The organism is Natronoarchaeum rubrum (genome assembly GCF_024494695.1).
This window is the reverse complement of record NZ_JANHDP010000005.1, coordinates 230,686-285,946: the sequence shown is the minus strand read 5'-3', so window position 1 is coordinate 285,946 and position 55,261 is coordinate 230,686. Positions and strand designations below refer to the sequence as shown.

The 55,261-nt window shown below is 67.1% G+C and carries 61 protein-coding genes (2 of these 61 running past the window's edge); 39 read left to right on the top strand and 22 right to left on the bottom strand.

Annotated elements, in window-relative coordinates:
• Positions 1–359, bottom strand: partial view of a helix-turn-helix domain-containing protein gene (locus NO931_RS14925; RefSeq protein WP_256393150.1) — the 5' portion only. 328 nt of this gene lie to the left of the window's left edge; the window shows 359 of its 687 coding nt (coding positions 1–359); it begins with the start codon at positions 357–359; the stop codon falls past the left edge of the window.
• A gap of 320 nt (positions 360–679) precedes the next feature.
• Between NO931_RS14925 and NO931_RS14920 the strand changes: the two genes are divergently transcribed.
• Complete coding sequence (locus NO931_RS14920; protein ID WP_256393149.1) at positions 680–925, top strand: HalOD1 output domain-containing protein; 246 nt, start codon at positions 680–682, stop codon at positions 923–925.
• A gap of 89 nt (positions 926–1,014) precedes the next feature.
• Here NO931_RS14920 and NO931_RS14915 read toward each other — a convergent pair whose 3' ends face one another.
• Both NO931_RS14915 and NO931_RS14910 read right to left on the bottom strand, forming a co-directional pair.
• Positions 1,015–2,514 (bottom strand): HPP family protein, encoded by a 1,500-nt coding sequence (locus tag NO931_RS14915; RefSeq protein ID WP_256393148.1) that lies wholly within the window; start codon positions 2,512–2,514, stop codon positions 1,015–1,017.
• A 30-nt stretch (positions 2,515–2,544) separates the two neighbouring features.
• A complete protein-coding gene (locus tag NO931_RS14910; RefSeq protein ID WP_256393147.1) occupies positions 2,545–2,817 on the bottom strand; it encodes a hypothetical protein in 273 nt (90 codons plus the stop codon).
• 131 nt (positions 2,818–2,948) lie between these two features.
• Here NO931_RS14910 and NO931_RS14905 point away from each other — a divergent pair, with 131 nt between their 5' ends.
• Both NO931_RS14905 and NO931_RS14900 read left to right on the top strand, forming a co-directional pair.
• Positions 2,949–5,129 carry an ATP-dependent DNA helicase gene (locus tag NO931_RS14905; protein WP_375142070.1) on the top strand — a complete coding sequence of 727 codons (2,181 nt, stop codon included), beginning with the start codon at positions 2,949–2,951 and terminating at the stop codon, positions 5,127–5,129.
• Positions 5,130–5,218: 89 nt separating this feature from the next.
• Positions 5,219–5,692 carry a hypothetical protein gene (locus NO931_RS14900; RefSeq protein ID WP_256393146.1) on the top strand — a complete coding sequence of 158 codons (474 nt, stop codon included), beginning with the start codon at positions 5,219–5,221 and terminating at the stop codon, positions 5,690–5,692.
• A 55-nt stretch (positions 5,693–5,747) separates the two neighbouring features.
• Here NO931_RS14900 and NO931_RS14895 read toward each other — a convergent pair whose 3' ends face one another.
• Both NO931_RS14895 and NO931_RS14890 read right to left on the bottom strand, forming a co-directional pair.
• A complete protein-coding gene (locus NO931_RS14895; RefSeq protein WP_256393145.1) occupies positions 5,748–6,257 on the bottom strand; it encodes a 2'-5' RNA ligase family protein in 510 nt (169 codons plus the stop codon).
• Positions 6,258–6,351: 94 nt separating this feature from the next.
• On the bottom strand, positions 6,352–6,546 hold the full coding sequence (locus tag NO931_RS14890) for a DUF7554 family protein (protein WP_256393144.1): 195 nt from the start codon (positions 6,544–6,546) through the stop codon (positions 6,352–6,354).
• A 179-nt stretch (positions 6,547–6,725) separates the two neighbouring features.
• Between NO931_RS14890 and NO931_RS14885 the strand changes: the two genes are divergently transcribed.
• The 18 genes from NO931_RS14885 (at position 6,726) to hjc (ending at position 26,864) form a co-directional block, all read left to right on the top strand.
• Complete coding sequence (locus tag NO931_RS14885; RefSeq protein WP_256393143.1) at positions 6,726–9,014, top strand: nitric-oxide reductase large subunit; 2,289 nt, start codon at positions 6,726–6,728, stop codon at positions 9,012–9,014.
• Between the two features lie 117 nt (positions 9,015–9,131).
• Positions 9,132–10,640 (top strand): YgdI/YgdR family lipoprotein, encoded by a 1,509-nt coding sequence (locus tag NO931_RS14880; protein WP_256393142.1) that lies wholly within the window; start codon positions 9,132–9,134, stop codon positions 10,638–10,640.
• A 156-nt stretch (positions 10,641–10,796) separates the two neighbouring features.
• Positions 10,797–11,870, top strand: a complete 1,074-nt coding sequence (nirK, locus tag NO931_RS14875; RefSeq protein ID WP_256393141.1) for a copper-containing nitrite reductase — start codon at positions 10,797–10,799, stop codon at positions 11,868–11,870.
• Positions 11,871–12,030: 160 nt separating this feature from the next.
• Positions 12,031–13,329, top strand: a complete 1,299-nt coding sequence (locus NO931_RS14870) for a helix-turn-helix transcriptional regulator (protein ID WP_256393140.1) — start codon at positions 12,031–12,033, stop codon at positions 13,327–13,329.
• A 154-nt stretch (positions 13,330–13,483) separates the two neighbouring features.
• Complete coding sequence (locus NO931_RS14865) at positions 13,484–14,371, top strand: hypothetical protein (protein ID WP_256393139.1); 888 nt, start codon at positions 13,484–13,486, stop codon at positions 14,369–14,371.
• Positions 14,372–14,398: 27 nt separating this feature from the next.
• Entirely contained in the window at positions 14,399–15,103 is a 705-nt protein-coding gene (locus NO931_RS14860) for a DUF7345 domain-containing protein (RefSeq protein WP_256393138.1), read from the top strand.
• 448 nt (positions 15,104–15,551) lie between these two features.
• Positions 15,552–16,754, top strand: coding sequence for an argininosuccinate synthase (locus NO931_RS14855; protein WP_256393137.1), 1,203 nt, complete (start codon positions 15,552–15,554; stop codon positions 16,752–16,754).
• Positions 16,755–16,757: 3 nt separating this feature from the next.
• Complete coding sequence (argH, locus tag NO931_RS14850) at positions 16,758–18,227, top strand: argininosuccinate lyase (protein ID WP_256393136.1); 1,470 nt, start codon at positions 16,758–16,760, stop codon at positions 18,225–18,227.
• A 219-nt stretch (positions 18,228–18,446) separates the two neighbouring features.
• Complete coding sequence (lysW, locus tag NO931_RS14845) at positions 18,447–18,611, top strand: lysine biosynthesis protein LysW (protein WP_097009450.1); 165 nt, start codon at positions 18,447–18,449, stop codon at positions 18,609–18,611.
• Between the two features lie 57 nt (positions 18,612–18,668).
• On the top strand, positions 18,669–19,562 hold the full coding sequence (lysX, locus tag NO931_RS14840) for a lysine biosynthesis protein LysX (protein WP_256393135.1): 894 nt from the start codon (positions 18,669–18,671) through the stop codon (positions 19,560–19,562).
• Positions 19,562–20,620, top strand: coding sequence for an N-acetyl-gamma-glutamyl-phosphate reductase (gene argC / locus NO931_RS14835; protein ID WP_256393134.1), 1,059 nt, complete (start codon positions 19,562–19,564; stop codon positions 20,618–20,620). Before lysX ends, argC begins: the two co-directional genes overlap by 1 nt.
• Before the next feature lie 86 nt (positions 20,621–20,706).
• The gene (locus NO931_RS14830) at positions 20,707–21,627 is read left to right on the top strand and encodes an acetylglutamate/acetylaminoadipate kinase (protein WP_256393133.1); all 921 of its coding nucleotides are present in this window, start codon (positions 20,707–20,709) and stop codon (positions 21,625–21,627) included.
• Positions 21,624–22,760 (top strand): aspartate aminotransferase family protein, encoded by a 1,137-nt coding sequence (locus NO931_RS14825; RefSeq protein ID WP_256393132.1) that lies wholly within the window; start codon positions 21,624–21,626, stop codon positions 22,758–22,760. Before NO931_RS14830 ends, NO931_RS14825 begins: the two co-directional genes overlap by 4 nt.
• Positions 22,757–23,845, top strand: a complete 1,089-nt coding sequence (locus NO931_RS14820; RefSeq protein ID WP_256393131.1) for a [LysW]-lysine hydrolase — start codon at positions 22,757–22,759, stop codon at positions 23,843–23,845. Before NO931_RS14825 ends, NO931_RS14820 begins: the two co-directional genes overlap by 4 nt.
• The gene (gene argF, locus NO931_RS14815) at positions 23,842–24,804 is read left to right on the top strand and encodes an ornithine carbamoyltransferase (protein ID WP_256393130.1); all 963 of its coding nucleotides are present in this window, start codon (positions 23,842–23,844) and stop codon (positions 24,802–24,804) included. Before NO931_RS14820 ends, argF begins: the two co-directional genes overlap by 4 nt.
• A 154-nt stretch (positions 24,805–24,958) precedes the next feature.
• A complete protein-coding gene (locus tag NO931_RS14810; RefSeq protein WP_256393129.1) occupies positions 24,959–25,111 on the top strand; it encodes a hypothetical protein in 153 nt (50 codons plus the stop codon).
• A gap of 57 nt (positions 25,112–25,168) precedes the next feature.
• Positions 25,169–26,311, top strand: a complete 1,143-nt coding sequence (locus NO931_RS14805) for an MBL fold metallo-hydrolase (RefSeq protein ID WP_256393128.1) — start codon at positions 25,169–25,171, stop codon at positions 26,309–26,311.
• A gap of 127 nt (positions 26,312–26,438) precedes the next feature.
• Positions 26,439–26,864, top strand: a complete 426-nt coding sequence (gene hjc / locus NO931_RS14800; RefSeq protein WP_256393127.1) for a Holliday junction resolvase Hjc — start codon at positions 26,439–26,441, stop codon at positions 26,862–26,864.
• A 47-nt stretch (positions 26,865–26,911) separates the two neighbouring features.
• Here the strand turns inward: hjc and NO931_RS14795 are convergent, their stop codons facing one another.
• On the bottom strand, positions 26,912–27,391 hold the full coding sequence (locus tag NO931_RS14795; RefSeq protein ID WP_256393126.1) for a hypothetical protein: 480 nt from the start codon (positions 27,389–27,391) through the stop codon (positions 26,912–26,914).
• A gap of 163 nt (positions 27,392–27,554) precedes the next feature.
• Between NO931_RS14795 and NO931_RS14790 the strand changes: the two genes are divergently transcribed.
• The gene (locus NO931_RS14790) at positions 27,555–28,868 is read left to right on the top strand and encodes a cytochrome P450 (protein ID WP_256393125.1); all 1,314 of its coding nucleotides are present in this window, start codon (positions 27,555–27,557) and stop codon (positions 28,866–28,868) included.
• Positions 28,869–28,890: 22 nt separating this feature from the next.
• Here the strand turns inward: NO931_RS14790 and NO931_RS14785 are convergent, their stop codons facing one another.
• Positions 28,891–29,709 carry an SWIM zinc finger family protein gene (locus NO931_RS14785; protein ID WP_256393124.1) on the bottom strand — a complete coding sequence of 273 codons (819 nt, stop codon included), beginning with the start codon at positions 29,707–29,709 and terminating at the stop codon, positions 28,891–28,893.
• A 192-nt stretch (positions 29,710–29,901) separates the two neighbouring features.
• Here NO931_RS14785 and NO931_RS14780 point away from each other — a divergent pair, with 192 nt between their 5' ends.
• Complete coding sequence (locus NO931_RS14780; protein WP_256393123.1) at positions 29,902–30,150, top strand: DUF7472 family protein; 249 nt, start codon at positions 29,902–29,904, stop codon at positions 30,148–30,150.
• A gap of 1 nt (position 30,151) precedes the next feature.
• Here NO931_RS14780 and NO931_RS14775 read toward each other — a convergent pair whose 3' ends face one another.
• Positions 30,152–31,195, bottom strand: a complete 1,044-nt coding sequence (locus tag NO931_RS14775) for a DNA primase large subunit PriL (RefSeq protein ID WP_256393122.1) — start codon at positions 31,193–31,195, stop codon at positions 30,152–30,154.
• 137 nt (positions 31,196–31,332) lie between these two features.
• Here NO931_RS14775 and NO931_RS14770 point away from each other — a divergent pair, with 137 nt between their 5' ends.
• Positions 31,333–31,920 (top strand): DUF7474 family protein, encoded by a 588-nt coding sequence (locus tag NO931_RS14770; RefSeq protein WP_256393121.1) that lies wholly within the window; start codon positions 31,333–31,335, stop codon positions 31,918–31,920.
• Positions 31,921–31,975: 55 nt separating this feature from the next.
• Here the strand turns inward: NO931_RS14770 and NO931_RS14765 are convergent, their stop codons facing one another.
• Both NO931_RS14765 and NO931_RS14760 read right to left on the bottom strand, forming a co-directional pair.
• The gene (locus NO931_RS14765) at positions 31,976–32,935 is read right to left on the bottom strand and encodes a C-terminal binding protein (protein ID WP_256393120.1); all 960 of its coding nucleotides are present in this window, start codon (positions 32,933–32,935) and stop codon (positions 31,976–31,978) included.
• A gap of 134 nt (positions 32,936–33,069) precedes the next feature.
• Positions 33,070–33,813, bottom strand: a complete 744-nt coding sequence (locus NO931_RS14760) for a DNA polymerase sliding clamp (protein WP_256393119.1) — start codon at positions 33,811–33,813, stop codon at positions 33,070–33,072.
• 123 nt (positions 33,814–33,936) lie between these two features.
• On the opposite strand from NO931_RS14760, the gene NO931_RS14755 reads away from it, so the two are divergent.
• Together NO931_RS14755 and NO931_RS14750 are read left to right on the top strand one after the other, a co-directional pair.
• Positions 33,937–34,110: a hypothetical protein gene (locus tag NO931_RS14755; protein WP_256393118.1), complete on the top strand. Its 174-nt coding sequence runs from the start codon at positions 33,937–33,939 to the stop codon at positions 34,108–34,110.
• Positions 34,111–34,216: 106 nt separating this feature from the next.
• On the top strand, positions 34,217–34,984 hold the full coding sequence (locus NO931_RS14750; RefSeq protein WP_256393117.1) for an RlmE family RNA methyltransferase: 768 nt from the start codon (positions 34,217–34,219) through the stop codon (positions 34,982–34,984).
• 57 nt (positions 34,985–35,041) lie between these two features.
• On the opposite strand, the gene NO931_RS14745 is transcribed toward NO931_RS14750, so the two are convergent.
• Positions 35,042–35,215: a ribbon-helix-helix domain-containing protein gene (locus NO931_RS14745; RefSeq protein WP_097009434.1), complete on the bottom strand. Its 174-nt coding sequence runs from the start codon at positions 35,213–35,215 to the stop codon at positions 35,042–35,044.
• Positions 35,216–35,300: 85 nt separating this feature from the next.
• Positions 35,301–37,601 (bottom strand): twin-arginine translocase subunit TatC, encoded by a 2,301-nt coding sequence (locus NO931_RS14740; RefSeq protein WP_256393116.1) that lies wholly within the window; start codon positions 37,599–37,601, stop codon positions 35,301–35,303.
• 107 nt (positions 37,602–37,708) lie between these two features.
• Here NO931_RS14740 and NO931_RS20770 point away from each other — a divergent pair, with 107 nt between their 5' ends.
• Both NO931_RS20770 and NO931_RS14730 read left to right on the top strand, forming a co-directional pair.
• Entirely contained in the window at positions 37,709–39,061 is a 1,353-nt protein-coding gene (locus NO931_RS20770) for a twin-arginine translocase subunit TatC (protein ID WP_310737326.1), read from the top strand.
• A 64-nt stretch (positions 39,062–39,125) separates the two neighbouring features.
• A complete protein-coding gene (locus tag NO931_RS14730) occupies positions 39,126–40,163 on the top strand; it encodes a sodium:calcium antiporter (protein ID WP_256393115.1) in 1,038 nt (345 codons plus the stop codon).
• Positions 40,164–40,208: 45 nt separating this feature from the next.
• Here NO931_RS14730 and NO931_RS14725 read toward each other — a convergent pair whose 3' ends face one another.
• Positions 40,209–40,601 carry a hypothetical protein gene (locus NO931_RS14725; RefSeq protein ID WP_256393114.1) on the bottom strand — a complete coding sequence of 131 codons (393 nt, stop codon included), beginning with the start codon at positions 40,599–40,601 and terminating at the stop codon, positions 40,209–40,211.
• 233 nt (positions 40,602–40,834) lie between these two features.
• Between NO931_RS14725 and NO931_RS14720 the strand changes: the two genes are divergently transcribed.
• Complete coding sequence (locus NO931_RS14720) at positions 40,835–41,515, top strand: histidine phosphatase family protein (protein WP_256393113.1); 681 nt, start codon at positions 40,835–40,837, stop codon at positions 41,513–41,515.
• Positions 41,516–41,860: 345 nt separating this feature from the next.
• Here the strand turns inward: NO931_RS14720 and NO931_RS14715 are convergent, their stop codons facing one another.
• Positions 41,861–42,094: a hypothetical protein gene (locus NO931_RS14715; protein WP_256393112.1), complete on the bottom strand. Its 234-nt coding sequence runs from the start codon at positions 42,092–42,094 to the stop codon at positions 41,861–41,863.
• Positions 42,095–42,249: 155 nt separating this feature from the next.
• Between NO931_RS14715 and NO931_RS14710 the strand changes: the two genes are divergently transcribed.
• Complete coding sequence (locus NO931_RS14710; RefSeq protein ID WP_256393111.1) at positions 42,250–42,387, top strand: hypothetical protein; 138 nt, start codon at positions 42,250–42,252, stop codon at positions 42,385–42,387.
• 31 nt (positions 42,388–42,418) lie between these two features.
• Here the strand turns inward: NO931_RS14710 and larE are convergent, their stop codons facing one another.
• Entirely contained in the window at positions 42,419–43,300 is an 882-nt protein-coding gene (gene larE, locus NO931_RS14705) for an ATP-dependent sacrificial sulfur transferase LarE (RefSeq protein ID WP_256393110.1), read from the bottom strand.
• 170 nt (positions 43,301–43,470) lie between these two features.
• On the opposite strand from larE, the gene NO931_RS14700 reads away from it, so the two are divergent.
• Positions 43,471–43,965 carry a peroxiredoxin family protein gene (locus NO931_RS14700; RefSeq protein ID WP_256393109.1) on the top strand — a complete coding sequence of 165 codons (495 nt, stop codon included), beginning with the start codon at positions 43,471–43,473 and terminating at the stop codon, positions 43,963–43,965.
• Positions 43,966–44,109: 144 nt separating this feature from the next.
• Here the strand turns inward: NO931_RS14700 and NO931_RS14695 are convergent, their stop codons facing one another.
• From NO931_RS14695 to NO931_RS14685, 3 genes are all read right to left on the bottom strand, one after another.
• A complete protein-coding gene (locus NO931_RS14695) occupies positions 44,110–44,406 on the bottom strand; it encodes a DUF7344 domain-containing protein (RefSeq protein WP_256393108.1) in 297 nt (98 codons plus the stop codon).
• Between the two features lie 30 nt (positions 44,407–44,436).
• On the bottom strand, positions 44,437–44,844 hold the full coding sequence (locus tag NO931_RS20765; protein ID WP_256393107.1) for a HalOD1 output domain-containing protein: 408 nt from the start codon (positions 44,842–44,844) through the stop codon (positions 44,437–44,439).
• Positions 44,845–44,924: 80 nt separating this feature from the next.
• Positions 44,925–45,572, bottom strand: coding sequence for a helix-turn-helix domain-containing protein (locus NO931_RS14685; RefSeq protein ID WP_256393106.1), 648 nt, complete (start codon positions 45,570–45,572; stop codon positions 44,925–44,927).
• Positions 45,573–45,789: 217 nt separating this feature from the next.
• Here NO931_RS14685 and NO931_RS14680 point away from each other — a divergent pair, with 217 nt between their 5' ends.
• Both NO931_RS14680 and NO931_RS14675 read left to right on the top strand, forming a co-directional pair.
• Positions 45,790–45,999, top strand: coding sequence for a pro-sigmaK processing inhibitor BofA family protein (locus NO931_RS14680; protein WP_256393105.1), 210 nt, complete (start codon positions 45,790–45,792; stop codon positions 45,997–45,999).
• A gap of 106 nt (positions 46,000–46,105) precedes the next feature.
• On the top strand, positions 46,106–48,133 hold the full coding sequence (locus tag NO931_RS14675; protein WP_256393104.1) for a MutS-related protein: 2,028 nt from the start codon (positions 46,106–46,108) through the stop codon (positions 48,131–48,133).
• 344 nt (positions 48,134–48,477) lie between these two features.
• Here NO931_RS14675 and NO931_RS14670 read toward each other — a convergent pair whose 3' ends face one another.
• Together NO931_RS14670 and NO931_RS14665 are read right to left on the bottom strand one after the other, a co-directional pair.
• On the bottom strand, positions 48,478–49,527 hold the full coding sequence (locus tag NO931_RS14670; protein ID WP_256393103.1) for an RNA-guided endonuclease InsQ/TnpB family protein: 1,050 nt from the start codon (positions 49,525–49,527) through the stop codon (positions 48,478–48,480).
• 90 nt (positions 49,528–49,617) lie between these two features.
• Positions 49,618–49,938, bottom strand: a complete 321-nt coding sequence (locus NO931_RS14665) for a hypothetical protein (RefSeq protein ID WP_256393102.1) — start codon at positions 49,936–49,938, stop codon at positions 49,618–49,620.
• Between the two features lie 149 nt (positions 49,939–50,087).
• On the opposite strand from NO931_RS14665, the gene NO931_RS14660 reads away from it, so the two are divergent.
• The 6 genes from NO931_RS14660 to NO931_RS14635 all read left to right on the top strand — a co-directional run bounded on the left by NO931_RS14660 (position 50,088) and on the right by NO931_RS14635 (position 53,718).
• A complete protein-coding gene (locus tag NO931_RS14660; RefSeq protein WP_256393101.1) occupies positions 50,088–50,255 on the top strand; it encodes a hypothetical protein in 168 nt (55 codons plus the stop codon).
• Positions 50,256–50,349: 94 nt separating this feature from the next.
• Positions 50,350–51,477: an ORC1-type DNA replication protein gene (locus tag NO931_RS14655; protein WP_256393100.1), complete on the top strand. Its 1,128-nt coding sequence runs from the start codon at positions 50,350–50,352 to the stop codon at positions 51,475–51,477.
• A gap of 85 nt (positions 51,478–51,562) precedes the next feature.
• Positions 51,563–51,808 (top strand): AbrB/MazE/SpoVT family DNA-binding domain-containing protein, encoded by a 246-nt coding sequence (locus tag NO931_RS14650; RefSeq protein WP_256393099.1) that lies wholly within the window; start codon positions 51,563–51,565, stop codon positions 51,806–51,808.
• A complete protein-coding gene (locus NO931_RS14645; RefSeq protein WP_375142071.1) occupies positions 51,748–52,176 on the top strand; it encodes a PIN domain-containing protein in 429 nt (142 codons plus the stop codon). Before NO931_RS14650 ends, NO931_RS14645 begins: the two co-directional genes overlap by 61 nt.
• Positions 52,177–52,281: 105 nt before the next feature.
• Positions 52,282–53,103 carry a DUF4097 family beta strand repeat-containing protein gene (locus NO931_RS14640; protein WP_256393098.1) on the top strand — a complete coding sequence of 274 codons (822 nt, stop codon included), beginning with the start codon at positions 52,282–52,284 and terminating at the stop codon, positions 53,101–53,103.
• Between the two features lie 105 nt (positions 53,104–53,208).
• Complete coding sequence (locus NO931_RS14635; RefSeq protein ID WP_256393097.1) at positions 53,209–53,718, top strand: universal stress protein; 510 nt, start codon at positions 53,209–53,211, stop codon at positions 53,716–53,718.
• 78 nt (positions 53,719–53,796) lie between these two features.
• Here NO931_RS14635 and NO931_RS14630 read toward each other — a convergent pair whose 3' ends face one another.
• Together NO931_RS14630 and uvrB are read right to left on the bottom strand one after the other, a co-directional pair.
• The gene (locus tag NO931_RS14630) at positions 53,797–54,861 is read right to left on the bottom strand and encodes a M48 family metalloprotease (protein ID WP_256393096.1); all 1,065 of its coding nucleotides are present in this window, start codon (positions 54,859–54,861) and stop codon (positions 53,797–53,799) included.
• Between the two features lie 96 nt (positions 54,862–54,957).
• On the bottom strand, positions 54,958–55,261 hold the 3' portion of the coding sequence (gene uvrB, locus NO931_RS14625; protein ID WP_256393095.1) for an excinuclease ABC subunit UvrB. The gene runs 1,760 nt beyond the window's last position; the window shows 304 of its 2,064 coding nt (coding positions 1,761–2,064); the start codon falls outside the window, past its right edge; it ends in the stop codon at positions 54,958–54,960.

The following is a 55,261-nucleotide window of genomic DNA, read 5'->3' as shown; positions in this document are numbered from 1 at the left end:
CCGTCCGGGGTGACCTCGATGCGTTCGATGATCGCGTCGGCCGTGGCGAGCGCCGTCAGCCCCGAGAGGTCGTCGAGGTGTGGGCCGAGCTGTTCTTCCAGACTGAACGCCGGAATCGCCTGATATCGGCGGGTGTCGCCGGCTCGTCCGACCAGCGTGCAGTCGGTCAGGTCGTCGGCGTCGGCGATGGCCGCCTCGATCTCGTCCCGCGAACCGCCGGTGACGGTGAGCAGAAACACCGGGCGGTCCCCGTGGTTGAACTGCAGTTCGAGCACCACCGTCGCCGACGGAACCGACGCCGCGGCGCCGACGGCCGGCAGGTGTTCACAGGGGATGTCGAACTCCGCCACGAGGCCCATAGCCGACGGTACGCGACGGCACGGATATATGGGTCGAAGCGAGACGAGTCGCGCGTCGTCGCTCGCGAGGGAGAACACGATAGAGAGGCCCTCGGAAACGCAGCGAACCGAGATGCCCGTTCCCCGGATCCGGCCGGGCGTGCCGCAGTCCGCCCGGAGCGTTCCGGATCTTCGGAATCGCGAGTGAATAGCAACGAAACTGCGGCGTCGGGCACTGAGGCACGTTCAAATTTTGCCACCTGAATAGTTCGCTCGAATACAACCGAGTTCTCCCGTGTATATTTGAGTGATCGGCACCACTAGTCCGGTAGATAGTCGCAATGACACAACCGACCTCCCATCGGAGCACAGCATCCGCCAGTGAACGGGTAGTTGGCACCGTCGCTGACGCCGAAGACGCCGAACCGACCGAACTCTCACCGCTCTACGAAGCTATCGATCCAGACGCCCTCGATTCACTCGTGGAAGGGTCCGACGACGACCTGTGCATCGACTTCGAGTGTTGCGGGTACGATATCACGGTGAAAGGAAAAGAAACAGTCGAGTTGACGTCCTCCTCCGACTGACGCCGGAGGAATCTTCTCCACTCACGCACGATGACCGGTTTCGTCCGTCCGAGAACTCGCTCGGAGCCGCGCCGCCGTCGAGAGGTCGCTCACCGGTGGGCCACGATCGCGAGGTCGGTGTCGAGATCGTCGATGCGCTCGAAGGTCGGCGGCGACACCAGCCGGGAGGCGGTGCTGCGGTCGCGGCTCGCACCGACGACGACGAGATCGGTCGCGGGCGCGACCTGCCGGAGGAAGCTCTCGATCGACGCCTTCGGAACGCGCGTCTCGATGTCGTAGTCGGGCGTCTCGGCGAGGTTCGCCAGCATCTGGTCGGCCGTGCGCCGACTGGCCTCGGAGTCGATACAGTGGGCGACGCTCACGCGGCCGGTCTCCCCGGCGAGTCGGCAGGCGAAGTCGATCATGGCGTGGGCGGTGTCGCCGGCGCGCCTGACGGGCACCGTGATCTGCCGCCAGTCGGTTCGGCCGTCGCAGGATCGGTGGACGAGGACGTCCATCCGCGCCGCCAGCAGGCGCTCGACGTACGGCGTCACGTCGCCGTCCTCGGTCTCGTAGGGGGCGGCGATCAGATCGCAGTTGGCCTCGTCGGCGATCCGCCGCACCGTCGTCGCCGGCGACCCGCCGCTCGAGGCGACGATCACGTCGCAGGGGACGTCGAGGACGGTCTCGACCCGGTCGGCCAACTGCTCTAAGTCTGCGACCGTCGCTTCGAGCGCCGACACTGCCCCGTCCCCGCCCGCGTCGGTCTCGGCGTCGGTGCCGCCTGCGTCGGTCTCGGCGTCGGCGCCGCCTGCGTCGGTCTCGGCGTCGGCGCCGTTCCCGAGGAGCGCTCGCTCCGCGGTCGCGATCGAATCCTCTTCGACCACGTCCAGCAGGACGACTTTCCCGGCGTCGTGGGCGGCGGCGATCCGCCCCGCGATCATGGTCGTCGCCTCGACGGGATCGCCGCGGATCGGGACGAGCACGTGATCGGCGCCCGTAGTGGACTCGTAGAGGTAGCGCGCGCGCTGTTTGTAGAATCGCTGTCGCCAGACCGCGAAGACGACGGCGACGAGACTCGAACTGACGACGACGCTCGCGACGAAGGATGTCTGTCTGGCGGGGTCGACCAGCAGGCCGAGCAGCGCCGTCGAGAACGCGGCGGCCTCCTCGATATCCAGCGCCCACGTGACGACACCCGTGAGGAACACCGCGAAAGCGGCGCCAGGAGCGTCGGCCTCGATCGCCGACGCCGGCTGGTCCGGGTAGACGACGAACACCGCCACTCCGACCGCGATCCACGCGCAGACGGCGCCCGCGGTCAATCCCGCGACGAACCGGACGGGCGAGGCGGCCTCGTGCTCGGGGTTCGCGAACAGCGCGTACGTCCCGGCGGCCAGCGGCGGGAACAGGAAAAAGGAGAGGTAGTCCAGCCGCGTCGAGAGGTACGTGAGCAGTCCGACCACCACCGGGACGAAGAGCAGGATGGAGACGTGCACGAGGGTGGTCGTCTCCTCGAGACGGAGGCGTCCCCCGCGAATCGCTCGTCGGAGGCGTCGGCGAAGCCACCGGACGCCCGCACGAGGGCGGGTCAGCAACCTGTCACGCATACGTTCAGTAGCGAGAGGCTCACAGTAAAGCTACGGGCGCCTGAACGTGTAGGTCACGCCGTCGCCGTCGATCGTGAGCGTCCCGGCGTCGTGGTCCACGACGAGTTCCGCCGCGCCCTCGCGCTCGAAGTCGTGGAGCGGCATCCCCGTCTTCACGCTCCCGTCCCGCGATACCTCGACGCGTGCGGATCCGAAATCGATCCGGAGCCGATCGTCGTCGACGGTAACGTCGCCGGACTCGCCGAACCGGCGCAGCTCGTCGCTCACCGCGTTCCAGTCGTCGAGCCGAACGCGTTCTGTCACGGGCGAACGTACGGTTTCCAGGGACTAATAGCGGCGTGACGCCGCGGCGTCGTTCGCGATGGGGTGGCGCCGAGCGTTCGCGAGCGCCCCCAGCCGAACCCTTTTGGTAGATCGCGACCCACGAGTCTGTCGTGGCCGAAACCAACGGGTACATGCGGTTCTTCCCGTACGACGAGCCATACGCGAACCAGCGGGAGGCGATGGACCGCATCTACAACGCCCTGACCCGCGACCAGGACGTCCTGTTCGAGGGCGCCTGCGGGACGGGCAAGACGCTGTCGGCGCTGGTGCCCGCCCTGGAGTACGCCCGCGAGGAGGACAAGACCGTCGTCATCACGACCAACGTCCACCAGCAGATGCGCCAGTTCGTCCGGGAGGCGCGCGCGATCACCCGACAGGAGCCGATCCGGGCGGTCGTGTTCAAAGGGAAGGGCTCGATGTGTCATATCGACGTCGACTACGAGGAGTGCCAGGTCTTGCGGGACAACACGTACGATCTGGTCGACGCCGAACGCGATCAGCAGCAGCTGGAGCGACGCCAGCAGGAACTGCTCGAAGCCAGCCAGGAGGGCGACGAGCAGGCGACCGAAGCCCGCAGCGCGGTGATGGACGAACTCGACGCCGTCGAGGAGCAGGTCGACGCCTTGGAGGAGAACAACACCTGCGACTACTACTACAAGAATCTCACCGGCGAGACCGACGCGTTCTACGACTGGCTATTCGAGGACGTCCGGACGCCCGACGAGATCTACGAGCACGCCCACGAGCAGGGCTTTTGCGGCTACGAGCTGCTCAAGGACGGCATCGAGGGCGTCGATCTCGTCGTCTGTAACTACCACCACCTGCTCGATCCGATGATCCGCGAGCAGTTCTTCCGGTGGCTGGGTCGCGATCCCGAGGACGTGATCACCGTCTTCGACGAGGCTCACAACGTCGAGGGCGCCGCGCGCGAGCACGCCACGCGCACGCTCACGGAGAACACGCTCGACGCCGCCCTCGACGAGTTGCGCGAGTCGGACGAACCCCGAGCCGAGCGCGCGCAGAACGTGATCGGCGCGTTCCGCGACGCGCTCGTGAAGACCTACGAGGATTCCTTCGAGTTCGGCGGGCGCGAGCAGGTCGACGAGAACTGGGAGGACGTCTCGATCGCCAACGAGGAGGGCCGGGACGACCTCACCAGGAAGTTCCTGCAGAACTACAGCGGGCAGGGGATCGACGGCGACGTCGAAGCGGCCCAGAAGCTCGGCCGAACGCTCGACGAGCGCTACGAGGAGGCGTACAAGAACGGCGAGTCGAGTACCCGACAGGAGTGCCAGACGCTGCAGGCCGCTGCCTTTCTCGACCCGTGGATGTCGGAAGGCACCGAACTCGGCCAGTACCCGGTCGTCTCGGTGCGCCGGGACGCCGGCACCGGCGAGGTGTACGGCCGGGCCGAGCTGTACAACTGCATCCCCCGCGAGGTGACCGAGACGCTGTTCGATCAGGTCCACGCCAGCGTACTGATGAGCGCGACGCTCCGGCCGTTCGACGTGTTTTCCGACGTGCTCGGGCTCTCGAATCCGGTGACGCTGGCCTACGGGCTGCAGTTCCCCGCGGAGAACCGGCGGACCTACGCCGTCGGGACGCCGCCGCTGTTCGCGAGCGACCGGGGCGACCCCGAGGTGCAGGGCGCGGTGGCCGACGTGCTCAAAGACGCCGTGCGCTTCACGCCGGGGAACGTGCTCGCCTTCTTCCCGAGCTACAGCGAGGCCGAGCGGTACCACGGCCATCTCCAGGGATCGGACGCGACGCTGTACCTCGACAAACCGGGCGAGAGCGCCGAGGAGCTCCGGGAGACGTTCACGCAGGGCGACGACGGCGTCCTGCTGACCTCGCTGTGGGGCACGCTCGCCGAAGGCGTCAGCTTCGACGGCGACGACGCGAACACGGTCCTCGTGGTCGGCGTCCCCTACCCGCACCTGGACGATCGGGCCGACGCCGTTCAGGACGCCTACGACGCCTCGTTCGGCGATCGGGCTGGCGTCTCGGACGCCGGCTGGCGCTACGCCGTCGAGATTCCGACGATCCGCAAGACGAGACAGGCGCTCGGGCGCGTGCTGCGCTCGCCGGAGGACGTCGGGGTCCGCGCGCTGCTGGACGCTCGGTATACCGAGGAGAAAGAACGCGAACTCGGCAAGTACAGCGTCCGCGACGCGTTCCCGGCCGAGGAGCGCGAGGAGATGATCGACGTCGACCCCGAGAAGCTGAAGTTCGCGATGCTGAACTTCTACAACGACCATCAAAAGTACGACGGCGAGCCGCCGCGACCGTAGCAACGCTCGACAGAGAAAGTAGAACGATGACAGACGGTCCACCGGCACAAACCGCGACAATCGATTTCCAGTACGAGCGGAGCTATCGAGTGAGCGTCGAAGACGGAGACCCAGACAGCTGGATTGCCGTCGCTATCGCAATCGGCGATACGTACATCTGGGGCGGACCGAACAGCGGAGTGACCGGATTCGCGTGTGGCATCGTGCTGAACTTGCTCGAGACGGTCGATGCCGCCCTCTTGGACGAACGCTACGTCGTCGAGTTCGAGTGGGGACCGTCCTGGATGGTAGTCGAACCGCGGAACGACGCGTCGGTCACCGTGTCCAGGGCTTCGACGCTGAAGGGAGCGCGAAATCCGGACGAGCGGCTCGAAGTCGATACGGCTCGCCCCGTTACGAAACGGGCCTGGATCGAGGAAGTCGTCGATACGGCTCGCGAGTTTCACGGGACGATCCTCGAGATGAATCCCGACCTCCGAACTCGGGGCGTGATGCAGCAACTTCGAAGGAAGATACGCAGAGCCGAGCGGCTCAGCGCGGCGGACGACGACACCGTCAACTAATCGTCTGGGACGAGCACTGCGATCCGTTGTCCAGGGGTGCCAGTCTCGGCGAGCATCACGCCGGCAGCGAAACGGTCCGCACCACTTCTGCCTGACTCGCGTCCCAGAACTCTAACTCCGACACCGTCCACTCGATCGGCTCGATCTTCCGCTCGGCGAGCCGCCGCGCCGCCTCGACGTCGCCGCCGCGAGCCAGCGTAACGTGCATCGTGTAGTCCGGTCCCTCCAGTCCCTTAATCGCGCCCAGATCGTCGACGAGCGTGCGGTGGATGCGATCGAGTCCGGGGCTCTCGACGGCGAGGTAGACGACCGGTGCGGCGCCGTTGGGGGGGTCCTCGAAAACGTCGATTTCCGAGATGCGAGCCTCGACGGCCGGCGCGCCGGCGAGCGCGGTGCGGGCCTGCTCGGCGAGCCGATGATACCCGCCGACGCCGGCGCCGTCGCCCAGGCGCTTGACCAGAATCGAGTGACGCTCCCGGATCGAGTCGAAGCCGATCAGCTCGGGGTGGAGCCGCGAGGCGAGGGCGGAAACTCGACCGGGAACAGGCGCGTTCAGGCTGAACACGGTCGGTGTAGCGGACGGGGCGAAAAGAACGTAGCGGTATAGCGGCCGGGAGCCGGTGGCGAATCAGCGGCGTCCGACGCCGACGGTCGATCGGCTACAGCCGGTCGGCGAGCCACAGCACGAGCAGCGCCGCGATCGCGAGCATGAGGAACGGCTGCAGGAAGCCGAGCACCCCCAGCAGCAGGCCGAACAGTTCACCGACGATCTCCAGAACGAGCAGTAGGACGACCAGCAGGAGGACGATCCGGATCAGCCCGTCGACGTCCATGTCGCCGCGCGAGTCTATCATGTCGCTCCGTTCCCGCGCACGTGACAAAAAGACACCGGTGGATGCAGTCGGCGCGCGACCCCGAGAGCAACGCCTCGCCGTTCTGAGGGTCCTGCACTGCACCGAACACGTTCGGCGGGGTTGTCGGCGGTCGGGAACCGGAGCGCCGTAGAAAAACGAGGGGGCAGAACTATCTGGTGATGCGAGTCACCAGACAGACCCTCGCGAAGGCGCTGGTCGTCGTCTTCGTGTTCAACCTGGTCGTGATGGGGGCCGGCGCGGCGCTGGCCTACCAGCAGGAGCCGCCGATCCCCGACACCGTCGTGGGACCGGACGGCGATACGGTCGTCACGGCCCAGCAAGTACAGGACGGCAAGAAATCGTTCCAGTCGAACGGGCTGATGAACCACGGGTCGATCCTGGGTAACGGCGCGTACTACGGCGAGGATTACACCGCCGACGCCCTGGAGCTCAAGACCCAGTACATGAAGGAGTACTACGCCCAGGAGCGCCACGGCGCCGAGTACGAGGCGCTCGACACGGGCGAGCGGGCGTCGATCGACGCCGCCGTGAAGGAGGAGCTCGACGTCACCGGCTCGGAAGGGCCGATCCAGTACTCCGAGGCCGAGCTGTACGCCCACGAGCAGGTCCGCGAGGAGTACGTCGAGCGCTACAACGAGGGGTCGGCCGAGCGGGGTATCCCCGAGGGGATGATCGAGTCCGAGGAGGAGGCCCGCGAGTTCGCCGACTTCGCGATGTGGACCGCCTGGATCTCCCACGCCGACCGGCCGGGCACCGACCACAGCTACACGAACGAGTGGCCCTACGTGCCCGAAGCCGGTAACGCTCCGACCGGGTCGGCGATGACCTGGAGCGTCATCAGCATGGTGTTGCTCGTGGCCGGCGCGGGCGCAGGCGTGTACCTCTACAGATCCGTCGAACTGCCCGAGCCCAGCACCGAGGGGATCGACGTTCCCCATCCCGACGAGATCGACCTGACGCCGAGTCAGATCGCGGCGCTCGGGTTCGTCGCGGTGTCCGCCTTGCTGTTCTTGGCGCAGGTGCTGCTGGGCGGACTGCTGGCGCACTTCTACATCGAGCGCGACGCCTTCTTCGGGCTCGGGGAGTTACTCGGGTTCGAGATCCTGCAGTGGGTGCCCTTCGCGATCGCGAAGACCTGGCACATCGACCTGGGCGTGCTGTGGATCGCGGCGCTGTGGCTCGGGGCGGGGCTGTTCCTCGGGCCGCTGCTGACCGGCCGCGAGCCGAAGAACCAGCGCAAGTACGTGTACGGACTGCTCGGCGCGGTCGTCGTCGTCACCGTCGGCGGCATGACCGGCATCTGGCTGGGCGCCAACGGCTACCTGCCGGGCGAGCTGTGGTGGCTGCTCGGTAACGAGGGGCTGGAGTACCTCGAAGTCGGCCGCATCTGGCAGATCGGACTGCTGGTCGGCTTCGGCCTCTGGGCCGTGCTGGTCGCCCGGGCGTTCAAGCCGCTGCTGGACCGCGAGCCGCGGTTCGGCCTCGCGCACATGATCCTGTACGCGGGCGGCTCGATCGGCCTGCTCTTTATGGCCGGGATGTTCTACACCCCCGACACCAACATCGTCACCACCGAGTTCTGGCGCTGGTGGGTCGTCCACATGTGGGTCGAGGGCGCCTTCGAGTTCTTCATCGTCGCCATCGTCGGGCTGACGCTGGTGTCGATGAACCTGCTCTCGAAGCGCTCCGCCGAGAAGGCCGTCGGTCTCGAAGCGCTGCTGGTGATGGGCAGCGGCGTCATCGGCGTCTCCCACCACTACTGGTGGATCGGTCAGCCCGACGTGTGGATCCCGATGGGCAGCGTGTTCTCCACGCTGGAGCTGATCCCGCTGATCTTCATCCTGTTCGAGGCGATCGGCGAGTACCGCGCGCTGGCGGAGTCGGGCGAGACGTTCCCCTACAAGCTCCCCTTCGCCTTCATCATCGCCAGCGGGTTCTGGAACTTCGTGGGCGCCGGCGTCCTCGGCTTTTTCATCAATCTCCCGCTGATCAACTACTACGAGCACGGCACCTACCTCACGGTGGGCCACGCCCACGCCGCGATGTTCGGCGCCTTCGGCTTCCTGGCGCTGGGCATGGCGACGTACATGCTCCGGATCACCACCGAGTCCGCGAGCTGGAACGAGCGCAAGCTCCGGGCGGCGTTCTGGTGCTGGAACGTCGGGCTGGCGTTGATGGTGTTCGTCTCGGTGCTGCCGGTCGGCTTCCTCCAGCTGGAGGCCGCGTTCACCGAGAGCTACGCCGTCGCTCGGAGCGTAGCGTTCTACGAGCGCCCGCTCGTCCAGACGCTGTTCTGGGCGCGGATGCCCGGCGACACGCTGATCATCGTCGGGACGGCGATCTTCTGCTGGGACGTCGTCGGGAAGTTCCGCGCCGTGCGGGGCAGTAGCACCGACCCCAGCGAGCAGGTCGTCTCCGATCGCGTGATGGTCGAGAGCGACGACTAAGAGGAATCACGGACGGCGCCGATTCGGCACGGGCGTCTCGCCGGGTCGGATGCCGTACCTCAAACGCGCGTTTGACTCTCCACAAGACATGTAGGCTACAGTAGAGAAGACGCGGATATGCGCAGACGGACGTTTGCGGCGGCACTCGGGACGAGCGCGCTCGCGGGGTGTTCGTCGGTGTTGACCACGGACGACGGGAGAGACGACACCCCACCCGAAGACACGCCCAACGAGAACGAAAAGGGCGCAACGGGCGGGAACGAGAACGACGGCCCGGTCGAGTTCGAGGACGAACGATCGGCCGCCAGCATCGTCGACCTGGAGACGATCGATCGCACGTACGCGCTCTCGCCGCGGCGCTACCGAACCGAGGACGGAGGTGAAATCAGGCTGCGGTTCGCCGAAACGGCGACCGAGAACCATCCCGCACGCATCGTCGCGTCGCTGGAGAACGCGAACGACTACGAGAACACGTTCGAGCTACGCTGGACGCCGCCGTTCGGCCGGCTGGGGAGCGATCACCCCTATCCGATGGGCGGGGACCGCGGGGGCGGCGAGTACACCTACCGCCAGACGCTCGTGCTGGTCCCGACCGAGAACCACGATCTCTCGGACGCCGAGCCGCCCATCGAGCGGGACGGCGACGGTCACTGGCGGCTCGCCGGCGACCGCATCAGGCTGCCCGAGACGGTCCGGCTAGACCCCGGCGAGGTCGTCCGCGGGGAGTACGCGGTCGTCGGTCACGCCGACGGCACCGGGAGCGGCCGTCCCACGGGCGTCTACGAGTTCAGCAGGGGCCAGCGGGACGCGGTCCGGATCGCCGCCTGGAACACCGACGAGCCGGGCCCCGCGGCGGCGTCGCGGTTCGAGGGCGAATCCGTCCCGTCGACGCCGCGGGAGGACTCGATCGCGTGGTTCCACGACGCTGACGCGTCGACGCCGACGTTCGTTCGCCCGAGTACCGAGCGAACGGACCTCCCCGCGGAAGTCGAGTTCACGTTCGTCAACCGCTCGCGCGAGTCGACCAAGTGCGGCCACTGGAACCTCTACAAACTCGTCGACGGGCGGTGGTATCACATCGGACCGTACGTGCACACTGCCGACTGCCGAATCGTCGGCCCCGGAGCGACGAAGACGTGGACGCTCCACGCGTTCGGCGGCGAGTCGGTCCCCTGCGACGGCGCAACCGAATTCGGACACCTCGGGGGCGGGCGCTACGCCGCAGTGGCGGGATACGGTCACGAGACGGACCACAGCGCCGCGATGGTCAAACTGGTCGGCGACGCCGTCGCCCTCGAGCCGACGGCCGACGCGACGGCCGAAACATCGGGGACGACCGTCACGGTCACGACAGCCCGCCCGGAGGAGGGCGAGCACGCGTCACCCGCGACCCTGACCGCGACCCGGACAGACGACGCCGAATCGACGGTGATCACCGAACAGCTGTACCGGCAGCGGTACCGCGGCCTGCGGAACGTCCTGGCGTTCTTCGACGACGGGGTCGACCGGGTCGTCGTACACACCGACGAGCGAACGGCCGAGCGGGTCGTCGGCTACGACAGTGACGTCGCGCGGGTCGGCTACGACGGCGAGAGCTACGAAGCGCAGGTCGATCGTCGTTCCTGACCCTCCATTCGACGGGCCTATTTTGACGACCGTCAGCCCGTTCTCACGAACTGGAAACGGGTGTGAACATATTCGCTGGCGTCCCAGCGAGATGGGAACCATTTGCCCGCTTGAAGGTGGTCTACCGCCAATCTGTGCATGTAGGAGGACACACCAATGTTCGACACCAACCGACGACGCGTGCTCCAGGGCGCCGGCGCGATGTCCGGCCTCGCGCTGGCGGGCTGTACGGGCGAAGCACCGAGCGCTGAGGAACCGACCAACGAGACCGAGCCCCAGCCCCAGCAGACCGAGCCGACGCTCGACGTCGATCGCGTCGCGGCCGAACCGACCGACATCCCGGACCCGATCAACCGGGACGAGCCAAAGGAGGTCGACGTGACGCTCCGCCCCGAGGAGGTGACCGCCGAGGTCGAGGACGGCGTCACGTTCACGTACATGACCTACAACGGGCAGGTTCCGGGGCCGTTCATCCGGGTCCGTCAGGGCGACACGCTCAACGTGACCTTCGAGAACCCCGAGGAGAACAGCCTCCCCCACAACGTCGACTTCCACGCGTGTTACGGGCCGGGCGGCGGCGCCGAGGCGACGATGACCGCCCCGGGCGAGACGGCGAACCTGCAGTTCGAGGCGCAGTACCCCGGCGCGTTCATCTACCACTGCGCCGTGCCGAACATGGACATGCACATCAGCGCGGGCATGTTCGGCATGATCCTCGTCGAGCCCAAGGAGGGGCTTCCCGAGGTCGACGAGGAGCTGTACATCGGCCAGCACGAGCTCTACACTAACAAGGAGACCGGCGCCGAGGGCCACCACAAGTTCGACATGGAGTCCATGGCGGCCGAGGAGCCGACCTACGTCGTGATGAACGGCGAGGCGTACGCGATGACGCCCGACGGGTACGGCCACGCCGCCGAGGTCGAGACGGGCCAGACCGCCCGGGTGTTCATGGTGACCGGCGGCCCGAACCTCACCAGTAGCTTCCACCCGATCGGGAACGTCTGGAGCGACATCTGGGCGGAGGGGGCGCTCAGCTCCGATCCGGACCACGACGTGCAGACGAAGCCGGTCGCGCCGGGTAGCTGTGCGGTCGCGACGATGGACTTCCCGGTCCCCGGCACCGTGAAGCTGGTCGACCACGCGCTCAGCCGGGTCGCTCGGAAGGGCCTGATGGCGACGGTCAACGCCAAGGGCGAGGAGCGTCCCGAGCTGTTCAACCCTGAGCCGTAGTTCTCAGGAGACGACCCCGTTTCGGCTCGTTTTCGTAACGATCGACGCTTAGCCGCCGGTCACGCCCGCGACCCTTCGGATGACGTACCTGTCGGCTGAGATAGTGTCCGGTCGCGTCTCGGAACGTTTTATGCGACCCGGCGAGCAGTGGCCGTCGAACATGGAGTCGACCGCGGAGGGCGACCGTACGAACGAGCGCCGGCGCGGCGTCGCCGTCGGGACTGCCGTTGCAGTGGTGCTGCTGCTCGCGGTCGCCGGAGCGGGGATCGCAACGGCCGGCACCGTCGCGGACGGCGGAGCGACGACGACGGAACTCGACGCCGCGTCCGCGGCGACGCAGGCCGACGGACCGCCGATCGGCGAGGCCTACCAACAGGAGATCGACCCCGACAGCGTGCGCCTGACCCTCTCGGTCGAGGCCGACGGGGCGGCGCACTGGCGGATCGAGTACTGGACGGAGCTGAACGACGCCAACGAGACCGAGGCGTTCGAGCAGCTGCAGGACGACGTCGCGGCTACCCCCGACGAGTACGCCGCCAGATTCGCCAACCGGACGAACCGGACCGTCGCGAGCGCCGAGAACGCCACCGGCCGCGAGATGAGCGCCGGCGAGTTCGGCGTCAGCGCGACCAAGGAGACGATCCCCCGGGAGTACGGCGTCCTCACCTACACGTTCGAGTGGCGCGGCTTCGCGGCCGTCGAGGGCGATCGGCTGCGGATCGGTGACGCGATCGAAGGATTCTACCTGAACGACCAGACGCGCCTCGTCGTAGGATGGCCCGACGAGTACCGGCTCGTCTCGGCGTCCCCCGACGCCGACGAACAGCGGGACGACGCGGTACTCTGGCGCGGCGCCCGGACCGACTTCGTCACCGGCGAGCCTCGCGTCGTCGTCGAGGACGGCGGCGGTAGCGACGACGGCGGCGACGGCTCGCCCGGTGGCACCGATAGCGGCGGATCGCCGCTACTGTGGGTCGGCGCCGCGCTCGCGCTCTTCGCGCTGGCCGGCGGCGGCCTGGCGTTCCTGCGGCGAAACGGGGACGACGACGACGACGAAGCCGCTGCGGCGGCGGGCGGTACAGCGGCGTCGAGCGACCCGGAGCCCTCCGACGGAACCGCGGCCGAAGCGCACGACGCCCGCTCGGCGGCCGGCCGTGATCCGGATGCCGAGGACGCGGATGTGGGTGCCGAGGACGCGGACGGCGACGCCGAAGACGCCGCGGACGACGGGCCGCCGCCGGAGCTGCTGAGCAACGAGGAGCGCGTCCAGCAGGTGCTGGAGAACAACGACGGCCGAATGCGCCAGCAGGAGCTCGTCGATGAGACGGGCTGGACCGAGGCCAAGACGAGTCAGGTCGTCGGCGAGATGCGCGAGTCGGGCGCGCTCGAGTCGTTCCGACTCGGTCGCGAGAACGTGCTGAAGCTCCCGGACGACGACGGGGAGGAAGATCATATATGAATCCTTCGACAGTTCAGCGGGGGCATTCGAGCAGATTCGAGCGAATCGCACGACGTGGGCGGGTTTTAATCCGCGTTAATTCGGCGAGACGGACGTTGATTCGGTGCCAGCGACTGCCTTTTATATTATCAACCGGCCACAAGGAGGGGATGCGATGAGACGCACAACGACCCTGATGGTGCTGCTCGCCCTGATCACGGCCACGGTCGCGGTTCCCGTGGGCGCGGCAGGGCAGGCCCCCGCTCAGGCAAACGCGACGGCAGACGCACAGGCGAGCGCGAACGCAAGCGCGAACAGTAGTGTCGCCCCCGGCGAGCAGATGGCCGGCGTCGTCGGCGTCACCGAGGCCGAGTTCGAGGGCGAGATCGAAGAGCGCACGTTCGGCGTGCGAATCGCCCAGAACGCGAGCGCAAACGCACAGAGCGAGGTCGTCGCCGACCAGCTCGCCGAAGTCGAGCAGCGGATCGAGGAGCTCGAACAGCGCGAGGAACAGCTCGAGCAGGCTCACGAGAACGGCTCGATAACCGAAGGCGAGTTCCGCGCCGAGATGGCCGTCGTCGCGGCCGAGAAGAAAACCGCGACGCGGATGACTGCCACCAGTGAGACGGTCGCCCGCGGGCTCCCCCAGGCCGCACTCGACCGGAGCGCCGTCGACCTCGACGCCATCGTGACGCTGCACGAGCGCGCCAGCGCCGTCGGCGGCCAGAACGTCTCCGCGTACGCCCGCTCGATCGTCGGCACCGACGTCGGGATCGGCCCGACCGCACAGATCGATGTCGACGCCGAGGGGAACGTGAGCGTCGACGTGCCCGGCCTCAGCATCGGCGCCGAGGGCGAGGCGAGCGGCGACGCCGAGGCGGACGCCGACAACGAGTCCGGCGACGGCTCGACGATCGGCGTCGACTTGGAGACCGAACTGAGCGACCAGACCGACGGCGAGAACGCGACCGTCGGATCGGAAATCGACGCCGACGCCCAGGTTGACGACGACGGCGCCAGCGTCGACGCCGACTCCGGGACGAACGCGTCGACCGAACTGTAACACCGCCTTCCACTTCCGACGAGAACGATGTCATCAACACACAGAGCCGTAGCACTCGCGCTCGCGGCGGCGCTGGCGATCGGTGCGGTCGCCGGGCCCGCGGTCGCGAAGCCTGCACAGAACGAGAACGACGAACCATCGCTGGTCGTCGAGGTTCAGGCGGACGGTGACGCCGTCGTCACCCTGACCGCGACCTACGACCTGACGAGCGAGGCCGAACGGGACGCCTTCGCGTCTCTGCAAAACGACGGGTCGGCCCGGGAGAACGCCACCCGGCGGTACGCCGAGCGACTCGACTCGGTCGCCCGGAACGCGAGCGATCGGGTCGACCGGGAGATGCGAGTCCCCGTCGACGAGGCGAGCGTCTCGTTCGACGAGCGGGGCGACGTCGGCGTCGTCCGGTACAGCGCGACCTGGAAGAACCTCGCCGCCGTCGAAGGCGATCGGCTGGTCGTGACCGAGCCGTTCGCGAGCAACTACGACACCGACCGACCGTTCGTGCTGATCGCGCCGGACGGCTACGAGCTCGCGGGCGCGACGCCTGCGGTCGATGCCGAGGGCGAGACCACGGCCACCTGGGACGCCGGCACGTCGCTCGACGGGTTCGAGGCGACGATGGAACCCGGTGACTCCGGCGTCGCCGACAGCCTCCCCGGCTTCGGCGTCGGCGCCGCCGTCGCGTCCGTCGCGGGAGCGGCAGCGCTCGGCCTCCGACGGCGCCGATCGCCGTGATGGCGTCCCGCCCGCCCCGCGATTCGTCCCGACGATAGCCACCCCGCTGACGTTCGGCCCTCCCCCACTGATCGAAACTGCTGTTTTCCCCGTCGTTCGCGGGACGTGTTCCCACACCCTACACGCCCGAGAGGCGCTCTCGACGGCGTATTCCGCGTCGAACTCGGAAGCCTTTAATAGATCAAAAAGAGTAGATCCGATCAACATGGCGACGACTCCCCGCGTCTCGACGATCGCTTCCGTCGAGAGCCGCGAGTCCGCCGCCGCTTTCTCCCGACGACGACCGCGACGGGGCCTCTTTTAGGCCCACTATTACTCAACACCACGACCCGGTTGTTTCAGCGAACAACTAAGAACGGTTTTCTCCGCCTATAGGCTTCTCTGCGCAATTATTTCATGATCTAAAAGGAAGAATTTAATACCGTCCGAACGCTGGCTTCGAGTACAAATGGAACGCGTGGCACTCGCATTTTCGGGCGGTCTCGACACGACGGTCTGCGTCGGATTGCTCGAAGAGGAGTACGGATACGACGAAGTGATCGGCGTCACCGTCGACGTCGGCCAGCCCGAGGAAGAGTTCGAGGAAGCCGAAGAGACCGCCGAGGCGCTCGACGTGGAGACCCACGTCGTCGACGCCCGAGAGGAGTTCGCCACGCTGTGTCTCGACTCGCTGAAAGCGAACGCGACCTATCAGGGCTACCCGCTCGGCACCGCGATGGCGCGCCCCGTGATCGCTAACGCCATTCTGGAGACCGCGATCGAGAACGACTGCGACGCCGTCGCCCACGGCTGTACCGGCAAGGGCAACGACCAGCTTCGGTTCGAGGCCGTCTGGCGCGACTCCGACCTCGACGTCATCGCGCCCGTGCGCGAACTCGAACTCACCCGCGAGTGGGAGATGGAGTACGCCGAGGAGCGCGACCTTCCTGTAGAGAGCGGCAACGAGGGCGACTGGTCGATCGACACGAACCTCTGGAGCCGCTCGGTCGAGGGCGCAGACCTCGAAAAGCCGGACTACGTTCCGCCGGAGGAGATCTACGAGTGGACCTCCGCTCCCGGCGACGCCGACGGCACCGAACTGATCGAGATCGAGTTCGAGGACGGCGAACCCGTCGCGCTCGACGGCGAGGAGTACGGTCCCGTCGAGCTGATCGAACAGCTCAACGAGCAGGCGGGCGCCTACGGCGTCGGCCGCACGGACATGATGGAAGACCGCATGCTCGGGCTCAAGGTCCGCGAGAACTACGAGCACCCCGCCGCGACCGTCCTGCTCAACGCCCACGAGGCGCTCGAAGGCCTCGTCCTCACACAGGAGGAGCGCGAGTTCAAGGCCCAGGTCGACCAGCAGTGGTCGAAGAAGGCCTACCAGGGCCTGATCGACGCTCCCCTCGTGGGGGCGCTCGAGGGCTTCATCGAGGAGACCCAGTCCCGCGTGACGGGGACGGTGACGATCAAGCTCGAAGGCGGCAGCGCCCGCGCGGTCGGCCGCGAGAGCGAGTACGCCGCGTACTCCGAGGACGCCGCCTCGTTCAACACCGAGACGGTCGAAGGGCAGGGCATCACCCAGAAGGACGCCACCGGCGTCGCCAAGTACCACGGCTTCCAGGGTCGCCTGGCCAACTCCGTGATCGACGGCGTCGACGAGGACTGATAGATGACGGAGAGGACCCCAGATCCCGAGACCGATTCGGCCGACGTAGTGCGCAGGGACCGTTTCAGCGGCGGCCCCGCCCGGGAGTTCCTCTCCTCGATGGACGCCGATCAGCGGATCTTCGACGCCGACCTCGCGGTCGACCGCGCGCACGTCGTGATGCTCGCAGAGCAGGGGATCATCGAAGCCGACGTAGCCGGCGAAATCCTCGATGCCCTCGGCGACATCGAAGCTGAAGGCCACGGCGCCCTGCCCGACGGCGAGGACGTCCACGCGGCGATCGAGACGGCGGTGATCGAGCGCGTCGGCGCCGACGGCGGCAAGATGCACACCGCACGCTCGCGCAACGACGAGGTGGCGACCTGCATCCGCCACCGCCTGCGCGAGGACCTGCTCGACGCCGCCGCGACGACCGTCGCGCTGCGCGAGGCGCTGCTGGAGGTCGCGGCCGAACACACCAAGACGGTGATGCCGGGCTACACGCACCTCCAGCCCGCCCAGCCGACGACGGTCGCCCACTGGCTCTGTTCCTACGAGCAGGCGATCGCCCGCGACACCGAGCGCTTGCTCGACGCCTACGGTCGGGTGAACCGCTCGCCGCTGGGCGCCGCGGCGTTCGCCGGGACGACGTTCGACGTCGACCGCGAGCGCACGGCGGAGCTGCTCGGGTTCGACGGCATCGTCGAGAACTCGATGGACGCGTCCTCGACGCGGGACTTCCTGCTGGAGTCGGTGAGCGCGCTGGCCGCGCTGGCGACGACGCTGTCGGGGATCGCCGAGGACGTGGTGATCTTCGCGAATCGCGGGTTCGTCGAGCTGGACGACGACTACGCCTCGACCTCGTCGATCATGCCCCAGAAGAAAAATCCCGACACGCTCGAACTGGTGCGCTCGACCGCGGGCGACGCCGCTGCGGGGCTCAACGGTCTGCTAACGACGCTGAAGGGGCTGCCCCGCGCGTACAACCGCGACCTGCAGAACGCGACGCCCTACGCCTGGGAGACGGTCGACGCCGTCGTCGAGGCTGCTGACGTAGTCGGCGGGGCGATTGCGACGGCCGACTGGCCCGAGGAGACGCTCGCCGACGCCGCCGGCGAAGGATTCTCGACGGCGACCGGCGTCGCGGACCTGCTCGCGGCCCACGGCCTGCCGTTCCGGACGGCTCACGAGGTCGTCGCGGTGGCCTCCGAAAATGGCGCGGACCTGCAGGCCGTCGAAGACGCCGCGGAGGAGGTACTCGACGAACCGTTAGAGGAGTACGTCGATCCCGCTGCCGTCGAGGCCGCACTCGACCCAGCCGAGAGCGTCGCCTCGCGCGACTCCGTCGGCGGGCCGGCGCCAGCGACCGTCGAGAGTCACCTCGACCGAGCGACCGACGGCGTCGACGCCGACGCGACGGCGGTCGACGAGCGCCGGACTGCGCTGGCGGACGCCGAAGACGCGCTCGCCGCAGAGGTGGGCGACTATGTCTGAGCGACCGCTCGCTGTCCGACGGCGAGCGTCCCCGCAGGTCGGTCGACGACCACGGGAGCGATCCCCGCGAGGGGAGTGATAATATATTCCAGAACTGATACTGGATACGCGAACCGCGGCCCTGACGCTTTCTCGACCCCGTAGACAGTAGTCTGCGCGTTTGTTTTCACCGACACTTTCGGAGGATTTAAGTAGATAGGGGTACGAGTGGGGAGTACAATGGCAGAATGCGTCGAATGCGGGGCGGAGGTCTCCCTGCACGACAACCTGGAAGTTGGAGAGATCGTCGACTGCACGACCTGCGGCGCCGAGCTGGAGGTCACCGACACCAACCCACCAGTCCTCGAGAAGGCCCCCGAGCTGGAAGAGGACTGGGGGGAGTAACGTGCACGCCGGAACTGCACGCAGTTCCGAGCTCGCCCTCTCTTCGGGGTGGTTCGCGTGAACGTCGGACTGCTCTACTCCCGGATCCGCAAGGACGAGAAACTGCTGCTCTCGGAGCTGCGCGACCGTGACCACGAGGTCACGAAGATCGACGTGCGCGACCAGCAGTTCTCGCTCAGCGACGCGCCCGAGTCGTTCGAGGACGTCGACATCGTGCTCGATCGCTGTCTGGCGACGAGCCGCAGTCTCTACGCCACGCAGTTCTGCGAGGCCTACGACGTGCCGGTCGTCAACGCGCCCGAGACCGCGGAGATCTGCGCCGACAAGGTGAAAAACAGTTTGGCGCTGGAGCAGGCGGGCGTCCCGACGCCCAACACCGAGGTCTCCTTCACGAAGGAGTCGGCGATGCAGTCGATCGAGAAGTTCGGCTACCCCTGCGTCCTCAAGCCCGTGGTCGGGTCGTGGGGGCGCCTGATGGCCAAGATCGACTCCCGCAGCGCCGCCGAGGCGGTGCTGGAACACAAGGCGACGCTGGGCCACTACGAGCACAAGGTGTTCTACGTCCAGGAGTTCGTCGAGAAGCCCGGCCGCGACATCCGCGTGCTCGCGACCGACGGCGAGCCGGTCGGCGCGATGGTCCGCTCGTCGGACCACTGGCTCACCAACGCCGCGCAGGGCGCCGAAACCGAGGCCTTCGAACTCGACGACGAGGCCAAACGCCTCGTCGAAGAGGCCAGCGAAGCGGTCGGAAACGGCCTGCTCGGCGTCGACCTGATGGAGGTCGGCGTGGATGAAGAGGGAGAACCGACCGGCTACACGGTCCACGAAGTCAACCACACCGTCGAGTTCAAGGCGCTCGCCGACGCCACCGACGTCGACGTCGCCGCGGAAGTCGTCGACTGGCTCGAAACGAAGGCCGCCGAGGAGAGCGAAACCGAGGTGACCGCCTGATGAGCGACGGTGACGCCGAACTGTCTGCGGGCGTCGTCGGCGGCAGCGGCTTCACCGGCGGCGAACTGCTCCGCTTGCTCGCGGGGCATCCCGACTTCGAGATCGCGCAGGCGACCAGCCGATCCTACACCGGCAAGTCCGTCGGCTCGGTCCACCCGAACCTGCGGGGCACCCACTCGGATCTGCGCTTCTCGGACCCCGAAGAGTTAGAGAGCGTCGACGTCCTGTTCACGGCGACGCCCCACGGCGTCTCGATGGAGCAGATCGACCGCTTTCAGGAGTCCGCGGACACGGTCGTCGACCTCTCTGCGGACTTCCGACTCGACGCCGAGGAGCAGTACGAGGAGTGGTACGACGGGCACGACCGCCCCGAACTGCTCGCGGAAGCCGAGTACGCGCTCCCCGAGATCAACCGCGAGAACCTGCAAGGTGCAGAGCTGATCGCGTCGGGGGGCTGTAACGCCACCGCGACGATCCTCGGCCTGCACCCGCTGATCGAGGACGGCGTGCTCGACGGCTCCGAGCAGGTCGTCGTCGACGTGAAGGTCGGCTCCTCGGAGGGCGGCGCCGGCGGCGGCGACGCCTCCAGCCATCCCGAGCGCTCGGGCGTCGTCCGCCCCTACGCGCCGACGGGCCACCGCCACGAGGCCGAGATCGAGCAGTTCCTCGGTCTGGACGTTTCGTTCACGTGCCACGCGGTGGACATGACCCGCGGCGCCTCGGCGACGGCCCACGTGTTCCCGAACGGACCCGTCTCGAAGGGCGACCTCTGGGGCGCCTACCGGGACGCCTACGAGGACGAGCCGTTCATGCGCATGGCCGCGGGCGGGAGCGGCGTCTACCGCTACCCCGAGCCCAAGGCCGTCGCGGGCACCAACTACGGCGAGGTCGGCTTCGAGCTCGACCCCTCGAACAAGCGGGTGGTCGTGTTCTCGGCCATCGACAACATGATGAAGGGGTCGGCCGGACAGGCCGTCCACGCCGCCAACGTCGCGCTCGGGCTGGAGGAGACCGCGGGCCTGGAGTTCCAGGGGCTCCACCCGGTCGGCGCGCCGTAGGATCGGTCGAATCCGCCCGTCTGGCGGACTCGAATCGTCAGTTTTGATACCGACCCACTGTTTCACAGTAGCTAACAAGAATACTCATGACGACTGTACTCAAGATCGGCGGCGCGCGCGCGGTCGACCCCGCGGGAGCGCTGGCCGACGTCGCGGAGCTCGTATCGCAGGGCGAAGACGTGGTGGTCGTCCACGGCGGCTCGACGGCCGTCGACGACACGCTCGAAGAACTGGGCGAGGAACCCACCTACGTCGAGACGCCGGGCGGCGTCGTCGGACGGTTCACCGACGAGCGCACGATGGAGGTCTTCGAGATGGTGCTACCTGGAAAACTCAACACCGACCTCACCGAGGCCCTGCAGAATCAGGGCGTCAACGCGGTGGGCCTGTCGGGCGTCGACGGACAGGTGCTCTCGGGCCGCCGGAAGTCGGCCGTGCGCGTCGTCGAAGATGGTAAAAAGAAGATCAAGCGCGGCGACCACTCGGGGAAGATCACCGACGTCAACGCCGATCTGCTGGAGACGCTGCTCGACGGCGAGTACACGCCCGTCGTGACGGTGCCGATGCTCGGCGAGGAGAAGTCGGGCGGGTACACCGCCGTCAACGCCGACGCCGACCGCGCCGCGGCGGCGGTCGCCGGCGCGCTCGACGCCACGCTCGTCGTGCTGACGGACGTGCCCGGCGTACTCGAAGATCCCGAGGACGACTCGACGCTGATCGAGACGGCCGACGACCCCGCAGGCCTCGAACGGATCGAGGACGCCGCTGAAGGGTTCATGACGAAGAAGGTCATGGCCGCCAAGGAGGCGCTGTCGGGCGGCGCGGAAGAAGTCGTCGTCGCGGACGCCAACGCCGAAGAGCCGGTGCTGTCGGCCGTCGACGGCGGCGGCACGCACATCGCGGCGAGCGCGCTACCCGACGAGGATGCCGACGATGCGGACGCCGAAACGGACGCGGACGGCGAGGGCGAGAACGCGGACGAGGACACCGAGGAGGCGACACAATGAGCGGATTCATTTTCAACGAGAAGCCGATCCAGATCGAATCGGGCGACGGACCGTACCTGTACGACGACGGCGGGAACGAATTCCTCGACATGGGCGCGAGCTACGCCTGCGTCCCGCTTGGCCACGGCCACGACGCCGTCGACGCCGCGGTGCGCGACCAGCTCGACGACCTGACGTACGTGCAGGCGTCGTATCCCGTCGAGTCCCGGACGGCGATCTACGAACTGCTGGCCGAGACCGCACCCGAGGGCATCGACAAGACCTGGCTCTGTAACTCCGGCACCGAGGCCAACGAGGCCGCGCTGAAGTTCGCCCGGTCGGCGACGGGTGACTCGAAGATCGTCGCGACGATGCAGGGGTTCCACGGCCGCACGATGGGTGCGCTCGCGACCACCTGGAAAGACAAGTACAAGAAGCCCTACGAGCCGCTGATCGGCGACGTCGAGTTCGTCCCGTACAACGATCCCGACGCGCTGGCCGACGCGGTCGACGACGACACCGCCGCGGTGATCGTCGAGCCGATCCAGGGCGAGGGCGGGATCAACCCCGCCGAAAAAGGGTTCCTCGAAGCCGCCCGCGAGGAGACCGAGGCCAACGACGCCGCCTTGATCTTCGACGAAGTCCAGACCGGGATGGGCCGGACGGGGACGCTGTGGGCCGCCGAGCAGAGCGGCGTCGTCCCGGACATCCTCACCAGCGCGAAGGGGCTGGGCAACGGGTTCCCGATCGGCGCGACGCTGTGTCGCGACTGGATCGCCGAGAACTACGGCTCGCACGCCTCGACGTTCTCGGGCGGGCCGGTCATCAGCGCCGCCGCCGAGGCGACGGTCTCGACGATCGTCGACGAGGACGTCCCCGAACACGCCGCCGAGGTCGGCTCCTACCTGCGCGAGGAGATCGAGGCCGAACTCGGCGACACGGTGCGGGACGTTCGCGGCGAAGGACTGATGATCGGCGTCGAGGTCAAGCGCGGCTCGAACCGCCTGCTCAAGCAGCTCGCGCTGAACCACGGCATCCTCGCGCTGCCGGCCGGTCGATCGGTGCTGCGGCTGCTGCCGCCGCTGACGATCGAGCGCGAGCACGCCGATCAGGTGGTCGACGCGCTGGTCGAGGAACTGGGTGATGGCTCGTGAGCTCCGCACTCGCCACCATCTCGGCCGACGACGCGCGCGACCTGCTCGTCGACCTCGTGGAGATCCCCTCGCCGACCGGCGAGGAGGAAGCCGTCGCCGAGCGCCTCGTCGAGTTCTTCGAGGCCCACGACCGCGAGGCGTGGATCGACGACATCGGTAACGTGCGCGCGCCGGCCGACGACTCGGTGCTCCTCACGTCGCACATCGACACCGTTCCGGGCGACATCCCCGTTCGGATCGACGACAGCAAGTACGACGAGGGGATCCGCGCCGGCGAGGCGCTGTGGGGACGCGGGAGCGTCGACGCCACCGGCCCGCTGGCCGCGATGGCCGTCGCCGCCGTCCGCACCGGCGTGAGCTTCATCGGCGTCACCGGCGAGGAAGTCGACTCGCGGGGCTCGCGTCACGTCGTCGAGGACCGAGAGTCGGGACCCGACGCCGTTATCAACGGCGAACCCAGCGGCTGGGACGGCATCACGCTGGGCTACCGGGGCCTGCTCGCGGGCACCTACGTCGCGACGAGCGAGTCCGGCCACAGCTCGCGGCCGGAGAACAACGCCATTCAGGACGCCATCGCCTGGTGGTCGAAAGTCGAAGACGAGTTCGAGGAGGACGAGTGGGGCCCGGTCTTCGAGCAGGTGACGCCCAAGCCCACCGACCTCGATGGCGGCCTGACCGACGACGGCCTCTCCGTCGAGGCGACGATGGACGTCCAGTTGCGCGTGCCGCCGCGGCTCACCGTCGAGGAGGTCCGCGAGATCGCCGACGGTTACCTCGAAGGCGTCGGCAGCGTCCACTGGAACGACAAGGTCGAGCCCGTGATGCAGAGCCCCCGGACGAACGTCGCCCGGGCGTTCCGCGTCGCGATCCGGCAGGCCGACGGCGACCCGCGCCTGCTGCGCAAGACCGGCACCAGCGACATGAACGTGTTCGCTCAGCACTGGGACTGCCCGATGGTCACCTACGGCCCGGGCGACTCGGATCTGGACCACGCGCCGAACGAACACCTCGCACTCGAAGAGTACGATCGCTCGGTGGACGTGCTCGTCGATGTCGCCGAGCGCCTGCGGGGTGACGACGAATGAGCGACGCTCGCGACAGCCGGCGCGCACCCGGCAAGTACGGCGACTCGGAGGTACGCCACTTCCTCGACGTCGACGACCTGACGGGCGACGAACTCGACGACGTTCTCGACGTCGCCGCCGAGTACAAAGCCGAGTTCGAGGACGAGGGACCACACGACGACTTCGACCAGCAGACGCTGGGCATGCTGTTCCAGAAGCCCTCGACGCGCACCCGCGTCTCCTTCGAGACCGGGATGACCCAGCTGGGCGGCCACGCCATCTTCCTCGGCGAGGACGACATCCAACTCGGCCGCGGCGAGCCCCTGCGCGACACCTCGCGGGCGCTCTCGCGGTACGTCGACGTGCTGATGGCCCGCGTGTTCAAGCACGCCAACGCCGTCGAGCTGGCCCGATACGCCGACGTGCCCGTCGTCAACGGGCTGACCGACGACGCCCACCCCTGCCAGACGCTCGCGGACCTGCTGACGATCCGCGAGCACGAGGGCGGGTTCGAGGACGTGCAGGCGACGTGGATCGGTGACGGCAACAACGTCGCCCAGTCGTTCGTGCTGGGCTGCGCACTGACCGACATCGATCTGACCGTCGCGACGCCGGAGGGGTACGGCATCGACGACGACGTCGTCGAGCGCGCCCGCGATATGGGCGGCGATCCGACGATCACGTCCGATCCAGTCGAAGCCGCCACCGACGCCGACGTGATCTACACCGACGTCTGGATCAGCATGGGCCAAGAGGACGAGCGCGACGTGCGGATGGACGCCTTCGACGGGTTCCAGGTCAGCGAGGACCTGCTCGCTCACGCCGACGACGCCTCGGTGATGCACTGCCTGCCAGCCCACCGCGGCGAGGAGATCACCGACGACGTCATGGAGTCCGATAGCGCCGCGGTGTGGGATCAGGCCGAGAACCGCCTGCACGCCCAGAAGGGATTGCTGGTCTGGCTGCTGGATCAGGTGTAGGATACCCATGTGGCTGCTCGATCGGGTGTAGTCGCGAGCGCGCCCGGCCCCGTTTTTGGCGAACGGAGTACCTACCGCCTACCTTCGGAAACGTGCCAGTTACGGTCCAGTTAGCTGCGCTATAACAATGAATGGCTACGCGAAGACGCACCGTATGTCCGTAGATCGGAGCGACGACGCGGACGGCGAACGGGACGACGAAACGACCGCGGACGACGCCGACGCGGGGACGCCGCCCACCGAGACCGAGTTCGCGGGGCCGGCCGAACTGCGCTGTGGCATCGCTCTGGACGCCGACGACGAGTAGCCGGGCCCAAACCACTTGGTACGAACCGATATTGATCCATCGCTCGTAGATCGATCCATGATCGACCAGATCACCGCGAGGGAGCTGGCCGACAGGCTCGAGGAGGGCGGCCGGTTCACGCTCGTCGACACGCGAGAGGAGGACAGCTTCGATCAGTGGCACGTCCACGGCGCCGCGAACGTCCCGTTCGATCCGGACGAGGGGTTCGGCGACGAGCACCTGCGGCAGGTAGAAGCCGCGGTCGACGGCGATCCGATCGTCGCGATCTGCGGGAAAGGACTCACCTCGACGCCGTTCGCCCTCAACCTCGAAGACGAGGGGTACGACGGCGTGAGCGTCGTCCGCGGCGGGATGGAAGAGTGGGCGACGGTCCACGAGCACGTCGACGTCGCGGACGGCGACCTGCTCGTTCGGCAGATTCAGCGCCCCGCGACGGGCTGTCTGGGCTACGTCGTCGGCTCCCGATCGTCGGGCGAGGCCGTCGTCGTCGATCCGACGCGCCAGACCGACGAGTTCGCCGTCGCGGCCCAGGAGCTGGGGCTGGACGTGACGGCGGTCGTCGACACCCACGTCCACGCCGACCACGTCTCGGGCGGGCCGGGGCTGGCCGAGCGGCTGGACGTTCCCTACCGGCTCGGGATCGACGTCGACGACCCGACCGTCGAGCACGACTACGAATCGCTCGACGACGGCGAGCGGATCGATCTCGGCGGCGTCGAGGTGCGGGCTCTGCACACGCCCGGCCACACGATGGACATGGCGAACCTGCTGGTCGACGACGAGTACCTGCTCTCGGGGGACACGCTGTTCGTCGACTCGGTGGGCCGGACGGAGCTGAGCTTCGGCGAGGAAGGCGCCGAGCGCGGCGCCGAGTTGCTCTACGAGTCGCTCCACGAGACACTACTGGAACTCGACGACGACCTGACCGTGCTTCCGGGACACGTCTCGGTGACCGCCGACAACCGCTACGAGAGCGGCAGCCGCGGCGAGCCGATCCGGGCGCGGCTGGGCGACCTGCGGACCGACCTCGATCTGCTCGGCCTCGACCGCGAGGCGTTCGTCGACCGGATCACCGACGATCTCCCCGAGAAGCCATCGAGCTACGAGACGATCATCGCGATCAACGCCGGCGAGCGGTCGGTCGAGACCGAGGAGGACGCCGCCGAACTCGAAACCGGGCCGAACAGCTGCGCGGCGTGACCGAACGCTTCCGCGTCGCGTCGGCGGGCAGACCGCGCCGCCCCGAGTCGGCGGACTGACCGTATCGCCGTCCGCGATTCAGACGCCAATCAGGGGGTTCAAGAGCGACCCGCCCCACCTACCGCTAATGTCGAACGCGAAAGGCGACCGGCGCGAGCGCGAACTCGTCAACAAGTTAGACGAGGCCGGCTTCGCGGTGATGCGGGCGCCGGCCAGCGGGAGCGCGACCGAGCGGGAACTGCCCGATGCGCTGGCTGGCAACGGCGGGGATTTCTACGCGATCGAGGCGAAGTCCAGTGCGGGCGACCCCATCTATCTCACGGGCGAGGAGGTCGAGGCGCTGGTCTATTTCTCCCAGAACTTCGGCGCCAAGCCCCGCATCGGCGTCCGGTTCGACCGCGAGGACTGGTACTTCTTCCATCCCGCCGACCTCTACACCACGGACGGCGGAAACTACCGCGTCAAAAAAGAAACTGCGCTCTCGGAGGGGACGGACTTCGACGAGCTGACCGGCCACTCCAGCCAGGCGCGGCTGGACGACGTGGGGGAGTAGCCGAACCAACTGCGACGGGTTGCGACATCGCGGAAACGGACGGGCCGTCACTCCTCCGGGAGGAGTTTCGTGTAGTGCAGCGACAGCGATCCGTGTGGTTCGAACTCCGTGTGACTACTCAGACTCACGTCTCTCTCCCCCGTACCGATATCTCCGGAGAGCGTTTTCGTGATCGACTGGCCGAACTCGGGGTCCGAAATCACGGCTTCGTCCTGAAGCTCATTGTCCTCGTTGAACTTGAGTGTCATCCGAGTCGGTGTGAGATCCTCCGAGCCCCCGCTGAGCGTCGTCGTCACTCGGAGTCGAACGTATCCGTCGGTCTGCTCCTCGACGGTGACGTCGAACGTTTGATCGACGGACTCCGGTAGCGAGGACCTGACTTCCGTCGGCGGCCGCTGCGTCCTGTTCGACTGTGGGGCTGCCGTCGTTTCGAGCGCACTGCATCCGGAGATACCGCCGCAGAGAGCGGTTAGACACCCGAGGAGTGCTCGCCGTCGCATACGTGCAACGAGCGACAGCACGGTCAAAATAATGACGATAGCTAAAGAGGAGTTGTGCTTTGCGAGAGGCTGACACGCCGCCGTCGTTCGAAACGGAGTCCGTGGTTCAACGAACCGGACGCTTCGCACCGCTCTGTCGGTCGCGGAACGGGCGAGAGACTCTTGTTCGTGCAGACCAATATCCTGTGAGATGCACCCACAGCCGCCCGGACCCCAGGACCTCCCGCTGGTGGGCGCGACGCCGTACTACGCCCGCGACCCGTTCCGGTTCGCGACCGACATGCGCGACGCCTACGGCGACGCCGCGACGTTCCGGCTGGGTCGCCAGCAAACGTACCTGTTCACGACGCCGCGCGCCGTCGAGCGGGTGCTGGTCGACGACGCCGACCGCTTTAGCAAGCCCGACTTCCAGACCGACGCGATGGAGGAGCTGCTGGGCCAGGGACTCTTGCTCAGCGAGGGGCCGTTCTGGCGCGAGATGCGCCAGCTCGCCCAGCCCGCGTTCGCGCCCGACCGGGTCGCCGACCTGGCCGATATGATGGCCGAACGCACCGAGGACCTGATCGAACGCTGGGAGCCCGGCGAGGTGCGCGACGTCGAGGCCGAGATGGCGCAACTCACCGTCGGGATCATCGTTGACGCGATGTTCGGCGCCGACCTCGGGGAGGCGCGCACGCGCGTGGTCCAGGAGAACTTAGAGCCGCTGGGGCGGCGCTTCGAGCCGGAACCGCGGCGCGTGGTCGTCCCCGACTGGCTGCCGACGCCGGAGAACCGCGAGTACCACGACGCCATCGAGACGCTGGAGGGCGTGATCGACGACATCGTGGCCGAGCGACGAGATTCCATCGAGGACCACGACGACCTGCTGTCGATCCTGCTCCGGGCGCGCCGCGAGGACGAGATCGACGACAGGCAGATCCGCGACGAGCTGATGACGATGCTGCTGGCGGGCCACGACACGACGGCGCTGGCGCTGACGTACACGTGGCACCTGCTCTCGGAGCATCCCGACGCCGAACGGAAGGTCCACGAGGAGGTCGACGCCGTCGTCGACGGCCGGGCGACGTTCGCGGACGTCCGAGAGCTCACCTACGTCCGGAAGGTTCTCGACGAGGCGATGCGGCTGTACCCGCCGGTGTACGCGATGTTCCGCCAGTCCGACGAGGACGTCGAGATCGGAGGGTACGAGATTCCGGAAGATTCGCTCGTGATGCTATCCCAGTGGGCGACCCACCGCGATCCGCGCTACTTCGAGGATCCCGAGGCGTTCCGGCCCGAGCGCTGGGACGATTCGGACCACCCCACGTACGCCTACTTCCCGTTCGGCGCCGGACCCCGTTCCTGCATCGGCAAGCAGTTCTCGCTGACCGAGGCGACGATCGTGCTGGCGACGATCGCGAGCGAGTACCGACTCGACGGAGTCGGCGACGGAGAGCTGGAGCTGCGCGGGTCGCTGACGATGCATCCCAAAGACGGCGTCGACGTGAAACTCCAAAAGCGGTAAAATCGGTCGAAAAGCGGGGCGATCAGCGGACGACGCCGGAACTGCGCCGCTCGGCGTCGTCCAGACGCCGCTGCTCGGCGCCGCTGCCGTTCTTCTGGCGCCGCTGCTCGGCGTTGCCGCTGCGCTCCCGACGCCGCTGATCGGCGTCCTGCGACCTCGCTCCGGCGTCGTGACGCCGTTCCGAACCGGCCGAATTCTCGACCGGCACCTGTGAGAGCCGCGATCGCGGGAACGAGTAGACGGTCAGCTCCGAGGGGACCGTCCCGTCCTCGGTGATCCGGACCGCCTGGGCGTACACCGCGGCGACGACGGCGTCGTCCTCGGGATAGTCGGCGTTCGAGTAGTGGTCGGCGACGGTCCGCCCGTGCCGGATCGGGACCTCGTCGGCCCGGCCGGCGGGCGGCGCCACCACGAGCACGCGATCGCCGGTGTTGCGGTCGTAGGCCGCGTCGCCGACGTCGAACTCGTGGTCCGCACAGAGGTGCGGCCCCGGAGCCGTCTCGTCGACGAACAGCTCGGCGCCACAGACCTCGCAGTCGACGGCTACCTTCCCCGGCGGCGGGACCCTGCCCTCGGAAACGTCGATGGCGACGCGCCGGAGATGTTTACACCGCGCGCCGCGGTAGACGTGATCGGGACAGGTACACCGCCCGCCTTCGAGGTCGACCAGGTAGCTGTGGCCGCTCTCGCTGTCGACCTCGTACGTGCCGCCGCCGACGGGCGTCACGGCCATCCGCTCGGAGAGGGCCCGCCGCGTTCGCCGGTCGAACTCCCCGTTCGCGCCGCCCGCTCGCACTCCCCGCCGTCGCTCTGACGCGCTCGTGTGTTCGGTTTGCGTCATGGGTGACAGTAGGGGCTCCGGACGGGTAAGTCTTCCAGTCGAAATAGTGGCGTTAACGCCCATTAGCGGCACTAAAACGGCCAATAGCAGCCACTACAACTCACCCAGACTTCAGGTGCAGCCAGTCCCCGACCGTGCGAAATCGTCGTCCTCATCGAAGCGCTTTTTGCCGGTCCGGGGGTTTCACCGAGTATGGACTTAGATCGCGAGCAGAAAATCGATATCGCCGTCTCCATCGGGGCGCTCGCCCTGATGATCGGGTCGATGATGGCGATCGGCGCGACCTACTCGACGGATTCGGGCCTCACGACGCAGGGCGGACAGATGCTGGTCGGCGCGCTCATCGTCTTCATCTTCGTGATGGCCGCCATCGGCTACGTGCTCGCGACGAAGGTGACCGGAGCGGACGGCAACGACGACGAAACGCCCGAACTGGCCTGAGCTACTCGTTGGTCGCCGCGGCAGCGTCGGCGTCGTCGAGCCGCCGGTCGTAGTACGTGATCGGGTGGTCGATTTCCTCGCAGAGTTCGTCCGTATCGACGCAGAGACCGTACTCCGCCATGCTGGCGCAGCTGGGCGGCGCGTAGCCGGGATCCTCCTCGTCGCCGAGGTGAGCGGCCTGGTAGCGGACCGACTCGCCGGCGTCGGCCGCGCCCGCCGCCAGATCCGCCGCGGCGTCGGGCGCCATCCCGAGGCTCGTCAGGAACGCCGTCAACGCGAACCGACCGGGCTCGTCGAGCGACTCGCCGGCGTCGATCCGTTCGAGCAGCGCGCGCACGCAGGGCGGGAACAGCGACGGGACGACGGCGTCGAAGTCGTGGCGGAGCTCGCGGTCGGCCAGCGAGTCCTCGATGCGCTCGACGGCCTCGGCGAGTCCCTCGGCGATCGGCTCGGGCACCGACAGCGGGAGGCCGTCGGCGACCCGCTCGCGGATCGCCGCCTCCAGTAAGTCGCGGAGTTCGCCCTCGTCGACCGGCACCTCGCCGTCGCTGAGCGCGCGCGTCGCCAGACGCCACTCCTCGCCGTCGAGCCCGCCCGAGAGTCGGAGATAGGGACCCACGGCGACGAGATATTGGTCGTCGCCGGTCGATCGAACGTCGCCGGCGAGGTCGAACTCGGCGAGCAGTCGCTCGGTCGTCAACCGGCCGCCACTGGTGCTTTTGAGTTCGGCGTCGTTGTCGACGTCCGCCTCGAAACGCTCGCGGGCGGTCGCGGCCTCGGCGTGGGCGTACTTGCGCTGGAGCATCGGCTCGTCGACCAGCGAAACCAGCACGCGTGCGATGGGGTAAGACAGCAGTTCGACCCGCGCGCGCCGGTGGGGCTGGCCGACCGAGTCCTCCGAGAGCGCGGCGTCGACGCGCTCGACCGCCCGGTCGACCGCCGCGGCGTCCTCGCGAAGCACCAGCTCGGCGAGGTCGACCTCGGCTGTCTCGACGGCGTCCCGGGCCGAATCGAGGAAGGGGTACCGCGCGTGGAGCCGCTTCATCGGCCTGCCGTTTCGGTCGGTCACCGATAAAATGCCCGGTTGGTTCGGAGTACGTACCAGTCTGCTGACGGCCGCGTCCGGGCTCCACGGTGAGCAATCGGCATCCTTTTGATGCGCCGAGCGTAGCATCGCGTGTTGTGCCGTACTTCGGGTACCCCTGTCCAGGCTGTCGGACGACCAACGATCTCCACGAGCCGGGCTGCCGGTTCTCGGGGACCGACTGGGAGTCCGTCGAGAAAGCCTACACCGACGTGCTCGCCGTCCTCTCCGCCGAGCCCCGGCCCGAGCCGGCGCTCCGGGAGGCCGTCGACGGGCGCTGGAGCGGCCTGCACGCCGCCGCGCTCTCCCAGTTGCGTCGGGAGCACCGCGTCCGCGAGAGCGACGACGTGCTCGAACTGCTCACGCCCGAGGAGCGCAAGGAGCGGGTCAGCACGCCGACCCACGACCCGATCAAGACGATCTACGAGAAGGGCAGCGTCCCGGGCTGTCACGACAACAGCGTGTTCGCGCTGATCGCGTGGTACGAGATGGTCGGCCTCTCGTGGGACGAAACCCGGGAGCACGTCGTCGAGTGGCTCCACGAAACCGGGACTTGGGCCCGGGGCGGCTTCGAGGAGTCCAGTCCGGAGCAGCTCGTCGACAGCAAGCGCCACGTCTACGAGCAAGGGTACGGCTGGAAGGAGAAGGCGACCGCGGCGAAGTCGATCATCGACCGGAACGTCTGAGTTTTCGCGCGGCGTCGACGTCAGAACGCGTCGGCCGAGCGCACGAATTCCGAACTCACCAGCCCTTCGGCTCGACGGGGTTCTTCGGCTCCTCGCCCTGCAGCACGCGCCGGACGTCGCCGGCGACGATCTCGTTGAGATCCTGGTGGGAGTCCGCGGAGTACCACGCTGCGTGAGGCGTGAGGACGACGTCGTCGCGCTCCAGTAGCGGGGAGCCGGTGGGCGGCTCGTCGTCCATGACGTCGAGGCCGGCGCCGAAGATCTCCCGGTCGACGAGCGCCTCGTAGAGCGCATCTTCGTCGACGATGCCGCCCCGTCCGACGTTGACGACGATGGCGTGGTCGGCCAGGCGCTCGAAGGCATCGGCGTCGAACATCCCGCGCGTCTCCTCGGTGAGCGGCGCGTGGATCGTCACGGCGTCGGCCCGATCGAGCAGTTCCTCGAACTCGACGAGGTCGGCGTCGTACTCGTCGGTCGTCGCCTCGTCGACGTAGGGATCGTAGACGACCAGATCGAGGTCGAACCCCGCGGTGAGATCTGCGAGCCGCTGGGCGATCGTCCCGAAGGAGACGACGCCGAGCGTGGAGCCGTAGAAGCGGGGGAACGGACGGTCCGGCATCCAGTTCCACTCCTCGGCCTTGACTTCGCGGTCGTACTCGACGAGCGTGCGGCGACACGCGAGCAGTAAGGAGAACGCGTGAGTCGCCACCTCGTTCGTGGAGTAGCCGGGCACGTTGACGACGGTGACCCCGGCGTCTTGGCAGGCCTCGACGTCGACGTTGTCGAAGCCGGTGCCGGCGCGAGCGACGATTTTGAGGTCGTCGAGTCGGTCGACGAGATCGGCGTCGACGCCGGTGTTGACGTCGAGGACGAGCGCCTCCGGATCGGCGTCGACGATTGCTTCCCGGTCCCCGGTGGGGATCGGGACGAGTTCGTGATCGATCGGTGCGAGCTCGTCGCTGACGACGTCTTGCTTGACGAACGGCGTGTCGCTGACGGCGATTGTCGTGGTCATGGATGTATCAAGTCGTGGGTGCGGTGCGATCCCGCGGTGAGTGGTGGACCGGGTTACCTACCCGAACCTTGCGACGGGACGGTGATAAAGGGCGCTTCCGACCCCACCGAGTGAAAACGATCGAAACCGTCGGATCAGTCCGACTGGATCCGCGGCGCGAGCATGAACGTAACCGATCCCTGCCCCTCGGCGATGTCGAAGTGCATCTTGACGGGGAACTCCTCGCCGAGTTCCGTGGTGACCTCGCCGTCCTTGGCGATCGCCTTGTTCATGTCCTTCAGGTAGTCGAGGCTGAACAGCGAGCGAGCCTCGCCGGCCTGCAGATCGATCAGATCCTCGCGGTCGAGTTCGAAGTGGACGTCGTCGGTGTCGCCCTCGGCCTCGACGTAGAACGTCTCCGCGTCGGCGTCGACGCCCAGCGCGATGTGGTCGGACACCATGTCGGCGGCCGTCACCGCGCGGTTGATGTCGCCGCCCTCGATGACGATCTCGGCGGGCAGGTCGAGATCCGGGATGTCGGGCTCCTGGCGGATCGAGTCAGGGTCGATCAGCGCCAGCGTGTACTCCAGGCCGTCGATTTGGATGTGGAGCTTGCGCGTCTCCTCGTCGAGTTCGAGCTCGACGAGCTGACCGGAGTCGGCCATCCCGACGATGTCTTCGAGCCGGGAGAGGTTGACGCCGATGAGGCCGCCGTCGGCCTCGTAGGACTCGAACGCCGCGGCATCGAGCGAGAGATCGACCATGCCCACGTTCGCGGGGTCGACCGCGCGGATGGCGATGCCGTCCTCTTCGAGGTGGATCTTGCACTCGTCGACCAGCACGCTCACGGAGTCCAACGCCGTCCCGAGCGTCTCGGCGCTAACGATCGCCTTGAACATATTGATCGGATTTTTAGCGCCACGGCATAAAAACCCCCGCGTTCGCGCTCGCGCGTGCGAGGCGTCCGCAGTCGGGTCGGGGGCGTGGAAAGGCCTTTGGTGTCAGAGAATCAACTATTACGCATGAGAGTCACGCTCTCGGACGCGCGCGACTCGCCGATCGCGGCCGCGGTGTTTCTCGTCGGTGTCGCCGTCGCGGCGTACGCGGTGTACTACCAGTCACAGGGCGGTACGTTCGGCGCACCGGAAGGATCGCTCGCGTGGTGGATCGGCGTCGGTGCGGCGCGGTCGCGGTGATCGTGACGGCAGCACGCCAGTGGCTGTAGCCACCCCGAGTTGCGCGGCGGCGAGAACCGCCAAGCGAAGCGCGTAAACCCGCTGGCGGACAACTACGGGCAATCAGATGGCTGGAAAAGACCACTACTACAACAAGGCCAAGCAGGAGGGGTACCGCGCCCGCTCGGCCTACAAGCTCAAGCAGCTCGACGCCGCGGAGAATCTCATCGAGGAGGGCGATACGGTCGTCGACCTCGGCGCGGCGCCCGGCGGGTGGATGGAGGTCGCCGCCGAGAAAGTCGGCGCCGAGGGGACCGTGATCGGCGTCGACCGCCAGCGGATCGACGACGTCGACGCCGACGCGCGGATCGAGTACGTCCGTGGCGACATGACCGAGGAGAGTACGCGCGAGGAAGTCGTCGAGGTCGCGGGCAAAGTCGACGCCGTCGTCTCTGACATGGCGCCGAACATGACCGGCGAGTACAACCTCGACGCCGCGCGCTCGGCCCACCTCGCTCGGCAGGCGTTCGAGACGGCGCTGGAAGTGCTCGACAGCGGCGGCGACTTCGCGACGAAGATCTTTCAGGGACAGGACGTCGAACCGCTCCGCGAGGACATCGACGAGGAGTTCAAGTACGTCCGGACGATGGCGCCCGACGCCAGCCGCGACGAGTCCTCCGAGGTGTATCTGGTCGCGAAGGGACGCCTGACCGCGCCGGTCAGTCCCGGCGACGAGATCGAGGTCGAGATCGAGGACGTCGGCAGCGAGGGCGACGGCATCGCCAGCGTCGAGGGATTCCGGCTGTTCGTGCCTGACACCGAGACCGGCGAGACGGTGCGAGTCCGCGTCGACGAGATCAAGGAACGGTTCGGCTTCGCCGAGCGGATCGACTGACGGCGATCGACGGCTCGACCGCCGACACGGTCGGGGTCCCGACCGACGGCGATACCGCTACTCTTCGTCCAGCCGCCCGTGGCGCTCGTCGATCTCGTCTAAAATATCGAGATTCTTCCTGATCGAGGCTCGCACGGCCTCGCTGCGGTTGACGTACTTCCCGTCGTCGCCGACGTGCTCGTCGAGGTCCGCCAGCAGCTCTTGGGGAATCTCGACGCTGATCTTTGGCATACCCGAGGAGTACCTGCGAATCCGCATCAAACTGGCGACAGCGTTCGGAGCGGGGTGCGGGCGCGGCGATGCCGCGACGCCGCCGTCAGGCCGGCGAGCCGCCGCGTCCGCGCAGGCGACCGGGCAGGGTAACCGCCCACAGCAGGCCCAGCCCGATCAGGTACGCCACCGAGATCGGCGCCGCGAACAGCAACATCGTCAGGATGCCGTTGGGCGTCGCCACGCCGGCGACCGCGAAGATCACGAGGACGATGACGCGCCAGCGATCCATCATCGACCGGAACGAGAGGACGCCGCTGCGGTGGAACAGCAGCATGGTGACGGGGATGTTCGCCAGCAGGCCGATCCCGATCGTCAACGAGAAGATCAGCCAGAAGAAGTTGCGCAGCCGGTAGGAGACGATCATCCCGGCGGCCTTCGCGTCCGCGACGAAGTACGAGATCAGCTCCGGCGCGATGACGAAAAAGCCCAGCAGGCTGCCGCCGATCAGGCCGGCGACGAGACAGCCGCCCCAGACGAAAAAGACCGACCGCGAGACTTTGCCCTGTGCGACGAGCCCGCGCTCTTCGAGGGCCGGCCACGCGTAGTACAGTATCAGCGGGAGCGCGACGACCACGGCGAGGATCGTGCTGACTTGCACCTCGAAGATCAGCACCTCGACGGGGTGGAGCGCGATGATCTCGCCGGTGGCGTCGAGCGCCTCAGTGCTAGCGTCCTCCGGGCGGAGCGTCTCGGGCACCTGCGCGAGGAACAGGTCCCGGATTTTCCCGATCCCGCCGGAGTAGAGCCAGACGAACACGCCGACGAACACCGCGATCATCAGCCCGACGATGCGGAACAGCTTCGAGGTGAGACTGGAGACGATGAACTGGAGATCGTAGAAGTAGCCGCCGATCTCCTCCTCGGTCGTCTCGTCCTCGGTGAACGGGTCCATCATCCCCGCCGCGGTGCCGGTCAGGAGGCTGCCCGACTCGTCGTCCGAGTCGGCGCTTCCGCCTTCGGCGGCAGCGGCGTCGCCGGCGGCGCCAGCGGCGTCGGCGTCCTCACGTTCGGCGTCGAGCTCGTCGAACCGATCGAGGATCAGCTGGGCCTTGTCCGGCTGGTCGTCGTCCATCGCGCGCTTGGCGTGGGCCAGCGCCTCGTCCTCGGTCAGCGAGAGGAACGCCTCGGGCGGCGCCGCGCGGACGCCGGCGGCGTCGAGTTCGTCGAGGTCGAGGTCGGCGGGCCCGCCAGCGCTGGCGGGTGCCGGTTCGCCGTCGGCGTCAGCGTCGGCTACCGTAGTGGTCGATTGCCGATCCGCGCGCCGCGGCTGGACGGGCGACTGGAGCACCCGGACGGTGTTGTAGATAATCCCCAGCAGCGCGACGACCGCGGTGGCCTGAACGGCTACCCAGACGCGGGCGAGCGGATCGCCGGCGACGAACTCGCCGGCCGGCCGGAGCATGTCGGGCAGCACCGGAAGGAGATACTCGTTGGCGACGGTTGGGCCGCCGGTCGACAGGACGAGGACGGTCCCGACGAACGCGAGCACCAGCGCGAGCGCGAGGTTGCGGCCGCGGCGCCGGAACTTCCGCGACTCGACCGAGTCAGCCGCCTGCCCGGCGCGTTTGATGTTCGTGATGAGCTTCGCGAGACCCAGGCTGGCGCCGTACAGCGCCACCAGCGGGAGCGCCCACATGATCTGGGTGAACGGGTCCGGCGGGGAGAACACGGCGCCGAAGACGAAGATGCCCAGCACGGCGTACTTCCACTTGTCGCGAAACGTCTCGTAGGGGATGATCTCCGTGTACGACAGGACGGCCATCGCCATCGGAAGCTGGGCGGCCAACCCGAACGAGAGCGTCAACAGCAGGATGAACTCGGTGTACTCGACGATGCCGTAACTCGGCTTCACGCCGGCCTGCTGGGCGTTGCTCGCCAGGAACTCGAACATGTACGGGAAGAAGACCCCGTAGGCGTAGATCACGCCGCCGACGAACAGCGCGACCGAGACCACGGCGAACCCGACGACCCGTTGGGTGTTGATCGGGATCGACGAGTCGGCGCGGTCGAGGATGGCTTCGCGACCGTAGTACAGCAAGACGGGGACCGCGAACAGGATACCGACGGCCAGTCCGATCTTCACCTGCAGGAGGATGACGTCGAACGGCGTCCGGACGACGATGTCGGTCGCCTCGGCCGTCTTCGGACCCATCCGCGATTTGGTGTTGGCTTCGAGAAACTCCCAGACGAACGCGCGCATCGCCCAGATCGTCCCCATCATCCCGATCACGAACGCGACGAAGGCCTTCTGGAGATGCGTCTGGGCCGACGAGAGCACGCCCGCGATCGTCTCGCGGCCGGCCTGAACGGTCTGGACCGTGTCCTCGTCGACGGCCGAACTCATAGGTACTGAGGGGTAACGGACTGCCCGTTATCAATCTTCTTCTCCCCGTGCGGTACTGCGGTGCAGTAAAAAGGCCTATAACGCACGGTCCGCCTACATTCGACCAGATGGCCGAGGAGCCGGGCGACGGGGGCCGGGTCCCCGACGAGTACGACGACGATTCGGACGAGGAGCCGGCGGTCTCGTCCGAGCAGCCGTCGGATCGCCCCGACGACGCCGACGAGGTCGAATCGGAGATCGACGCCGAGGTCGAGCCGGACGTCGACGCCGAGGTCGGATCGGACGCCGACGGAGATGGGGGGAGCGCCGACGACGAGGCGTCGACGCCCGATTCCTATCGGTCGTACCACGACCCCTCGCCTAACGACCACAGCGGCGACGAGGAGGACGGCGAACCGTCCCCCGAAGACGCGCCGTCAGACGACGGCGTCGAGCGATCGACCGATCGGATGCTCCCCGACGAGGACGACATCGGTCCCGACGCCCCGGAGACGCGCGGCGAGGACGTCACGAAACCGGACGTGGACGATATCACGAACGAGACCGGAATCGACGAGGAGGCCCCGGGCGCGAACGGCGTCAGCGGGGGTTCCGGTGACGCGAACGGCGTCAACGACGAGCCGCCGGAGTCGGCCGCCCGGACCGACGGAAGCCACGCCGGCTCGGACGTCGGCGTCGCCGGCACCGGCAGCGTGGCCGACGAGACGCCGGGCGACGGATCCTCGGAGGTCGGGATCAGCCAGCCGCCCGACGACGAGGAGATGCCGCTGGCCGACCACGTCGAGGAGATGATCAACCGGCTGGCGATCGTGCTCTTTGCCGCGTCGGTCGTCACCGTCGCGGCGTTTCCGGTCGCCGAGAACCTGATCACGACAGTTTGGTACGGCGTGTTGCCGACCCAGGACGTCGCATCGCCCCACGTGTACGGCCCGCTGGAGCTCAAGCTCACCGAGCTGAAGCTCGCGAGCCTCGCCGGGCTGACGATCGCGCTGCCCGTCGCCGTGTACGAGACGTACCTGTTCATGCGGCCGGGGCTGTACCCCAACGAGCGGCGCTACTACCTCGCGGCGGTGCCGACCAGCCTCGTGCTCGCGCTCGTCGGCATCTCCTTCGCGTACTTCCTCGTGCTCCCGGGCCTGTTCACCTACTTCCTGTACTACTCGGACGTGACCGCCAACGTGGCGTTCGGGCTGCGCGAGACGTTCAACCTCATCCTGACGATGATGGGGATGCTGGCCGTCGTGTTCCAAATCCCGCTGTTCATCATGCTGGCGACGATGATGGGCATCACCTCGCGACAGTGGCTGGCGGACAACCGGCTGCTGTTCTGGGGCGCGTTCCTGGGGCTCGCGTTCCTCTTCAGCCCCGATCCGACGGGGATGGCGCCGCTGATCGTCGCCGTAACGATGGTCACACTCTACGAGGGGACGCTGCTGCTGTTGCGCTGGGTCGGGCGGTGACGCCGCCGGCCGGGCGAGCGCGGAACGGGATGCTTAAAAGAGGGCGGGACGCAACCACTCGATAATGGTCCTCGGTGGCGTGCTTCCGGATACGACGCTGGTCAACGTTCTCGTCGTCCTCGTCACGACCGGATTCATCTGGATCGGGAGCGGACTGCTCGAAGACTCCGCCGAACAGCTCTCGGCGTACTACGGGCTTCCCGCGGTAGTGCAGGGATCGATCGTCGTCGCCATCGGGTCGAGCTTCCCGGAGCTGGCGAGCGTCGTGTTCACCGCTCTGGGCGAAACGTTCGACATGGGCGTCGGCGCCATCGTCGGCTCGGCGATCTTCAACATTCTCGTGATCCCCGCGCTGGCCGGAATCGCGGCCGACGGCGAGCTGGAGACCAACCGCGCCATCGTGTACAAGGAGGCCCAGTTCTACATGATCGCCGTCTCGGCGCTTGTCGTCACGCTCGCGCTGGCGGTCATCTACGTCCCCGCCGCGAACGGCCCGGAACTGGCCGGTACTCTCACCCGGCCGCTGGCGATGATCCCGCTGTTGCTCTACGGGCTGTACCTGTTCATCCAGTGGCAAGACGTCGGCGATCACGACGCCCCCGACGCTCCATCGAGCATCTCCGCGGGGCGCGAGTGGGGACGACTCGCTATCAGCCTGCTCATCATCCTCGTCGCGGTCGAGCAACTGGTCGGCAGCGTCGAGTCGCTCAGCACGACGTTCGGCATCCCCGAGTTTCTCGCCGGCGTGACGATCGTCGCGGCGGCGACGAGCCTGCCGGACACGCTCGTGAGCGTCCGCGCCGCCAGAGACGGAAGAGGACTGACGAGTCTGGGGAACGTGCTCGGCTCGAACACGTTCGACCTCCTCGTCGCGATCCCGATCGGCGTGCTGATCGTCGGCACCGCCACCTTCGACTTCGCGGTCGCGGTGCCGATGCTCGGCGTCCTGACGCTCGCGACCGTGCTCCTGTTTTCGTTCCTGCGGACGGATCTGGAACTCACGAGCGTAGAATCGTACGTCCTGCTGATCGCCTACGCTTTGTTCGTTTCGTGGGTCGTTGCCGAGACTGTCGGCCTGACCAATCTCATCAAGGGCGCATAAGAGCTGCCAGCGCGGAGCGGATGCGCCGCCGAACGCGGGCCGGTGTCAGTCGCCGTCGTTCACGAGCGACGTGTCAGTCACGTCCGCCGGACGGGTGCGCTCCAGCGCGTACTGGGCGGCAGCCTCGACGTCGGCGGGGCCATCACAGGCACCCACGAACAGGTTCGCGAACGTCGAGACGATCTCGTCGGCGCGACCCTTCGTCGTGACGGTGCGTACTTCGGTTTGCTCGGAGAGTTCCGTGTAGGGGTACAGCGTGAGGAAGATCGTGTAGGCGCCGGCCTCGCCGGACTCGGCCTCGGGCATCGCCACGTGGAGGCGCACGTCACCCGTGTCGTGAACGTACCCCTCGTACGTCGGGGCGCGACCGGACCGACGCGCCAGCCGGTCGTACCGCTCGTCGCACTCCCAGTCCGCCGGTAGCTCGTCGTCGTCCATCGTGCTCAACAACAATCCCCCATCTAACGAACGTATAGGATGGCCCAATATTCGCCCGGCATCGGCAGTCTTCTCGACGAACGCCACCGTTCAGTGCCACTGACCCCCACGAAAACCGGTCGAACGTCCAGAGAGCGAGATCCCTCTGGCAGTGTTTGCCACGATCGGGGTGCGCTCGGCGTCGGGACGGCTGCACCAAGCTACTTTGGGACAGGGGGCGCAACGACACGACGATGGGAACCGTCGTCCTGGTGCGACACGGCGAGACGGACTGGAACGCCGAGCGGCGAATCCAGGGCTGGGCGCCCTCGCCGCTCAACGAGGAGGGTCGCCGGCAGGCCCGCGCGCTCGGCGAACACGTCGCGACGCGGTACGGCGTCGACCGGATCGTCGCGTCGGACCTGCGCCGGACGACCGAGACGACCCGCGAACTCCGGCGGTCGCTGCCCGACGCCGACGTCGAGTTCTCGCGGGCCTGGCGCGAGCGCGACTTCGGCGTCCTGCAGGGGCTGGCATACCGGGAGCTGTTCGAGGGGTATCCCGAGTTCTCGGTGCGCAAGTCCGGCTACCCCGCCGCCGCCGCCCGCCCCGAGGGCGGCGAGAGCTGGCAGGACGTGTACGATCGCATTCGGGACGCGTGGACGGAACTGGTCGACGAACTGGACGAAGCGGAAACCGTGCTGATCGTCACCCACGGTGGGCCGATCCACGTCGTGATCGGCCTGCTCAAAGGGTACGACGTGGCCGAGACGATCGCGGAGATCGATCTCAGCAACTGCGCGCTGACGGAGGTCGGCGTCGACGCGGACGAGCGAGACTCGCCGAACCCCGACTCACGGGATCGACAGGACGCCGACGGCGAGCTGACGCTACGGCGGGAGTGCGTAGCGACGTTTCTGGACGACGAACAGTAGCACGGGGCGGCTGTCTGGCTCCCTCATTGGAACTTCTAAGCAGTAGCTTGTGAGACTCTTTGTCGGAGGAGAGCGTTCTCCGCGGTTCGACGGCCGCGAGGCCGACGTGCTGATCGTACGCCCGGTCTGCACAAGAACTATACAGCAGAGGTACCGTCCCTTCGACTGTGCTGGTCGGTGTCGCAGTCGGATTCGTGGCCGCTATGGCTGTTTTTGCCGTCCTTATCTACACGAAAATGCTGTTGAGAGAAGTTCTATTTGGGGACTGGCGCTGAGAGGAGTGTGTACTATACTGCCCACGAATCTCGGGCCACTGTAGGCGGGAAATCGTAGTATCGGCTACTATCAACGGTCGCCGAGTTCGCGCTCCATCTCGGACGCCTGCTCGTGAACCTCGCGAACGGCGTCCTGTTGTTCGCCGCGCGAGACGGAGGCGCCCTGCAGCCGGTAGTCGCCGACCTGCCAGTCCGGCGTGAGATCCCAGACCGTACCGTCGTCGGACGCCGATTCGCCCGCGTCGTCGCCCGACTCGGCGTCGGCGCCCGAGCCGAACAGCCGGTCGCGGAACCACCCGATCATGCGCGTTTGTTGCACGCCGATCGTCATAAAACGTGGTGCGCGTGCGCCGAGGAGCGGCGTCGTCCCGCGGTGACGCCGAGGCGGCTCTCGGTGATCCCGCGGCGGCAACCGTGAGAGCCGGAAAAACTATGCCGACCGGACGTTCTCTGGGGGACGTGAGCGAGTACTACGTCACCCTGAACGGCGACCGGGTCGCCGGGCCGTTCGACTCCCGGACGGAAGCCAAGCAGTGGGCCGACGAAGAAGGAACCAACGAGGTCGGCCTGAACTACCTCGTCGAGCGGGCGACGTGACGCCGCAGCGGCGCGGCCGTCGCCGACCGTCCTACTCCGAGCGCAGCGCGCTGTAATCAGTCTCGAAGACGTTCTCGACGAGCGGTTCGTCGTCCTCCTCGGCCTCGTCGGTGGGGCTGACGCTGCCGGTCTGGTAGCCGTGCAGGTCGAGCGTGACGTGCTCGAAGCCCAGATCCGAGAGATGCTCGCGGACCGTCTCGACGAAGTCGGGATCGAGCGCGACCTCCAGTTCGTCCCGGCTGACCTCGATCCGGGCGAGGCCGTCGTGGTCGCGCACGCGGAACTGCGAGAACCCCCACTCGCGGAGGACGCGTTCGGCCTTCTCGACGCGCGTGAGTTTCTCTTCGGTGACTTCCAGCCCCGTCGGAATGCGCGAGGAGAGACACGCCATCGAGGGCTTGTCGGCGACCGAGAGATCGTAGCGGTCGGCGATCTCCCGCACTTCCTCTTTGGTGATGCCGTGTTCGAGCAGCGGCGAGTGGGCGTCCAGCTCCTCGACGGCCTGCAGGCCGGGCCGGTGGCCCTCCCCGGGGTCGCTGGCGTTGGTCCCGTCGCAGACCGTCTCGATGCCGAGTTCCTTCGCGTGCCCGAACATCTCGCCGAGGCGCATCGTCCGGCAGTGATAGCAGCGGTCGCCGTCGTTCGCGACGAATTCATCACTACTCAGTTCGCTGAACTCGACGATATCGTGCCGGATGCCGATCTCGTCGGCGACGCGGCGGGCGTCGTCCAGTTCCGCGTCGGGCAGCGTCTCGCTCTTGGCGGTGCAGGCGACGGCGTCCTCGCCGAGCGCCTCGCGGGCGACCGCGGCGACGACGCCGGAGTCGACGCCGCCGCTGAAGGCGACGAGCACGCCCGACCGCTCGGCCAGGTCCTCGCGCATCGCCGCCAGCTTCTCCTCGACGGTGTCCATGGACCGGCATTGGCGGTCGACGGGGAAAAGCACACTGACACGGCGACGAACGCGGCGGGCGACGGGATCGGCGTCCGAAGATGTTCGGCGTACACGTCCGGGGCGGCGGGCGGTGAGCGACCACCCGACCGCGCGATAAGACTATTGTGACTGCGTCGCAAGGAGCGGTCGTGAGCAGGACGATCACCGACTTCGAGCTGCCTAACGCCGGTGCGGGGCCCGACCCCCTGCGTCTCTCGGCGTACGCCGAGGACGCCGATCGCGGCGCCGTCGTCGTGCTGTTCCAGCGCGACTACCACTGCGGGAACTGCCGGCGGCAGGTCCAGCGGATCGCCGACCGCTACGAGGAGTTCCGCGAGCGCCGGGCCGCCGTGGTCTCGGTCCTCCCCGAGCCCGCCGAACGCGCCCGGGAGTGGCAAGACAAGTACGATCTACCGTTCCCGCTGCTGGCCGACGCTGACGCCGAGGCGGCTGAAGCGTACGATCAGCCGGTCCGCTTCGGCGCGTTCGGGGCCGTCCACGACCTCGTCGGGCGGATGCCCGCGACGGTCGTCGTCGACGCCCGCGGCGTCGAGCCGGCGATCGCGAGCGTCGAACGGGGTTCCCGGCCCTCGGATCGGCCGGACGTCGACGAACTCCTCGCGATGGTCGACGCCGCGATGTGAGAGCGCGGGGAACGACGGGACGTGACGCCGGCGCCCGGATCAAAGAGTGACAAAAGACTACTTGCCGACCCGGACCAGGACAGTAGCGGATCGGGTACGAGGTTCTGAGGCGCGGAGGCAGGCCGTCTCGACGTCGCTGCGACGCTACCGTCGTTCCTCGACGCCGTAGAGGTACGGACGAATCGCCTCGAACAGCGGCCCGCGGATCACCTTGTCGGCCTGGCGATCGAATCGGACGAACCCCGCGGCCGCCAACTCGGGGAGGTGAACGTGGTGAAGTTCGTACACGAGCGAAACGTAGGCCTCCGAGTCGAGCGACTCATCATCCCGGAGGATCGGGTCGGCGTCCAGCCGATCGGTCTCCAGCAGCGCGGCCAGCACGCGCCACTTCTGGGAACCGAGTACAAGCGCCTCGCTACTCGGCAGTTCGTGGCTACTCACGGTCCTCCCTCCGAACGAGAACGGATACCGTCAGGAGTAGTCCCGTTCAACTTCGATTGTTCCATCGTCGAAGACCGTCACGTCGAATTCGTCGTAGTGGAAGGATGCACTGCCGCCGCCGTCCGACCGCCGGAACAGTTGATCGAGCGCGTCGACGTCCGTTGCGGACTGCAACGGTGGCAAGTCGAGGGGATCGCTGCGCTCCGCGGCAGAGATCACCGCGAGCACGGCCATGCTGGCCCGATCGCACGAGTCGTCGTAGCTCGCCCGGAACACCCCCTCCTCATTGCAGAACTCGATGGAGTCCATCGACGCAACCAGATCGGCACCAATCGAATCGTCCGGGCCGCCGGGATCGTCAGGACCGTCGAGAGGGCGTATACCGCGGGCGGCCTGCATCCGGACAGCCACAGTCCAACAGTTCTCGTCGTTAGTCACCATTAGCCAAAAAATAGGGCGCTACCCGCTTGACGCTGGTTTTTGCCTGGGCAATCCCTTTTTATACCCGTCGCGATCGCTCAGTCGTTCATGACGAGCGTGCTCGCGACGAGCCGTCGGGTGCCGCGCTGTAACCGCGACGAAACGGCCTGGTGAGAGATTCCGAGTTCGTCCGCGAGCTCGCGCTGGGTGGCCTCGCGCGGCGAGTCGAAGTAGCCGCGAGTGTACGCGAGCACCATCGCCCGCTGCTGGCCCTCGGTCAGGTCGTACTCGCGGTCCGACCGGAGCGACGACAGGGCGTGGAGCTCGGTGAGCTCGATCGGGATGTCGCGCTTCCGGCAGTACGTCTGGAACTCGGAGACGCCCTTCTGGTCGGCGCTCCGGACCTCGAACGTCCACCGGCTCTCGTCGCCGATCCCCGAGATCAGGGTGACGGGCGTGTCGACCATCGCGGTCAGGACGCTCTCGCGGGAGAGGTCCCACTCGATACGGAGGAAGATCTGGTCCTCGACTTCGTCGATGATCGTGGCGTCGCGCACCCCGGCGTCGTCCGCTAGATCGGTCTTGAATCCGTCGATCCCCTCGGCATGGATCCAGAAGTAGGGAATGACGGCATCGTCCGTCGGAACGACCCGATCAAGTTCGACGGTCGCGTCGGGCAGCTCCTCGAAGATGCCGCTCAGCGGGAACTCGGACTGGTCGATCGTGAACGACGCTTCGATCGCCATACGAACGATAGGTGCCCAGCAGTTGTGAACGGCCGGGGTCGACGCCGCGCCGCCCGATCCGAGCTAGCGCTCAGCGGGAGCGTACTGAGCGAGAAACACGATAGGAGACAATCAACCGTTCATTGTCGCGTCCAGCTGAAAATCTGTCGAGCGTCGACTCGCACCGTTCGGAGCGAAAGCGTCCCCTTACAAGGTACGCGGGGGCGAGAGCGTAATCATGGTATCCCTGAGACCGCTGTTGATCAACGCGATCGTCGGCCTCGTGATCCTGGTCGTGGCGAACGTTGCCGGACTAGCCGTCCAGATATCGCTCGCCACACTGCTGATCTGTACGATCGTCGGCGTTCCCGGGGCGATCCTCGTGGTGCTGCTCGCGCTGTTCGACGTCGCCTTCGCCGCGACTCTTATCCCGGTGCTGGCTGGGTAGGGCGCTGGTGGGCGAACAGCGCCCAAGAAGCCGCGTCGTGACCGCGATCCGAGCGGAGTTCCGACGGCGGGACCTTTTTCTCGCTCGCATCGAATGGGGCGAGTAGATGGAGTTCGAGTCGATCCCGGGCGTCGGAGCGAAGACCGCCGCGGCGCTGGCCGAGCTCGACGATCCGGAGCGGGCCTTAGAAACCGGCGACGTCGCCGCGCTGGCCGAGGCGCCGGGCGTCACGCAGGGCCGGGCGGCCCGCATCGCGCGCGGCGCGATCCGGCGCGAGCACGACGACGACGGCGACTTCCTCGCGACCGACCGGGCGCGCGAGGTGTACCGCGAAGTGCTGGGACTGCTCCAGGAGCGGACCGTCACGCGCTACGCCGAGGCGCGCCTGGAGACGTTCTACCCCTCCGGCGCGCGCTCGCGGATCGAGGAGGTCCGCGAGTTCGCCGCCGAGGCGGTCGAGCGCGAGGCCGACGCGGCTGCGATCGACGCGCTCGACGGCGTCGAACCGCTGTCGGAACCGCGGGACGTGACGGTGCGCGATCGCTGTCTCGCGACGACCGACGCCGAGCGCTACCGCGAGGCGACCGACGCGATGCCCGAGCTGAGCGTCGAGGTCGTCGAGGACGCCCGCGGGCTCGCGGAGCTCGCACGGGGGTACGCGACGGTGATCGCGATCGACGAGGCGTTCGCCGGCGTCGACGTGGAGGGCGACGTGCGCGTCGAGCCCGACGCGCTCGACAAGCCCGCCGAGATCGTCCCCGAGCGCGCGTTGGCATTTTTCGCCGAGAATCGCGATCGCATCCGGGCGGCGATCGACGTCCACCGCGCGTCCGATCTCGATCCCGACGCCGACCTCGACGCGCTGGAGAGTGCACTGGAGCGGCTGGACGCCGACGGCACGCCGGCCGGCGACGAGGAGCTCGAACGCTTGGAGCGGGCAGTCGACGACCTCGACGCCGCGGCGGGGACTTCGGAGGGCGTTGCCAACGACCGGCTCCGCGAATCGATCCGCGAGCAGGACGTCACCGTCGAAGGGTCGGACCTGCTCTCGCTGGTCGAGCAGGGCGCCGGCGTCGACTCCCTGCTCTCGCGCGAACTGGCCGACGAGTACGCCGCCGCGATCGACGCCGCCCGCGAGAACCTGATCGACGCGCTCGATCTCGACTCGGGCGAGGCCGAGATCGCTCGCCGAGCGTTCCCCGAGGAGCCGACGTTCCCCGTCGAGCGCGACGAGGACGTGATCTCGCGGCTGCGCGAGGAGCTACAGGCCGCCCGCGATCGGCGCGCGACCCGGCTCAAAAAGGAGCTCGCGCGGGATCTGGCCGATGAGCGCGAGACTGCCGAAGGGCTGGTCCGAGCCGCGCTGGAACTGGACGTCGAGCTCGCCGTCGCGCGGTTCGCCGCCGATTTCGACTGCGCGATGCCCGAACTCGTCGAGCGGGCCGCTGCGGATGGCGGAGCGAGCGCAGCCCACCAAGAGCGCGAGCGCACCGGCGGCGTCGCCATCGCGGGCGGGCGCTCGCCCCTGCTCGACGTGCCGATCGAGGAGGTCGATCCGGTCGACTACGAGGTCGGCGGCGTCGCCCTGCTGTCGGGCGTGAACAGCGGCGGGAAGACGTCGACGCTGGATCTCGTCGCGACGGTCGTGATCCTCACGCAGATGGGACTCCCCGTGCCCGCCGAGGACGCCCGGATCGCGCTCTTCGAGGATCTCCACTACCACGCCAAGACCCAGGGGACGCTGGATGCCGGGGCGTTCGAGAGCACTGTCCGGGAGTTCGCCGACCTCGCGACGGGTGGGGCGGGCAGCCTCGTCCTCGTGGACGAGTTAGAGAGCATCACCGAACCCGGCGCGAGCGCGAAGATCATCGCGGGCATCCTCGAAGCGCTCCACGAGAACGGCGCGACGGCGGTGTTCGTCTCCCACCTCGCCGGCGAGATCCGCGAGACCGCCGACTTCGCGGTGACCGTCGACGGCATCGAAGCCGAGGGGCTGGTCGACGGCGAGTTGCAGGTGAACCGCTCGCCGGTCAAGGACCACCTCGCGCGCTCGACGCCGGAGCTGATCGTCGAAAAGTTAGCGGGCGAGCACGACAGCGAGTTCTACGGCGAACTGCTCGAAAAGTTCGAGTAAGTGAGACTGTGACGGTTCGGCGTCGCCGCCGTCCTGCCGTGCACGGTTGACATCCTCCCGCGCCTAAAGACGCGGGAATCCACGAAGTGGATATTCGGGTTGCGCGTTTCCTCGGTTCTCAAGGACGCTTTCGCGTGGAACGTCGAAGGTCGCCACCGAGTTGTGACCAACGGTGTGCTTTGCAGCGCGTATAGCCCTGTCAATGGGGCCTTCCTCCCCGCATACAGCGGGCGTCAACGACGACTGGCTATTCAACCAGCGAGGTAGCACGGTTCGACTCGTCCGAAGGCTACGGAAATCAGAGATTTCCGTGCTCCCGAAAACGCCGAGCGTTTTCGGAGACGTTAGCCCGTGCATGGTTCACCCTCCCGTTGTGCAATATTCTCCGAAGCGTTTAGGTCGGCATGGCGTCCCCGGTTGCACTCTGAACATGAAAAGTGGTCGTCATCACGAGTTCCCATCGAACCACACGCCGAACACTCCTGACTGGTATGGTACGCATCGACCTTCTCGACGCGGAGTCCAGCGCGTTCGGCCTTGTACGTGATGAACTGTTGAAGTTGGTGGAAGTGCCACGAGTGGACGCCTGACCACGAACTGTTCTCGCGGATGCCTTCGAGGTCTTCCATCCGAATGACGGGATTCTCGAACTGTTCCGCGAACGTGATGAGACGACGGGAGAGTTTGTGATTCTGGTCTTTGATTCGACGCTGTTCTTTGTCACCCACGCGGTTGCGTGCGCGAAGCGCACCCGCTTCTGACAGCGACTCGCGTAGGGAACGATATTTGCGTCGAACGTACTTCGCCTCACTACCCGACACTAGCATTGACTCGTCTTCACCATAGGCCGTCGCAGCGAGGATGTGCCGTTCACCAATATCGACGCCGATGGGTGTTTCACCCGACGTGTCGGTGTCGTATTCGATATTGAACGTACAATACCAATCGTCTCCGCGACGGTACACTTGAAGTCGTGTTTTCTTTGCGTTACCTTCGACCAGTCGGTCTACGGGGTCGGCAATGTCGTCGTACACTTCTATCGGCGTGTACCACCACTGGGAGACACACGGGAAACCAACGACGACCGTGCCGTTCTCGGTCGTGTCGAGTTCCCAGTTCTGGTTGTTGACGGCGAACGGTTGGCTCTCTCGGTAGCGAACCTCTCCGTCCTTGCTGTGGTCGGATTTCGCCTCTCGAATGGCTTGGTTCTGGATGGCCGAGTAGAGGTCGTTGTCAATGCTGGCTGTGGTCACGGATTTGTCGAAGTCGCCGTTTTCCCATCCATCAATACAGAACTGCTTGGTGTCACGGTAGAGGCGAGTAGCGCGTTGCCACTCTTTACGCCGTGAGAGGGATGGGTTGTGGAACTTCGCGGTGACAGTCACCGTGACCATTACATTTGTAATTAGATAGGATCTCTTAAGTATGTGTTGGAATATCTGGCTGTGCTATTGTCGGTGGACTGTGTCACTGAGTAATAGAGTTCAATAGAACTTGTCTTCCCACCAGTCGTCGCGCTCCTCGTCCGAGTCGGTCGCGGACACCTCGCTCGCGTCGTCCGTCGCACCGACGCTTGCCGAGAGTGCTTTTCCGCGGGCCAGGCCGTGAGCGTACACCGCAGCGGTCGCGAGCGTCTCGTCGTCCTGCAGCGCGAACGAATCGGTGACGTCGTCCGGAACCGAATCGGGGGCGGTGACGCGATCGCCCGCCGCGTACTCGGCGGCCGCGCGAAGCGCCGCCGGATCCAGTTCGTCGAACCGTTCCCGCAGGAACGCCGGAAGCAAGTCGATAGACGCGGTTTCCATACGCTTGCGGTCGCAAGCCCGCGTATTTAATGTCACGAACGCGATTGTTTCCGAACGAAACGTCGGCGAACGATGGGGAGACGAACCGACCGACGCCGGCTCGCCGGGCCCGTCCGTTTTTGATCGCTGTCGTGGTAGCTTCACGTGTCATGCCCGAGCAGTTCCAGTGCCCCGAGGACGGCTGTGGCTTCGTCGCCCGGACCGACGAGTACGACGAGGCGATCGCGCGCGGGGGGCGTCACCTCGAACAGCAACACGACGAAGACGTCGACGAGTCGGACCTAGAGAAGTACGTCGCGTCCGTGTCGAGTACCTGATACGGCAGGTAGGGAGCGCCTACCGGCGATCAGTAGGGTCGTCAGACGCGTAGCTGCCGAAAGACTAAGTGCCTCGGGGAGCGTGGTGAAAGTAATGGCCGACGACCCCGAGGAGGGGATGCTGTCCTGGGACGAGTCGGTGTTCCGGGACGAGCACGTCTTCGAGATCGACTACGTCCCCGAGACGTTCAAGCACCGCGAGAGCCAGATGCGCAGTCTCAAGTACGCGCTGCGCCCGGCGGTGCGCGGGTCGCGGCCGCTCAACGCGATGGTACGCGGGCCGCCCGGCACCGGCAAGACCACCTCGGTCCAGAAGCTGTTCGGCGAGCTGGCCGCCCAGACCGACGTGGCGACGATCCGGGTGAACTGCCAGGTCAACGCGACGCGGTACTCGGTGTTCTCCCGGCTGTTCGAAGGCGTGTTCGACTACGAACCCCCGACCAGCGGCATCTCCTTCAAGAAGCTGTTCAACCAGATCACCGACCGGCTCGTCGAGGACGACGAGGTGCTCGTCGTGGCGCTCGACGACGTGAACTACTTGTTCTACGAGAACGAGGCCAGCGACACGCTCTACTCGCTCCTGCGCGCCCACGAGGAACACAGCGGCGCGAAGATCGGCGTGATCGTTATCTCATCGGACCCCGATCTCGACGTGATCGACGCGCTCGACAGCCGCGTCCAGAGCGTGTTCCGGCCGGAGGAAGTGTACTTCAACCGCTACGGCGAGGGCGAGATCGCCGACATCCTCGGCGAGCGCGTGAAACGCGGGTTCCACGACGGCGTCGTCTCGACCGACGTGCTGGACGAAGTCGCCGCGCTGACCGCCGAGAGCGGCGACCTGCGCGTCGGCATCGACCTGCTGCGCCGGGCGGGCCTGAACGCCGAGATGCGCGCGAGCCGCACCGTCAACGAACAGGACGTCGAGGACGCCTTCGAGAAGTCGAAGTTCGTCCACCTCTCGCGGAACCTCCAGAACCTCTCGGAGAGCGAGACCGAACTCGTCGAGGTGATCGCCGAGCACGACGGCGATCAGGCCGGCGACGTCTACGAGGTGTTCCACGAGCGCACCGAACTCGGCTACACCCGCTACTCCGAGATCGTCAACAAGCTGGAGAAGCTCGGCATCATCGACGCCGAGTACGCCGAGATCGAGGGGCGCGGGCGCTCGCGCGCGCTCACGCTGGAGTACGATCCCGAGGCCGTGCTGGATCGGCTGGAGTGATCGTGGGATTGTATCGCCGAGAGGGACCCCGGGAGTAGTGTGACGGTACACTACTCTTATTCCGTTGGGAAACTACGTTTCAGATATGAGCAGCGATCGCATCGATGCTGAAAGCAAAGTCTCCGGGAATCAAGCGAATATTCCGGCGCGGATCAGACGCGAACTCGGAATCGACGATGGAGATCAGCTTCGCTGGCAGATTGAATCTGATGGTAGCGTTCGCGTCAAAGTCATCCAGCAGCAAACAGGGACGTTCGCCGACTTCGAGGGATACGACGGCGACACGGCGACCGATGCGACCACCGACCACGATGCCTGGGGCGTTCAGTAGATGCCGCGCTGCCGATCCTTCGCGGGATAGACAGCGGAGAGCTTCCGGAAGCAGTTGTCCTGGACTACGTACTTGCAGAAACGCTCAACGGGCTCACAACTCGCGCCGGACACGATGCGGCTGTCGACTTCCTCAATCGGATCGAAGAAAATGCCCGCTTCCACGTGGACACGCTCACCGCCGATGCGTTCACTACAGGGAAAGCACTATTCAGGCAACAGAGTACATTCTCCCTCGTCGACGCGTGCATCGTCGCGTACATGCAAACCGAAGGGCTCGGATACCTCTATGCGTTCGACGACGACTTTGATGCAGCGGATGATGTCTATCGGCTTGACACGGCGACGGATCCCTACAACCCTCGGTAGGCTTCTGCTCGCAGAGATCGACGCCGATACAAATATCTTACCCGTACTTTCCGCCCGAGTAATCAGTTGCGTGGATTAAGGGGGACAGCCCGAAAACGTCGAAGTATGAACCACACGACGACGCGACGCCGGTTCCTGGCCGGCGCCGCCGCGGCAGGACTCGGCGCAATCGGCGGGTGCATCTCGCTGGGCGACCGCCAAGAGACCGAGGAGACCCACACGTTCGACGTCACCGGTCTCTCGGAGCTGACGATCCGGAACGGCGTCGGCGACGTGCGCGTCGCCGCCGAAGACCGATCGGACGTGAGAGTGCGCGCGATCAAGCGCGCCGGCAGCGAGGACCAGTTCGACGCGATCAGCCTGGTCGAGCAGCGTTCGGGCGGGACGCTCGCGCTCTCGGTCGACAACGAGATCGACAGCACGCTGTTCGGCTCGCCGCCGTCGATGGAGTTCGATATCGTCGTCCCGACGGACCTGCGCGTCGCCGAGATCAGGACCGACACCGGCGACCTCGAGGTCGAGGGGACCAGCGGTGCGCTGAACGTCGAGACTGACACCGGCGACGCCGTCGTCTCGGACGTCGAAGGAACCCTCAGAGCGACGACCGACACCGGCGACCTGACGATCCGGAACGCCGCGAGCGTCTCCGGCGTCACGACCGAGACCGGCGACGTCGAGATCGACGTGGCGGCGCTCGACGGCGACGCGCGGATCGAGACCGAGACCGGCGACGTCGACGCGGCGCTCGCGGCGGCGCTCGACGCCCGCGTTGTCGTCCGAACGGAGACGGGCGACGTCACGTCCAGCGGGCTGGATCTCTCGGAGTTGGAGAGCGGCGAGCACAGGCTGGAGGGGACGCTCGGCCAGGGAACCGCGCGGTTCACGATCGAGACGGAGACGGGCGACGTGACACTGTCGGGGCTGTAGTGAACGAGCGGTGAACCCGGCGGCGACCGCCGAATCCGACGCTCGCCTTCCAGCCACGTGAGAATAACCGATCGGCTAAGTATCGACTGTCGGTTACTCTCGAATATGACCCTGTTCGTCCCGTTCGACGGCTCGGAACTCGCCGAAGCGGCGCTCGTTCGCGCGACCGAGTTCGGGACCGTCTTCGACGAAGACGTGCTCGCCGTGAGCGTTATTCCGGAAGGCAACGCCGACTACGCCAGGGAGCGCGGGTGGATCGGAGCGGACGATGCGTTCGACAGGGAAGCCATCACAGCGCGGTTACACGAGCAGGTGACAGACCTCTCGCCGAGCGCCGATTTCGGACACGAAATCGTCGACAGGTACGCGCCGGCGGGGACGGTAGCGAACCGCCTGCGGGACACCGCGAGGAAGGAAGCGACGTCGATGGCGTTCATCGGGAGCGAGAACGCCGGACACGTGGTCACTACCTTCGGGAGCGTCGGCGGCAGCGTCGCAGCGGACGATGCCTACGACGTGGTCATCGTTCGACAGCGGAGGCCGGCCAAGATAGCCAAGCTACGGAACTCGTCTCCGCATCGGAGCCCGAAGTCGGACTTCTACCGTCCCAGATAACGCCACGGAACCGACGCAAAAACGCCGCTCGGAGACAGGTGCAATGCCATTCTCCGAACCGGCGGATATGACGGGGAATCAGGCTGCACCGAACCGTTCCTCGCCGGCGTCGGTCAGCCGCTCGACGCGCTCTTCCGTCGGGGGATGGGTCGCCGGGAAGATGTCGCGGCTGAGCAGCGCGTCATCGTCGCGCTCGAACAGTTCGGTTTCGAGCGGAGCGACGTACAGCGCCTCAATGCCGCCGTCCTCCAGTCGGAGGTCCTCGTCGGGCGCGACCCGCATCTCCTCGTCGATCGTCTCGAGCGCGCTGGCCAGCGCGAACGGATCGGTGAGCGCCGCCGCGCCGCGGTCGGCGGCGTACTCCCGGTAGCGCGAGAGGATCCGGTGCATCAGGTAGCTCGCGGCCCAGAACAGCGCCGAGATCAGGAGCGTCAGCAGCGACGTGACGAGGAAGACGGCGACGATGCCGAGGATCGCGGGCCCGGCGTCGTCGTCGACGTCGAAATCGGCGTGGAGAAGCGCGCGCGGTGAGTGGATCAACAGGAAGTAGGCCGCCGCGGCGACGGCGTAGGTCAGCGAGGGCAGCAGGTACGCGACGGTCATGAGCGCGCCGTCGCGGTTTTTGACGTGTGCGAGTTCGTGGGCGAGTACGGCGTCGAGCTCGTCGCCGTCGAGCGTGTCCAGCAAGCCCCGGGTGACGACGACGGTCGAGGACCGCGGCGAGCGACCGACGGCGAAAGCGTTGGGAACGTCGTCCTCGGGGACGATCGCGACGTCGGGCGCCGGCAGGTCGGCGCGCTGTGCGAGGCGCTCGACGCGGGCGTGCAGGTCGGGCTGGTCCTCGCGGTCGACCCGGCGCGCGCCGCTGGAGCGCAGTACGAACCGGTCGCCGAAGACGAACTGGGCAACCAGCCCGGCGACCAGCAACCCGGTGAGCGCGAAATACGAGAATCCGAGCCCGTTCGCTCCCGGCGCGTCGAGCCCGTCGGTGGGGACGCCGCTGACCCACTCGGCGTACAGCGTCGGGACGACTTCGAGGAACACCCAGTGCATCGCGAGGCCGAACGCGAACGGCAGGACGACGATCATGCCCAGCGCGATCGCCATGCGCAGCGTGAACCTCCTGTCGGCAGAGAGGGCCATGCGGGACGGATTCGTCACCAGTCACATCACTTTTACTATAGTTCTGCGGCGGAGCGAACGGTGGGGGAAAACGAATGTGACGCGGCGCTCGGGCGGTCAGAACTCCGGATCGGGCTCGGGCGCGACGCCCTCGTCGTCCGTGCCGCCCAGATCGAACTCCTCGCGCAACTCGCGCATCCGATCGCGGATGTCCGCCGCGAGCTCGAACTCCAGGTTGTTCGCGGCTTCCTGCATCTGTTCTTCGAGTTCCTCGATCCGGTGGGCGGCTTCCTCCTCGTCGCTGGGCCCCTCGCCGGCGACGCCGCTCGTGTCGGTCTCGGCGCCCGGGAGGTTCGTCTCGCCGATCTCCTTTTCGATCGTGGTCGCCTCGAACCCGTGCTCCTCGTTGTACTCCTGCTGG

Excerpts from the sequence above, each read along its gene's own strand:
- NO931_RS14805 (WP_256393128.1), top strand. The coding sequence starts at position 25,169 with ATGATCGACCAGATCACCGCGAGGGAGCTGGCCGACAGGCTCGAGGAG.
- argH (WP_256393136.1), top strand. The coding sequence starts at position 16,758 with ATGACGGAGAGGACCCCAGATCCCGAGACCGATTCGGCCGACGTAGTG.
- NO931_RS14745 (WP_097009434.1), bottom strand. The coding sequence starts at position 35,215 with ATGCCAAAGATCAGCGTCGAGATTCCCCAAGAGCTGCTGGCGGACCTC.
- lysW (WP_097009450.1), top strand. The coding sequence starts at position 18,447 with ATGGCAGAATGCGTCGAATGCGGGGCGGAGGTCTCCCTGCACGACAAC.
- argC (WP_256393134.1), top strand. The coding sequence starts at position 19,562 with ATGAGCGACGGTGACGCCGAACTGTCTGCGGGCGTCGTCGGCGGCAGC.
- NO931_RS14780 (WP_256393123.1), top strand. The coding sequence starts at position 29,902 with ATGGACTTAGATCGCGAGCAGAAAATCGATATCGCCGTCTCCATCGGG.
- NO931_RS14715 (WP_256393112.1), bottom strand. The coding sequence starts at position 42,094 with ATGATCGGGTGGTTCCGCGACCGGCTGTTCGGCTCGGGCGCCGACGCC.
- hjc (WP_256393127.1), top strand. The coding sequence starts at position 26,439 with ATGTCGAACGCGAAAGGCGACCGGCGCGAGCGCGAACTCGTCAACAAG.
- NO931_RS20770 (WP_310737326.1), top strand. The coding sequence starts at position 37,709 with ATGGCCGAGGAGCCGGGCGACGGGGGCCGGGTCCCCGACGAGTACGAC.
- NO931_RS14665 (WP_256393102.1), bottom strand. The coding sequence starts at position 49,938 with ATGGAAACCGCGTCTATCGACTTGCTTCCGGCGTTCCTGCGGGAACGG.
- NO931_RS14660 (WP_256393101.1), top strand. The coding sequence starts at position 50,088 with ATGCCCGAGCAGTTCCAGTGCCCCGAGGACGGCTGTGGCTTCGTCGCC.
- NO931_RS14730 (WP_256393115.1), top strand. The coding sequence starts at position 39,126 with ATGGTCCTCGGTGGCGTGCTTCCGGATACGACGCTGGTCAACGTTCTC.
- NO931_RS14880 (WP_256393142.1), top strand. The coding sequence starts at position 9,132 with ATGCGCAGACGGACGTTTGCGGCGGCACTCGGGACGAGCGCGCTCGCG.
- nirK (WP_256393141.1), top strand. The coding sequence starts at position 10,797 with ATGTTCGACACCAACCGACGACGCGTGCTCCAGGGCGCCGGCGCGATG.
- NO931_RS14630 (WP_256393096.1), bottom strand. The coding sequence starts at position 54,861 with ATGGCCCTCTCTGCCGACAGGAGGTTCACGCTGCGCATGGCGATCGCG.
- NO931_RS14720 (WP_256393113.1), top strand. The coding sequence starts at position 40,835 with ATGGGAACCGTCGTCCTGGTGCGACACGGCGAGACGGACTGGAACGCC.
- NO931_RS14670 (WP_256393103.1), bottom strand. The coding sequence starts at position 49,527 with ATGGTCACGGTGACTGTCACCGCGAAGTTCCACAACCCATCCCTCTCA.
- NO931_RS14765 (WP_256393120.1), bottom strand. The coding sequence starts at position 32,935 with ATGACCACGACAATCGCCGTCAGCGACACGCCGTTCGTCAAGCAAGAC.
- NO931_RS14870 (WP_256393140.1), top strand. The coding sequence starts at position 12,031 with ATGGAGTCGACCGCGGAGGGCGACCGTACGAACGAGCGCCGGCGCGGC.
- NO931_RS14860 (WP_256393138.1), top strand. The coding sequence starts at position 14,399 with ATGTCATCAACACACAGAGCCGTAGCACTCGCGCTCGCGGCGGCGCTG.
- NO931_RS14890 (WP_256393144.1), bottom strand. The coding sequence starts at position 6,546 with ATGATAGACTCGCGCGGCGACATGGACGTCGACGGGCTGATCCGGATC.
- NO931_RS14725 (WP_256393114.1), bottom strand. The coding sequence starts at position 40,601 with ATGGACGACGACGAGCTACCGGCGGACTGGGAGTGCGACGAGCGGTAC.
- NO931_RS14740 (WP_256393116.1), bottom strand. The coding sequence starts at position 37,601 with ATGAGTTCGGCCGTCGACGAGGACACGGTCCAGACCGTTCAGGCCGGC.
- NO931_RS14920 (WP_256393149.1), top strand. The coding sequence starts at position 680 with ATGACACAACCGACCTCCCATCGGAGCACAGCATCCGCCAGTGAACGG.
- NO931_RS14885 (WP_256393143.1), top strand. The coding sequence starts at position 6,726 with ATGCGAGTCACCAGACAGACCCTCGCGAAGGCGCTGGTCGTCGTCTTC.
- NO931_RS14655 (WP_256393100.1), top strand. The coding sequence starts at position 50,350 with ATGGCCGACGACCCCGAGGAGGGGATGCTGTCCTGGGACGAGTCGGTG.
- NO931_RS14635 (WP_256393097.1), top strand. The coding sequence starts at position 53,209 with ATGACCCTGTTCGTCCCGTTCGACGGCTCGGAACTCGCCGAAGCGGCG.
- NO931_RS14825 (WP_256393132.1), top strand. The coding sequence starts at position 21,624 with ATGAGCGGATTCATTTTCAACGAGAAGCCGATCCAGATCGAATCGGGC.
- NO931_RS14790 (WP_256393125.1), top strand. The coding sequence starts at position 27,555 with ATGCACCCACAGCCGCCCGGACCCCAGGACCTCCCGCTGGTGGGCGCG.
- NO931_RS14865 (WP_256393139.1), top strand. The coding sequence starts at position 13,484 with ATGAGACGCACAACGACCCTGATGGTGCTGCTCGCCCTGATCACGGCC.
- NO931_RS14855 (WP_256393137.1), top strand. The coding sequence starts at position 15,552 with ATGGAACGCGTGGCACTCGCATTTTCGGGCGGTCTCGACACGACGGTC.
- NO931_RS14760 (WP_256393119.1), bottom strand. The coding sequence starts at position 33,813 with ATGTTCAAGGCGATCGTTAGCGCCGAGACGCTCGGGACGGCGTTGGAC.
- NO931_RS14785 (WP_256393124.1), bottom strand. The coding sequence starts at position 29,709 with ATGACGCAAACCGAACACACGAGCGCGTCAGAGCGACGGCGGGGAGTG.
- larE (WP_256393110.1), bottom strand. The coding sequence starts at position 43,300 with ATGGACACCGTCGAGGAGAAGCTGGCGGCGATGCGCGAGGACCTGGCC.
- NO931_RS14680 (WP_256393105.1), top strand. The coding sequence starts at position 45,790 with ATGGTATCCCTGAGACCGCTGTTGATCAACGCGATCGTCGGCCTCGTG.
- argF (WP_256393130.1), top strand. The coding sequence starts at position 23,842 with ATGAGCGACGCTCGCGACAGCCGGCGCGCACCCGGCAAGTACGGCGAC.
- NO931_RS14750 (WP_256393117.1), top strand. The coding sequence starts at position 34,217 with ATGGCTGGAAAAGACCACTACTACAACAAGGCCAAGCAGGAGGGGTAC.
- NO931_RS14650 (WP_256393099.1), top strand. The coding sequence starts at position 51,563 with ATGAGCAGCGATCGCATCGATGCTGAAAGCAAAGTCTCCGGGAATCAA.
- NO931_RS14810 (WP_256393129.1), top strand. The coding sequence starts at position 24,959 with ATGTCCGTAGATCGGAGCGACGACGCGGACGGCGAACGGGACGACGAA.
- NO931_RS14830 (WP_256393133.1), top strand. The coding sequence starts at position 20,707 with ATGACGACTGTACTCAAGATCGGCGGCGCGCGCGCGGTCGACCCCGCG.
- NO931_RS14755 (WP_256393118.1), top strand. The coding sequence starts at position 33,937 with ATGAGAGTCACGCTCTCGGACGCGCGCGACTCGCCGATCGCGGCCGCG.
- NO931_RS14685 (WP_256393106.1), bottom strand. The coding sequence starts at position 45,572 with ATGGCGATCGAAGCGTCGTTCACGATCGACCAGTCCGAGTTCCCGCTG.
- NO931_RS14675 (WP_256393104.1), top strand. The coding sequence starts at position 46,106 with ATGGAGTTCGAGTCGATCCCGGGCGTCGGAGCGAAGACCGCCGCGGCG.
- NO931_RS14640 (WP_256393098.1), top strand. The coding sequence starts at position 52,282 with ATGAACCACACGACGACGCGACGCCGGTTCCTGGCCGGCGCCGCCGCG.
- NO931_RS14775 (WP_256393122.1), bottom strand. The coding sequence starts at position 31,195 with ATGAAGCGGCTCCACGCGCGGTACCCCTTCCTCGATTCGGCCCGGGAC.
- NO931_RS14915 (WP_256393148.1), bottom strand. The coding sequence starts at position 2,514 with ATGCGTGACAGGTTGCTGACCCGCCCTCGTGCGGGCGTCCGGTGGCTT.